A 57,276-nucleotide genomic window follows, 5' to 3' on the forward strand; every position below is an offset into this window, starting at 1 on the left:
AGCTCGTCGACGCCGGTCCTGCCCGCATAGTCCTCAAGAGCGCGCGGAAGCTCAGCGCTCATGTGGCTGCGGAGCATCACCGTGGGGCTGATGTAGCGGGTGTAGCGCCGGGCCCGCGTGACGTCATCCGGCCTATAGCCGAGGCGATCGCAGTTGTCCCGAACCGGAACAATCGGCGAGCCGCGCAGACATCGGATGGAGGTGCCCCCATCGGCCTTCAAAGCGTCCAGGACTGCGTTCAGAAGGGCCTGCATGGCGTGAGGCCCTTGGCCTGGGTCGGTCAAGTCGCGCACGGTGAGCGCACGGTGGAGCTGGTCAGCAGTGACATAGTCGGCAGGCGACATGAGAAGGTCTCCAAGAAGAGTGCAGGGACAAGGCACAGGAAAGTGCTCCCCCGGCCGTGCCTGCGAAGACCTGCTGCGCTACGAGCGCGCGTTGAAGACCCCGCGGCCATCACCCGGCCGGGGGTCCCGAAATCGCTGTTGCATCCGCATGGCAACCCAGTGTAGCGACCTCACCGGAGAACGGCGAGACCCGCCGACAGCCGCCCGGCGGCTCACGAAGAGCCGTGCTGGCGGACGCGCGGAACATAGCGCCGCTGACCTGTGCGGCGCAGTGGAACGCTGATGCTGTAGCGGTCCGCGCGATAGTAGGAGACGGAATAGTCGACGAGGTCCTCGCGGATATAGGCGCGGCGCTGCACTTTGAGCAACGGCGTGCCCAGGTCCACTCGAAGCTGGCGGGACAGGGTCGCCGTCGCGGCCGCAGCGGAGATCGTGTCCTCTCCCCAGTCCATCTGCAGCCCGTATTCGTCGGAGAGGACCCGGTACAGGGAGCTGGGCGCCGGTGAGGAGAGAATGCCGGGAACGAGCCGCAGCGGAATGAAGTTCTCGTCCACAGTCATCGGCTCGCCGTCCGCGAGAAGCAGCCGCTTGAAGCGAACCAGTGGTGCGCCGGCCGGGAGCTTCATCTCCCTCGCCAGGGCGGAGGGCGCAGGCACCTGATCGAACGCGAGCAGGACAGCCGCCGGCTCCATGCCGCGGCGCCGCATCTCCTCCGAGTAGCCCGTCAGCTTGGGCTGAAGGGAGGTCTTGACCGGGGCCACAAAGGTCCCCTTGCCCACAATGCGGAGCAGTCGTCCCTCGTCCACCAGGCCGTCAATTGCCTTCCGGAGCGTCATGCGAGCCACCCCGAAGTCAGTCGCAAGCTGCCGCTCAGAGGGAAGCGCGACATCGGTTTCGGATCCCAGCTCTTCGATCATCTTCACGAGCTGCAGACGAACCTGCTCGCTCTTGGACGCTGTGGCGCTGTCTGGACCCATGCCTCAATCCTACGGAAGCAGACACAGTCACGGTCAACGTCTGGAATATGAACTTCTCCCGGCCTCCGAGCGACATGCCCGTGTCCTGATCCGGCTCCAGCGCGCGGGACAGACGGACAGAAAGCACCCGTCGAAGGGTACCGGGAATGTGACAAGGGCCCCGTTTCCCTTTCGGGAATCCGGGGCCCTTGTCTGTTCGGTGAGGCCGTCATCGGCCGCAGGCGAACTCGCCTGGGTCAGTGAGCGTGATCGCCGCGGCTGTACTCGTACACCCAGCCGATGATGCCGACGACGCCGAGGCCAGCGGCCACGAAGAACACCCACCAGCCGACGGCGAGACCCAGAACCGAGCCTGCAGCGCCGAGGGCGAGGACCAGCGGCCACCAGGACCAGGGGCTGAAGAGGCCCTGCTCGCCGGAGCCCTCGTGGATCTCCGCGTCGACGCGGTCCTCAGGACGGCCGCCGACGAGGTTCTTGGCGTTCGTCTGGAAGTAGAAGCCGACCATGCCTGCCATGAGGCCCGTCACCGGGATGGCGAGGACGCCGACCCACTCCGTCCAGCCCGTCATGATGCCGTATACGAGGCCCACGACGAGGAAGAACGGAACCAGGAAGGTGAAAATCCGGGATTCGATCTTCATGGTCTAGACGTCCTTCCGCTCAGCGTGGCTGTGGCTGACCGGGATCAGCTCCGGGTGGTGCAGGTCCAGAGCGGGACGCTCAGACCGGATGCGCGGCAGCGACGTGAAGTTGTGCCGCGGCGGCGGGCAGGACGTGGCCCACTCGAGGGAGGCGCCGAAGCCCCAGGGATCGTCCACCTCGACCTTCTTGGCGTTCCGTGCCGTGGTCCACACGTTGATGAACCACGGGATGAGGGAGACGCCGAGGATGATCGAGAAGACCGTGGAGATCTGGTTCATCTCCGTGAAGCTGTCCTCCGGGAGGTAGTCCGCGTAGCGGCGCGGCATGCCCATGACGCCGAGCCAGTGCTGGACCAGGAAGGTGCCGTGGAAGCCGATGAACAGGATCCAGAAGTGGATCTTGCCCAGGCGCTCGTTGAGCATCTTGCCCGTGAACTTCGGCCACCAGAAGTAGAAGCCGGCGAACATCGCGAACACCACGGTTCCGAAGAGGACGTAGTGGAAGTGTGCGACCACGAAGTACGTGTCCGAGATGTGGTAGTCCATGGGCGGCGAGGAGAGGATGATGCCCGTGAGGCCGCCGAAGAGGAACGTCACGAGGAAGCCGAGGCTCCAGAGCATCGGGGTCTCGAAGGTGATCGAGCCGCGCCACATGGTGCCGATCCAGTTGAAGAACTTCACACCGGTCGGAACGGCGATGAGCATAGTCATGAAGGAGAAGAACGGCAGCATGACCGCGCCCGTGACGTACATGTGGTGTGCCCACACGGTCACGGAGAGGGCGGCGATGGAGATCGTCGCGTAGACGAGGCCCTTGTAGCCGAAGATCGGCTTGCGGGAGAACGCCGGGAAGATCTCCGAGACGATGCCGAAGAACGGCAGCGCGATGATGTACACCTCGGGGTGGCCGAAGAACCAGAAGAGGTGCTGCCAGAGGACCGCTCCGCCCGACTCCGAGTCGAAGATGTGTCCGCCGAAGCGGCGATCCATGCCGAGCGCGAAGAGCGCAGCGGCGAGCGGCGGGAAGGCCATGAGGATCAGGATGCCCGTCACCAGCGTGTTCCAGGTGAAGATGGGCATACGCCACATCGTCATGCCCGGAGCGCGCATGCAGACGATCGTCGTGATGAAGTTGACGCCGCCAAGAATGGTGCCGAATCCGGAGAGCGCCAGGCCGAAGACCCAGAGGTCACCGCCGACGCCCGGCGAGAAGGTGGTGCTCGACAGCGGCGCGTACGCGAACCAGCCGAAGGACGCTGCGCCCTGCGGGGTGATGAAGCCGGCGCAGGCGATGATCGAGCCGAAGAGGAAGAACCAGAACGCCAGAGCGTTGAGTCGCGGGAACGCCACGTCCGGCGCGCCGATCTGGAGCGGCACGATCACGTTCGCGAAGCCTGCGAAGAGAGGCGTGGCGAACATGAGCAGCATGATCGTTCCGTGCATGGTGAACAGCTGGTTGTACTGCTCCTTCGTCTGAAGGATCTGCATGCCCGGCTCGAAGAGCTCGAGACGGATGAGCAGCGCCATGACGCCGCCCACGCAGAAGAAGACGAACGAGGAGATGAGGTACATGTACCCGATCGTCTTGTGGTCAGTGGACGTGATCCAGTTGACCACGATGCGGCCCTTGGACTTCGGCACCACACGGGGCGCGTCCACTGCGCCCGAGTGAGCCCTGTATTCGTACGTAGTCATGCGAACCTCACCTAGTTTGCATTCTTGGTCGTCGGCTTGCGGTTGTACTCGTCTCCGACCTCGCCCTTGGGCAGCTCGGCCATCTTGGCCTTGAACTGGTCCTCAGGGAGCACGACGACGTTGAAGAGCATCTCCGAGTGGTACTCACCGCAGAGCTCCGCGCACTTGCCCTGGTAGGTGCCCGCCTTCTGCGGGGTCAGGGTCAGGAAGTTCGTGTGGCCGGGGATCATGTCCCGCTTCTCGAGGAACTGCGGGATCCAGAAGGAGTGGATGACGTCACGGGACTGGAGCTCGAACTCCACGCTCTTGCCCTCGGGGAGGTAGAGGGTGGGAAGCGTCTTCTCCACGCCCGTCTCGCCGGTCGGCGAGAGGTGCGCCTGAGTGCCCTGGAAGTAGTGCTTGTCACCCTTGACGTTGTAGTTGAAGTCCCAGGCCCACTGCTTGCCGTAGACCTTGATCTTCACGTCCGGGTCAGCGACACGCTGGTCGACCTGGCGCTGCGTCTTGTCCGTGAAGAAGAACAGCACCATGATCATGAACAGCGGCAGGGCCGTGTAGAGGATCTCCAGCGGCAGGTTGTAGGAGATCTGCCGCGGGTAGCCGACATCGCCCTTGCGGCGGCGGTAGGCCACGAGGCACCAGAGCAGCAGAACCCAGGTCAGAAGGCCGACGGCGAGGGCGGCGATCCACGAGTGCACCCAGAGATTGCTGAGCGCCTCGGTGTTGTTGGTCATGTCGTTGCTGCCAGGCAGCCAGCCGCGCTTGGCCTCCTCGCTGCAACCGGACAGCGCCACCGCGACAAGCGGCAGGACAGCCGCGCCCTTGAGGAGGTTGCGGCTTCCGCGCCCCGCACGTTCTTGCGAACCCACGTAACGGCCCTTTCTGTCGAAATATCCGCTGTCTACCGGCCAATCACATGCCGTCCGGGAGCCAACGACTGAAAGTCTCAGAACTTTCACGGTCAATTACTACTCATCGTAGAGCTTACCCGCCCTTGGGGGTGATTGTGCACTCCTGTGCGATGTGGCGGACCGGAAATTCGAGCTCGAGACCCCTCAGGATGCGCCGACGGCCCGTCCCCAGACGGGAACGGGCCGCGCGGAGCCGGGCGAGCGGCTAGTGGAACGAGTCGCCGCAGGCGCAGGATCCCTCCGCGTTCGGGTTGTCGATGGTGAAGCCCTGCTTCGAGATGGTGTCCTCGAAGTCGATGGACGCGCCCGAAAGATACGGCACGCTCATCTTGTCCACGACGACCTCAACGCCGTCGAAGTCCTTGACCGCGTCCCCGTCGAGGAGCCGCTCGTCGAAGTAGAGCTGGTAAATCAAGCCGGAGCAGCCGCCCGGCTGGACCGCGACACGCAGGCGCAGATCCTGACGCCCCTCCTGCTCGAGGAGGCTGCGGACCTTCGCAGCGGCGACGTCAGAGAGCTCCACGTCATGAGTCGGCAGCTCGGTCTGCTCAGTGACCTCGGTGCTCATCTGTACTCCTTCCTCGCTCGCCTCTGTCCGGGCGGCGATACGACTTCGGTGTCGAGTCTAGTCCTGGACGCCTGGGCCGTCTCCCCTGCTCGCTCCCGGCGAATCCGGAGACCCGGAGGCACCGGAGACCGCAGAGCCGCCAGCGGCTCTCAGCGCACCTCAGCGGCACGCGCCAAGAGGAGCGTCTCCGCGAGGATGGCGGACTTGAAGTCCCCGAGGTCCAGGGACTCGTTGGCCGAGTGGGCTCGCGTGTCCGGGTCTTCGACGCCCGTGACGAGGATCTCGGCCTCCGGGTAGACCTGCTTGAGGTCTGCGATGAAGGGAATCGAGCCGCCCATGCCCATCTCGACGGCCTGGGTGCCGAACCCCTCCGTGAGGGCCGCGAGGGCCGCCTTGGCGAACGGCTCGTCCGTCTTCGTGGAGAAGGGCTGGCCCTGTTCTCCCGGGTGGAACCGGATCTCCGCGCCGAAGACGTCGAGCTCCTCGACGTGGCGGGCGAGCGCGTCCATGGCCGCAGCCGGGTCCTGACCCGGGGCGATCCGGAGGCTCACCTTCGCGCTGGCCTCGCTGAGCAGCGTATTGGAGGCGACCGCGACGGCAGGGGCATCGATCCCGATGACGGAGAGGGCGGGCTTGTTCCACAGCCGCCCGGTCAGGCTGCCGGTGCCGGCGAGGCGGCTCGTCTCGAGCAGGCCCGCGTCCCGGGCGAAGTCCGCCTCGGCGTAGTCGAGGCCCGTCTCCCCCTCGTTCTGGTGCAGGCCCGCGACGGCGACAGCGCCGTCGTCGTCGTGGAACGAGGCGATGACCCGGCCGAGCACGGTGAGCGCGTCGAGGACGGGCCCGCCGAACATCCCCGAGTGGGACGCGTGCTCGGCGACGCGGACGGTCACGGTGCCGTCCACGAGGCCGCGGAGGGAGGTGGTGAGGGCGGGGGTGCCGACGACCCAGTTGCTCGAGTCGGCGACGACGATCGCGTCCGCGCGCAGCTTCTCCCGGTGCTCCTCGAGGAAGGCGCGGAAGGTGGGCGAGCCGGCCTCCTCCTCGCCCTCGACGAACAGGGTGACGCCGACGGGCAGGCGGCCGCCGAAGTGCTTGACGAGGTTCCGGACCGCGGAGATGTGGAGCATGACGCCGGCTTTGTCGTCGGCCGTGCCGCGGCCGTAGAGACGGCCGCCGCGCTCCGTGGCCTCGAACGGCTCGGTGTCCCAGAGGGCGCGGTCCTGCGGCGGCTGCACGTCGTGGTGCGCGTAGAGGAGGACGGTGGGGGCGCCCTCCGGCGCCGGAATGGAGGCGACGACGGCGGGGCCGCCGGTCACCGTCTTCTCCCCGCCTGCTTCCCCCGCGGAGAGGGACGCCCGGTGGATCTCCACCGACTCGAAGCCGGCGTCCCGTGCCAGAGCGGCCACGGCCTCGGCCGATCGCTCGAGGTGCGCGGGGTCGAAGGACTCCCAGGCGATGCCGGGGATGGCCACGAGAGAGGAGAGGTCGGCGACCGCGCGGTCGAAGCCGGACTCGACCAGCGCACGCGCCTCGTCGAGCGAGAGGGCGGGAGAAGAGGTGTCAGTCATGTCACTCAGCCTATCCGCCGCCGGTAGAATGGGCAGGGTGTTTGGGAAGAAGAGCGAGAAGCTGACGGAGGCGCACGCCTCAGAGACCACCGCCTCGGAGACCGCTCCGTCCTCGGGGACGGGATCCACGGCGGCTGGCGCGGCCAGCCGGACGGGGACGCCGAAGACGGCCGAGACCGGCCCGGCGGAGCAGTCGCCGCGCGAACGGCGGCACCCCCAGGAGAAGAAGGGCGCGCCCACCCCGACCCGGCGGGAGCGCGAGGCGGCCCGGAAGCGGCCGCTCGTGACGAACGACCCGAAGGAAGCCCGGCGCCAGCGCCGCGAGGCGCGCGCCGCCGAGGCGGAGAAGGTCCGCGAGTCCTTCAAGACGGGCGACGAGCGCTACCTGCCGCCGAAGCACCGCGGCGCGAACCGCCGGCTGGTCCGCAAGGTCGTGGACGAGCGCTTCCGGATTCCGGAGATCATGATCTTCGTCCTGTTGCCGTTCGTCATCCTCTCGCTCGTGCTCTCCACGAACATGGAGGTGCAGAAGGCCATCTCCAACATCTTCATGGCGTTCATCCTCCTCGTGGCCGTCGAGGTCTTCCTCTGCGTCCGCTCGCTGCGCAAGCGCCAGGCCGAGACCGGCACAGAGCGCCAGCGGGGCGACGTCTTCTACGTCATCGAGCGGATCATCATGTTCCGCAAGTTCCGCACTCCCGCCGTCGGCGTCTGACCGCCCGGCCTCGGAGAACGCAGAGAGCCCGCCGCAGCCGTTCGCTGCGGCGGGCTCTCTGCTGTGCTTGGGCGCTCCGATGTGCGCGGGCTCTCTGCTGTGCGCAGGTCCGGCTCAGCGGCGCCGGGCGAGGCCTCGGTTGATGCGCCAGGCCCAGAACGGCCCCTCGTAGAGGAAGGCCGTATATCCCTGGACGAGGTCGGCGCCGGCGTCGAGGCGCTCGGCGACGTCCTCCGGCGTCGTCACTCCCCCGACGGAGACCACGGTGCGGCCCTCCCCCAGGCTGGAGCGCAGCAGGCGGAGGACCTCCAGGGAGCGCTCCTTGAGCGGGGCGCCGGAGAGGCCGCCCGCGCCGATCTCCTCGACGCGGGCCGCGGGGGTGCGGAGGCCCTCGCGTCCGATCGTGGTGTTCGTGGCGATGACGCCGTCGAGCCCGATCCGCTCGACAAGCGCCGCCACATCGCGGACGTCCTGATCCGCGAGGTCCGGGGCGATCTTCACGAGCAGCGGGATCCGGCGGCCCGCGGCCTCTGCCTCCTCGCGGACGGCCGTGAGGATGGGCTCGAGCGAGTCGGCGGACTGCAGAAGCCGCAGCCCCGGGGTGTTGGGCGAGGAGACGTTGACCGCCATGTAGTCGGCGTGCGGCGCGAGCAGGCGGGCGGAGGCTCGGTAGTCCTCCACGGCGTGCTCGAGCTCCACGGCCTTCGTCTTGCCGATGTTGACGCCGACGATCGGGCGGCGGCGCCCGAAGCGCTTGGCCAGGGCCTCGCGGAGCGGGCGGATCCGCTCGGCCACGGCGGCGGCGCCGTCGTTGTTGAAGCCCATGCGGTTGATGACGGCGCGGTCCTCGACGAGGCGGAAGAGCCGGGGCTTCGGGTTGCCCGGCTGGGCCTGGGCCGTGACCGTGCCGAGCTCCACGTGGCCGAAGCCGAGGTCCGCGAGGGCCGTCACGCCGGCGCCGCGCTTGTCGAAGCCAGCGGCGAGGCCGAACGGAGACGGGAACTCGAGGCCCATGGCCTGCGTGGCCAGCGAGGGGGCAGGGCGGGTCAGCCTGCGCAGGACGGAGCTGACGCCGGTCTGCTCCACGAGCCGGATGAGGCGGAACCCGACCTCGTGGGCCCGCTCGGGGTCCATGCGGGAGAAGAGGACTTGAAAGACTGCCGGATAGATCTTCACGCGAGCCAGCCTATCGGGCGCGCGGTCCGCGGCCGGCTACCGCGACACCGCGTCCACGGCCCCGCCGTAGCGGCGGTCCCGCTGCGCGTAGGCCTCCACGGCCCGCCAGAGCGTCCGGCGGTCCACGTCCGGCCAGAGCTCGTCGATGAAGAGCATCTCGGCGTAGGTGGACTGCCAGGGAAGGAAGTTCGAGGTCCGCTGCTCCCCCGAGGTGCGGAGGAAGAGGTCCACGTCCGGGGCGTCCGGCTCGTAGAGGTAGCGCTGGAGGGTGGACTCCCGCACCGCGCCCGGCTTGAGGCGGCCGTCCGCGACGTCTCGGGTGATCCGGTTGACGGCGTCCACAATCTCGGCGCGGCCGCCGTAGTTGACGCACATCGTCAGCGTGCAGAGCGAGTTGTGCCGGGTGAGCTCCTCGGCGGCCTTCAGCTCCCGGACCACGGACTTCCAGAGCCGCGGCTCGCGGCCGCTCCAGCGGATGCGGACGCCCCACTCGTCGAGCACGTGGCTGCGGTCCCGCACCACGTCCCGCGAGAAGCCCATGAGGAAGCGGACCTCATCGGGCGAGCGCTTCCAGTTCTCCGTGGAGAACGCGTACACGGACACCTGCTCGATCCCGATCTCGACGGCGCCCGCCATGACCTCCATGAGCGCCCGCTCCCCCGCCTTGTGCCCCTCCGTGCGCGGCAGGCCGCGCCGGTTGGCCCAGCGGCCGTTGCCGTCCATGACGATGGCGACGTGCCTGGGGACGAACTGCCGCGGGATCGCCGGAGCCGTCTCGCCCGAGGGATGAGGGGGCGGCGGAACGGGGTGTCGGGTCATGGCTGCCTGTCGAGTCGGGTCAGGGTCGAGATGGTCTTCTCCAGGTGCCAGCCGAGGTAGGCCCGCACGAGCTGATGGGCCTGGCGGCGGGCGGCCTCGTCCGAGGCGAGCACCGCGGACCAGTCACCCGATTTTAGCGAGGAGAGCAGCTCCCGCGTGCCAGGCCGAAGGATCGTGGCGCCGGGGAGGCGGACGAGCGCCGTGCTCAGCACTCCTCCATGGCTCGGCGAGAAGCTCGTGAGGCCCTGGGTCTCCCCCGTCACAGCGCAGGATTCGACGCTCATGTCCCACCCGGAGCGAGCCATGGCCCTCAGGGCGAAGGCGTCGAACACCTGCTGGGGAGGATAGCGACGGCGGGCGAGGGCGGCGACCGCGCCGTGGACGAGGTCGAAGTACTCCGCCTGCGGGTCGTCCCTCCAGAGCACCTCGGTCAGCTCGGCGAGGGCCGAGGCGTACATGAAGGCGTCGTAGTCCTGCACGATCCCGATCCCGTAGGAGGCCACGGAGACGGCCTGCGTCACGCGGTCCAGCGAGCGGCCCTCGGCGAGGTGGCAGTCCGAGACCATGAACGGCTCGAGCCGGGAGCCGAAGCGGCTCGCCGTCTTGCGGACGCCCTTCGCCACCGCCCGCACGAGTCCCCGTTCAGCCGTGGCGAGCACGAGGATCCGGTCCGACTCCCCGAGGTCGTACGTCCGCAGCACGACGACGCGGCTCGAGTAGGTGCGCGCGCGTCCGGAGTTCACCTGTTCAGGCTACGCCAGCAGCGGCCGCAGACGCCGAAGGGCCCCTCCCCGAGGGGAAGGGCCCTGTCAGGCGGGGCGGCCGTTCGGCCGCCGGCCTGCCGGACATCAGGCCGACTCGGCCTCGTCCAGCCGGACGGCGCGGTTGACCGCCGAGACCACGGCGTTGAGGGAGGCCGTCGTCGTGTTGTCGTGGATGCCCACGCCCCAGAGGACGCGGCCGCCCACCGCGCACTCCACGTACGCGGCGGCCCGCGAGCCCTCGCCCGAGCTCAGGGAGTGCTGGACGAAGTCGAGCACGCGGACGTCGACGCCCTCCTGGCTGAAGACGCCGACGAGCGCGTCCACCGGACCGGTGCCCGAGGCGATGCGGGTGGCGGTCCGCTCGCCGTCGTCGATCTTGAGCTCCAGGGAGAAGGACTCGTCGTCCTGCGTCTGGGTGCGGACGTCGTGAATCCGGAAGCGGCCCCACTGCTGGGACTCGTCCGCGCTGCGCGAGGGCAGGTACTCGTCCGTGAAGACCTTCCAGAGCTCCTCGCCGGTGACCTCGCCGCCCTGCGTGTCGTTGCGGTGCTGGACGACCTTGGAGAACTCGATCTGGGCGCGCCGCGGCAGGTCCAACTGGTGCTCGGTCTTGAGCAGGTAGGCCACGCCGCCCTTGCCGGACTGCGAGTTGACGCGGATGACCGCGTCGTAGGAGCGGCCGATGTCCTTCGGGTCGATCGGCAGGTATGGCACGCCCCAGGGCATGGCCTCGACCGGCTTGCCGGCCGCGGCCGCGTCCCGCTCCATGTGCTCGAAGCCCTTCTTGATGGCGTCCTGGTGGGAGCCGGAGAAGGCCGTGAAAACGAGGTCTCCGCCGTAGGGCGAGCGCTCGTGCACCTTGATCTGGTTGCAGTGCTCCGCCGTGCGCCGGATGTGGTCCATGTCGGAGAAGTCGATCTGCGGGTCGATCCCCTGGCTGAACAGGTTCATGCCCAGCGTGACGAGGTCGACGTTGCCCGTGCGCTCTCCGTTGCCGAACAGGCAGCCCTCGATGCGGTCCGCGCCGGCCAGGTAGCCCAGCTCCGCGGCGGCGACGCCCGTGCCCCGGTCATTGTGGGGGTGGAGCGAGAGGACAACGTGCTCGCGGTGGGCGAGGTTCCGGTTCATCCACTCGATCGAGTCCGCGTACACGTTCGGCGTGATCATCTCGACCGTGGCGGGCAGGTTGACGATGACCTCCCGCCCTTCGCCGATCTCGAAGACCTCGGTCACCTCGTTGCAGATCCGCGCCGCGAACTCGAGCTCGGTGCCCGTGAAGGACTCCGGCGAGTACTCGTAGGTGATGTCCGTGCCCTTGAGCTGCTCCTCGTACTTGCGGCAGATGCGGGCGCCCTGGGTGGCGATGTCCACGATCCCGTCCTGGTCCTGCCCGAAGACCACCCTGCGCTGCAGGACGGAGGTCGAGTTGTAGAGGTGCAGGATCGCGCGGTCCGCGCCCTCGAGCGCCTCGAAGGTCCGCTCGATGAGATGCTCGCGGGCCTGGGTCAGGACCTGGATGTGGACGTCGTCCGGGATGCGGTCCTGCTCGACCAGCTGGCGGACGAAGTCGAAGTCCGTCTGCGACGCGGCCGGGAAGCCGACCTCGATCTCCTTGAAGCCCATGCCCACGAGGAGATCGAACATCTTGAGCTTGCGCTCCGTGTTCATCGGGTCGATGAGGGCCTGGTTCCCGTCCCGCAGATCCACGGCGCACCAGCGGGGCGCCTTCTCAAGGCGCCGCCCAGGCCAGGTGCGGTCCGGAAGGTCAACGGTGATCTGCTCGTGGAAAGGCGTGTACTTGCCGAACGGCATTCCTGACGGCTTCTGCAGATTCTTCACCTTGGTGCCCTCACATTCGAGTGACTACGTCGCCCCGGCCGGACCGCCGGGGATATGTGAAACGTAGCACCGCCCCTCGAGGACCGTCCGACACGTGGTCGCTCTGGTCTCAATATCTGAGACACTGCGCGCACCGTCGGCTGCCGCCGCCGACAACTCGACCGTGCGCGGCTACTCGCTGGGGTTCCCCTGCTGGCACGTCACCTGGTCCGCGGTCTGCCCGCTCAGTCCGCCCGAGACGGACTGGCCCGAGGAGCCGACCGTGCCGCCCTGCTGGAAGTCCTGGCCGACGACGACCTCGAGCCCCTCGACGGCCCCCGTGCGGACCAGCTGGGCGTCCTGGACCTTGAGCTTCGCGGCCAGGGCCTTCGCCGCCTGCTCGTAGCCGTCCGAGTAGAGGATCTGCGTGGTCGGGACCGGAGAGGGCGCCTTGCCCGTGTCCAGGGCGAGAGGCCATCCCAGCCGCTTGAGCTGGGCCTCGACCGCGCGGGACCGGCCTGCCCGTCCGCTGGCGTCCGTCACCGCGAGGGGCACGAGCGAGGGGTCCACGGAGGCCGCGGGGTCCTCCTCCGCCGCCTGTGTCGGCGAGGGAGCCGGGGCCGGCGCAGCGGTCTGCTCGGACGCGGAGCGCCCGGGCGTTCCGCCCTGGGACGGCCGGCTCGGGGCCTTCGGCGAGGGCGCGGCCGGCTTCGCGGTGACGTCCCCGTCCCGGCGCAGGATGGAGAAGAGCCGCTGGGCCTTGGGCTGGTCCACCGCGAGCCGGTTGGGGTCCGGAGCGTACGTCGTCGTCGGGAGCGTCACGAAGGCGATGTTCCCGAGCTGGGCGTCGTTCATGTTCTTGGCCACGGAGATGAGGGTCGGGATGTCGGAGAGCCCCTCGTCCACGGTGAGGTTCTGCGTCATGACGTCCGCGATGCCGTAGAGCTTCGGGACGTCGCTGAGCGTTCCCTCCCCCTTCACCTTGCGCGTCAGAGAGGCCATGAAGGCCTGTTGGGCGCGGATGCGGCCGATGTCCCCGCCGTCCGCGAACCCGTGGCGTGTGCGCAGGAAAGAGAGGGCCTGGTCCCCCTTGACGGTCGAGATCCCGGCGGGGAGGTCGAGGCCCGACTGCGGGTCCTTGACCGCCGAGTTGAGACAGACGTCCACGCCGCCCACCGCGTTGGAGATCTCCTTGACGGCGTTGAAGTCCGCCATCATGAAGTGGTCGATGTTGAGGCCGGTCAGCTCGTTCACCGCGGCGACCGTGCACCCCGGCCCGCCGTAGCTCAGGGCGTAGTTGAGCATGGCGAGGTCCTGGGCGGGATACGTCTTCTTCGTGGCCGGATCCGTGCACGCCGGGAGCGGCACGAGGGTGTCCCGGGGGAAGCTCACCACGGTGACGCGCTTCCGGTCCTGGGAGACGTGCAGGAGCATCATGACGTCAGAGTGGCCCTGGCCGGCCGTGAACTGGGCGCCGCCGTACTTGCCGTTCGCCCCCGATCGGGTGTCCGTCCCGAGGAGAAGGATGTCCAGAGGGCCGCCCTGCCCCACGGGCTGGGCGTTCTGTCCGAGCGTCAGAGGAGCCGTTCGGAAATTGGACCGGAGGCGCCCGACAAGCCCTGCGCCTGCGATGAGCGCCAGCACGAGAGCGCACGAGACGGCCCAGAGGCCCCGGCGCCGCAGGCGCGCCCGCGAAACGGCGGACTGGCTGCGCTCCACCGCCTGCCGCCGGTAGCGGCGAGCGCGGCGTCCCAGTGCCTCGGGCGCCGCCGAGCGCTCCCGCGAGTCCATCGCTAGAAGCCGAGCCGGTTGAGCTGCTTCGGATCCCGCTGCCAGTCCTTGAGCACCTTGACGTGCAGGTCGAGGTGGACCTGCGTGCCGAGGCGCTTCTGGATGGCGGGACGGGCGGCCGCGCCGATCGACTTCAGCCGGGATCCGCCCTTGCCGATGACGATGGCCTTCTGGCTCGGACGCTCCACGTAGACGGTCACCCGGACGTCCGTGAGCGGCTTCTCGGCCGGCCGGTCCTCCCGGGGCACGACCTCCTCCACGGCGACGGCGAGCGAGTGCGGCAGCTCGTCGCGGACGCCCTCGAGCGCCGCCTCGCGGACGAGCTCCGCGATGTAGGTGGTGTCCGACTCGTCCGTCACGGCGTCCGTGGGGTACAGCGGCGCGGACTCGGGCATGTGCTCTGCGAGGACGGAGGCGAGACGGCCGATCTGGTAGTCCGAGACGGCCGACACGGGGACGATGGCGTCCCAGCCGCGGCCGTCCGTGATCTCCCGGCCGAGGGCCTCGACCGCCACGAGCTGCTCGCCGAGGGCCTGGCGGGAGACGGTGTCCGCCTTGGTCACGACGGCGATGAGGGGCTTGCGCCCCATGTCCCGCACGTGCTGCGCGATGTAGCGGTCTCCCGGCCCGATGGCCTCGTTCGCGGGGAGGCAGAAGGCGATGGCGTCCACGTCCGCCAGGGTCTCCGAGACGAGCTCGTTGAGGCGCTTGCCGAGGAGGGTCCGGGGCCGGTGGAGGCCGGGGGTGTCCACGAGGACGATCTGGTGCCCCTCGCCGTGGACGATGCCGCGGATCGTGTGCCGCGTCGTCTGCGGCTTGTTCGAGGTGATCGCGATCTTGTCCCCCACGAGCGCGTTGGTCAGGGTGGACTTGCCGACGTTCGGGCGGCCGACGAACGAGAGGAAGCCTGCGCGGAAGCCCTCCTGCGCGGGGGCGAACTGGGGCGGGCCGCTCGGGGCGGCGCTGCGCTCGTCGATCATTCCTCGTCCTCCGTGTCAGGTTCGAGCTCAGGGGTGTGGTGCACGATGACGTGCGAGATCTGGTGCCGGCGGCCCTGCTGGCGGGATGCCCGGAGCGAGAGCGTCCCGATCTCCCCGGCGCTGCCCTCGATGGGCACGCGCCCGATGGCCTTGGCGAGGAGCCCGCCCACCGTCTCGACGTCGTCGTACTCCAGCTCGATGCCGAGGAGGTCCGCGAGGTCGTCCACGTTCATGCGCGCGGCGACCTCCCAGCCGCCGTCGGCGAGGGGAGCAGGCTCCGAATCCTTCGCATCATACTCGTCCGCAATGTCTCCGACGATCTCCTCGAGCACATCCTCGAGGGTGACGAGGCCCGCGGTGCCTCCGTACTCGTCCACGACGATGGCCACGTGGATGGACTCGCGCTGGAGCTCGCGCATGAGGTCCGTGGCCCGCATCGAGTCGGGGACGTAGCGGACGTCTCGGCAGATCTCGCGAACCTGCTGCTCCTGAGCCTCCCACGGCTCGAGGTGGCCCCACGCGGGCGCCGTCGTGCTGAGCCGCGCCGCGACGTCCTTGAAGTAGAGCATTCCGACGATGTCGTCCGCGTCCTCGTTGATGACCGGCACGCGGGAGAATCCCGAGCGGAGGAAGAGGCGCATCGCCCTCTCGAGGGTCTCGTCCTTGTGGATCGTGATCATGTCCGTCCGCGGGACCATGAGGCTCGCCACGAGCGTGTCGTCGAGGTCGAAGACGGAGTGGATCAGCTCCGCCTCCTCGTCCTCGATGTAGTCCGCGCTGGAGGCCCGGTCCACGAACTCGCGGAACTCGTCCTCCGTGAAGAACGCGTCGTCCATCGGGGCGCCCTTGCCCGCGAGCGACTGCCCGAGCCTCGCCAGCCAGCGCGGGATGGGCCCGAGGAGGACGCACAGCCAGCGGACCATCGGGGCGGTGGCGACGACGACGGCGCTCGAGTGCGCACGGCCGAACTGGCGCGGCGAGACGCCCACGATGACGAACGAGATGCCGGTGATGACCACCGTGGTGATGAGGCCCGCGAGCCACACGTTCTCGATGAGCTGCGCCGCCATGAGCGCGATGGCGATCGCGGCGGCCATCTCGAAGAAGATGCGCAGGAACCGGACCCCGTGGAGGTGGTCCCGCGGACGCGCCAGGATCTTCTGGATCGAGCGCCCGTTGCGCCCGCGCCCGAGACGCTCGGCGTCGGAGCGGGGCAGATAGCTGAGGGCCGACTCGCTGGAGAGCAGAACGGCCGCGAGGGTGATCGCGGCGACGAAGAGCAGGCCGAGGAGCAGGTAGGTCACGCCGTCGTCGCCTTCGGAGCGGGACGGCCCAGGAACGCGGTGAGCAGCCTGTCCTGGAGCGCGAACATCTCGGCCTTCGCCTCGTCCGAGTCGTGGTCGAAGCCCATGAGGTGGAGGAGGCTGTGGGTGAGCAGCAGGAGCATCTCGTCCTGCGCGCTGTGCCCCTGCGCCGCCGCCTGCTCGGCCGCGACGTGTGGACAGATCGCCACGTCCCCGAGGACGCCGGCGCCGGTCCGCGAGCCCGGCTGCCCGGGACGGAGCTCGTCCATGGGGAAGCTCATGACGTCGGTGGGGCCTTCCAGGTCCATCCACTCGACGTGGAGCCGGGCCATCTCCTCGGGGTCGATGAGCGTGACGGCCACGTCCGTCTCCGGGTGCAGGTGCATGGCGTCGAGCACGAAGCGCGTGCACGCGACCATCTGCTCCGCGTCCGCCTCCGCCTCGGTCTCGTTGACGAACTCGATGCTCATCGGCGGCCCCCGCTCCGGGCGGAGCGCTCGTCCCAGGCGCCGTAGGCGTTGACGATGTCGCTGACCAGGCGGTGGCGCACCACGTCCTCGGCGCCGAGATGGACGAAGTCGATGTCCTCGACCCCGTCCAGGACCGCCTCGACGGTCCGCAGCCCGCCCTGGGCCCCGCCGGGCAGGTCCACCTGGGAGGCGTCCCCGGTGACGACCATCTTCGAGCCGAAGCCGAGCCGGGTCAGGAACATCTTCATCTGGTCTGCGGTGGTGTTCTGCGCCTCGTCGAGGATGATGAAGGCGTCGTTGAGCGTCCGTCCGCGCATGAACGCGAGCGGGGCCACTTCAATGGTCCCGGCCTCCATGAGGCGCGGGATGGACTCCGGGTCCACCATGTCGTGGAGCGCGTCGTAGAGCGGCCTCAGGTAGGGATCGATCTTCTCGTTGAGGGAGCCCGGGAGGTATCCGAGCCGCTCCCCCGCCTCGACGGCGGGCCTCGTCAGGATGATCCGGCTGACCTCCTTGCGCGTGAGCGCCTGGACGGCCTTGGCCATGGCGAGATAGGTCTTGCCCGTGCCCGCGGGGCCGAGGCCGAAGACGATCGTGTGGTCGTCGATCGCCTCGACGTACCTCTGCTGGTTGAGCGTCTTGGGCCGGATGTTCTTGCCGCGCGTGGAGAGGATGCTCGTGGTGAGGACCTGCGAGGGCGCGGGAGCCGGATCGCCCGTCTCGGCGGGGCCTCGCCGAAGCATCGAGACGACCTGCTCCACGACGTGCTCGCCGATGAGCGTCCCCCGCTGCGCGATGGTCCGCAGCTCGCCCAGGACCTCCAGAGCCTGCGAGGCGCCCTCCGGAGCATCCGAGACGATGCGGACGTGCTGGCCCCGCGGGACCAGGCGCGTCCCGGGCAGGAAGGATTCGAGCAGGGAGATGTTGGAGTCCCCTGCTCCGAGGACGCGGAGGGACTCCTCCACGGATCCGAACGAGAAGACGCTCTCAGTGGGCTCGCTGTGCACAGTCATCCCCACCAGTCTAGGACGAGGACGGGTCAGGAGGCGGTCACCGCCCAGACGGCCCGCGCCGTCGCCATGGCCGCCGGGCCCGCGGAGGAGGCGCGGAGGATGAGGCGGCCGAGCGAGGCGAGCCGCGCGCCCGCCTCCACGAGCTGCCGCGTCTCCTTCTCCGAGATGCCGCCCTCGGGGCCGACGACGACGTACACGTCCTCCGCCTCCGTCCCGGCGAAGACCTGGGCGGCGGCGTCCTCGGCGTCCTCGTGGAGCACGACGACGAGCGCGCCCCGCTCCGTCCACTCGGCGACGCGGCGGGCGAGCGCAGGCGTGCCGACGAGCTCCTGCAGAACCGGTGTCCAGGGGCTGCGCGACTGCTTGGCGGCCGCCTCGAGCACGCTGCGCCACTTGGAGGCCGACTTCTCCCGCTTGGCCGCGGGCCACCGGGCCACCGAGCGGTCCGCCTCCCACGGGGCCACGCTCGCGGCGCCCAGCTCGGTGGCCGTCTCGATCGCGGCGAGATCCCGGTCTCCCTTGGCGAGGGCCTGGACGAGGTGCAGACGCGGGGCCGGGCGCTCCTCGCGAGACAGTTCGAGGACCTCGGCGACGAGCACGGGCGACTTCCCCGTCTCGGAGGCCGGATCCACGAGGGCGCGGCCCACGAGTCCCGCGCCGTCCGCAAGCAGGAGCTCCTCGCCCGGCTGGAGGCGGTGCACGGAGAGTGCGTGCCGGGCCTCCTGGCCCTCGATGCGCACGCGGACGCCGGCCTCCGCCCCCTCGAGGGCGGAGCCGGCGGCGAACTGGTGAAGGGTCACTGTCCCGTTCCGGTGAAGCGGCCCCGGAGGCGGGAGAAGACTCCGCCGCCGTGGGAGGCGTGGACCTCCGGCTGCGGGTTCTCCTCGCCGCGGAGGCTCGCGAGCTGCTCGAGCAGCTCCCGCTCTGCGGGCTTGAGCTTCGTGGGGGTCTCGACGTCGATCATGACGCGCAGGTCACCCCGCTCGTCCGTGCCGACGCCGTGGCGCAGCTTCTTGGCGCCGAGGCCGCGCAGCGTGCGCACCGCGCCGTGCTGGGTGCCCTGCTCGACATCCACCGTCTGGGGGCCGTCGAACGTGTCGATGCTGAGCGAGGCTCCGAGGGCGGCGCTCGTCATCGGCACGCGGATGTGGGTGAGGAGGTCGTCGCCGTCGCGCTCGAAGCGGTCGTTCGGCTTCACCTTGACCTCGACGTAGAGGTCTCCCGCCCGGCCGCCGGCGATGCCGGCCTCGCCCTCGCCGCGGAGCTGGATGCGGTTGCCCGAGCGGATGCCGCCCGGGACCTTGATCTTGATGGTCCGCCGCTCCTGGACGCGGCCCTGCCCCTGGCAGGTGACGCACGGGTGCTTGATGACCGTGCCGAAGCCCCGGCACGTGCCGCACGGCGCGATCGACTGCATGCGGCCCAGCGGGGTGACGACCTCCTGCGGGATCTGTCCCGCGCCGCCGCAGACGTCGCAGCGCATCGGCTCGGTGCCCGGCTCGCAGCAGGAGCCCGCGCACTTCTCGCAGACCACGGCCGTGCGGACGTCGACGCTCTTCGTCACGCCGAAGACCGCCTCCTCGAGGCTGAGCTGGAGGCCGATGAGCGCGTCCTGGCCCGGCTGCGTCCGCGAGGCGGGCCCGCGCTGGGCGCCGCCGCCGAAGAACTGGCCGAAGATGTCCCCGAAGTCGAAGCCGCCGAAGCCGCCCCCGCCGAAGCCCTGGGCTCCGTTGCCGTTCTCATCGCCGAACTGGTCGTAGTTCTGACGGCGCTGGGGGTCGCTGAGGACCTCGTACGCGTGCGAGACCTTCTTGAACTGGTCCGCGGCGTCCGGGTCCGGGTTGATGTCCGGGTGGAACGTGCGCGCGAGCTTCTTGTAGGCGCGCTTGATCTCCTCGGCCGAGGCGTCCTTGGAGACGCCCAGGGTCTCGTAGTGGCTCACAGTGGTGTGGATCCTTTACTCGTTGGCGTGGAGGATGCGGGTGACGTAGCGGGCGACGGCGCGGACGGCCGACATCGAGCTCGCGTAGTCCATGCGGGTGGGGCCGATGACGCCGAGGGCGCCGTCCTGCGCAGAGGGCACGCCGTAGTGGCCCAGGACCACGGCGGTCTCCGCCAGGGCGCCGTCGTTCTCCCGGCCGATGCGGACCTCGAGGTCCGTGTCCTCGGCCGCGATCTCCGCGAGCAGCTTCATGAGGACGACCTGCTCCTCGAGCGCCTCGAGGACGGGGGTGATGGTCGAGGCGAAGTCGCTCGTGGAGCGGGCGAGGTGTGCCGTTCCGCTCATGACGATCTTGCTCGTGGAGAAGGAGTCGCAGAGGTCCGCGCATGCCGCGGCCATCTCGGCGAGCCGCTGCGATCCGGACTGGCCGGGAGCGCCGCGGAGCACGCCCTCCGGCTCTCCCCCGCGGGCCGCCCGGGCCGCGGCCTGGGCCGCCTCGCGGAACCGGGCCGCGGCCAGCGCGAGCGGGAGACCGGAGGAGAGAGCCCGCAGGAAGTCACGGGACGCCGTGATCTCCGCCTCCGTGTGGCCCGGCGTGTGGACGGTGCGCTGCGTGACCGCTCCCGCGGAGGTGATGAGGACGACGAGCGCCACCGTCTCCGAGAGGCCGACGATCTCCAGCGTCTTGACGCTCGCCGACGAGGAGACCGGGTACTGGATGAGGGCCGCCTGATGGGTGAGCTGGCTCAGGAGCCGGACGGAGCGGCCCATGACGTCGTCCAGGTCCTCAGCGCCCTCGAGCAGGGTGCGGATGGCCTTCCGCTCCGCCGCCGAGAGCGGCTTGATCTCCGAGAGGCGGTCCACGAACGTCCGGTAGCCGCGGTCCGTGGGGATGCGGCCGGCGCTCGTGTGCGGAGCGGTGATGAGCCCCTCCTCCTCCAGCGCGGCCATGTCATTGCGGATGGTGGCCGGGGAGACGTTGAGGCTGTGCCGCTCCACGAGGGCTTTGGAGCCGACGGGCTCGCTCGTGGACACGTAGTCCTCGACGATGGCCCGGAGCACGGCCAGGCGGCGCTCGCTCGTCACGTCAGCTCACCCACTTTCCAGCAACTCGATTCCGCGGTGCTCGACGCTAGCACTCGGAGCGCCTCAGTGCTAAGTCTAATAGGGGTCGGACCGGCGCTCGCGGCCAGCGAACAGTCCGGGAACGACTACGACGCAGAACGACGACGCAGAACGGGGCCGTCCGTGCCGACATTCGACTACTCCTGGGGTCCGGGAGACATCTCCGCGAAGCCGCCTCGCCGCACCGTGAGAAAGGTCCCGGTGGAGCGGGACATGGTGCTCGAGGACGAGGCGAGCGGATTCGTCGGCGCCGTCGTGCGCATCGAGCGGATGGGCGGCGGGATCGTCGTCGAGCTCGAGGACCGCCACGGCGGGATCCGGGCGTTCCCCCTCGACTACGGGTTCCTCCTCGAGGGCGAGCAGGTGCAGCTCGCGCCGCCGGCACCGCGCGCGGCGGCGGGCGCGCCTCAGCGGACCGCGAGCGGCTCGGTCAAGGTGAGCGGACAGCGGGCCCGGACCGCGCGGGCCAGCCGCATCTGGGTGGAGGGCAAGCACGACGCGGAGCTCATCGAGAAGGTGTGGGGCGACGATCTGCGCGTCGAGGGGATCGTCGTGGAGCCCCTCCACGGCGTGGACGACCTCGCCGGCGCCATCGCCGAGTTCGGCCCCTCCGCGACGCGGCGCCTCGGCATCCTCGTGGACCACCTCGTCGAGGGGACCAAGGAGGCCCGGATCCGCGACGACGCGATGCGGACCCCGGGGCGCGGCGGGGAACGTGCTCATCGTGGGACACCCCTACGTGGACGTCTGGCAGACGGTCAAGCCCTCGGTGCTCGGCCTGCAGCGCTGGCCGGAGGTGCCGCGCGGCCGGGACTGGAAGACGGGCGTCCTCGAGGGCATCGGCTGGCCCTCGCGCACGACGGCGGACGTGGCCCAGGGATGGAAGCGGATCCTCGGCGCGGTGCGCACCTACGCGGACCTCGAGCCGAGCCTGCTCGGGCGAGTCGAAGAGGTCATCGACTTCGTGACCGTTCCCCAGGACTGAACGGGTGGGCTGCGGCCTCCCGCGCCGGCACGGGCTCGAACGCTATGCTGTGTGGGAAGTCCCCTGACATCTCATCCCCGACGACCCCGAGCGAATCAGGTACCGAACCACGTGGCACACCACCCGACAGAGCAGAACCCGCATGATGAAGAGGCCTCTCGCTTCGAGGGCACTCCCGCCAGCGCGCTTCCGCTGACTGCCGCCCAGGACCGGCAGTGGGCCACGCTCGCCCACTTCGGCGGCGTTCTGCTGTGCATCCCGTCCCTGATCATCTTCCTCGTCTTCAAGGACCGCGGGCCCTTCACCGCCCAGGAGTCCAAGGAGGCCCTCAACTTCACGCTGCCTCCCACGATCGTGGCCCTCGTGGCGCTGCTGCTCATGCAGATCCCGGGCATCGGAGGGTTCTTCGCCGTCATCCACGCGATGATCTGGGTGGTCGTCACCATCTTCTCGGTCCTCGCCGGCATCGAGGTGGAGCGCGGGCGGCCGTACCGTTACGACTTCAACCTGCGCCTCATCCGCTGACTCGAGACCGCTGACAACCGGCTGCTGACGCCTGGCCGGCGGGCCCGGCCCCGCGGGTCAGCCCGCGAGCTCCCGCACCACTGCGTCCGCGAGGAGACGCCCGCGCAGCGTGAGCACGAGGCGGCCGCGGATCGCCTCCCGGCCGTCCACCAGCCCCCTGGCCACGAGTGCCGCCACGCGCGGACGCGCCTCCTGGGACACGGCACTCACGGCGAGCCCGTCCACGGTCCTCACCTCGAGGAGCAGCTTCTCCAGCGCCGTCTCCTCCGCCGTCAGGACCTCACGGCCCACGCTCGGCGTCTGACCCGCGGCGAGCCGCTGGGCATAGGCCGTGGGATGCTTGGCGTTCCAGAAGCGCACGCCGCCGACATGCGAGTGCGCGCCGGGGCCGATCCCCCACCAGTCGCCGCCGCGCCAGTAGGCGTAGTTGTGCCGGGAGCGGTCCTCCGGGCGCCGCGCGAAGTTGCTCACCTCGTACCACTCGAGCCCGGCCTGCCGGAAGGCTGCGTCGGCGAGCTCGTACTTGTCCGCTGCGTCGTCGTCGCTCGGATACGGAACCTGGCCCCGGCGCATCTGCGCCGCCAGCCTGGTGCCGTCCTCGATGATGAGCGAATACGCGGAGACGTGGTCCGGCTCGAGGGCGAGGGCGGCCTCGACGCTCGCGCGCCAGTCCTCGAGCGACTCGCCCGGCGTGCCGTAGATGAGGTCCACGCTCGCCGAGAGGCCGAGCTCTCGGGCCCAGCCGACCACGACGGGGACGCGCTCCGGCTCGTGGGTGCGGTCCAGCGTGCGCAGCACGTGCGGCACCGCGGACTGCATGCCGAAGGAGACACGGGTCAGCCCCGCCTCGGCCATGCGCTCGAGCATGGGGCGTGTCACGGAGTCCGGGTTCGCCTCCATGGTGACCTCGGCCCCGGGCTCGAGGCCCCACCGGTCCACGGCCGCCTCGAGCATCCTCGCCAGGTCCTCGGCGGGCAGCTGGGAGGGCGTGCCCCCGCCGAAGAACACGGAGTGCAGGGGACGGTTGGCGCTCTCCGCCGTCGTTCCGTCCTCGGTCCGCCCCGCCAGCACCTGCACCGCCAGGTCCATCTCCCGGACGGCCTGGCCCGCGTACTCCGCCTGCGCTCCCCCGCCGCCGAGCTCGGTGGCCGTGTACGTGTTGAAGTCGCAGTAGCCGCAGCGGACCGAGCAGAAGGGGACGTGGACGTAGAGCGAGAGCGTGCGCTCGCCGGCGCCGTGGAAGGCCGAGGCGGGCAGGGCGCCGTCGCGCGGAGGGGTCTCTCCGAGGGGAAGTGCGGAGGGCACGCTACTTCTTCTTCTCCTTGGCGTCCTTCGCGTCCGAGGAGGAGAGCGCCGCGATGAAGGCCTCCTGCGGGACCTCGACCCGGCCGACCATCTTCATGCGCTTCTTGCCCTCCTTCTGCTTCTCGAGGAGCTTGCGCTTGCGGCTGATGTCGCCGCCGTAGCACTTCGCGAGGACGTCTTTGCGGATGGCGCGGATGTTCTCGCGGGCGATGATCCGGGAGCCGATGGCCGCCTGGATGGGCACCTCGAACTGCTGCCTGGGGATGAGCTCCCGGAGCTTGCCCGTGATGGAGACGCCGTAGGAGTAGGCCTTGTCCTTGTGGGTGATGGCGGAGAACGCGTCCACCTGCTCGCCCTGGAGGAGGATGTCCACCTTGACGAGGTCGGCCGCCTGGTCCCCCTCCGGCTTCCAGTCCAGCGAGGCGTAGCCGCGGGTGCGGGACTTGAGCACGTCGAAGAAGTCGAAGACGATCTCCGCGAGCGGCAGGGCGTAGCGGATCTCCACCCGGTCCTCGGAGAGGTAGTCCATCCCCTTCATGTTCCCGCGGCGGGACTGGCAGAGCTCCATGATGGCGCCGACGAACTCGTTCGGGGCGAGGACCGTGGCCGAGACCATCGGCTCCCGGACCTCGTTGACCTTGCCCGAGGGGAACTCGGACGGGTTGGTCACCTCGACGTGGGAGCCGTCCTCCATCTCCACCTGGTAGACGACGTTGGGCGCCGTCGAGATGAGGTCCAGGTTGAACTCCCGCTCGAGGCGCTCGCGGACGATCTCGAGGTGCAGGAGGCCGAGGAAGCCCACGCGGAAGCCGAAGCCGAGCGCGGCGGAGGTCTCCGGCTCGTAGACGAGGGCCGCGTCGTTGAGCTTGAGCTTGTCCAGCGCGTCGCGGAGCACCGGGTAGTCCGTGCCGTCCAGCGGGTAGAGACCGGAGAAGACCATCGGCTTGGGCTCCTCATAGCCCGCGAGCTGGCGCTCGGCCGGCTTGGCGGCACTCGTGACCGTGTCGCCCACCTTGGACTGGCGGACGTCCTTCACGCCGGTGATGAGGTAGCCGACCTCGCCGACGCCGAGGCCCTCCGAGGGGATGGGCTCAGGCGAGATGACGCCGATCTCGAGCAGCTCGTGCTGAGCGCCGGTGGACATCATCTCGATGCGCTCGCGCGGGGAGAGCTTGCCGTCCACCACGCGGACGTAGGTCACGACGCCGCGGTAGGTGTCATAGACCGAGTCGAAGATCATGGCGCGGGAGGGCGCGTCTGCGTTTCCGACGGGCGCGGGGATCTCCGCCACGATCTTGTCCAGCAGCGCCTCGACGCCCTCGCCCGTCTTGCCCGAGACCTTGAGGACGTCCTCCGGCTCCCCGCCGATGAGCGTGGCGAGCTCCTCCGCGTACTTCTCCGGCTGTGCGGCGGGGAGGTCGATCTTGTTGAGGACGGGGATGATCGTGAGGTCGTTCTCCATCGCGAGATAGAGGTTGGCGAGCGTCTGCGCCTCGATGCCCTGCGCCGCGTCCACGAGGAGGATGGCGCCCTCGCCGGCGGCGAGCGAGCGGGAGACCTCGTAGGTGAAGTCGACGTGGCCCGGCGTGTCGATCATGTTGAGCGCGTAGGACTGGCCGTCCACCTCCCACGGCATGCGGACGGCCTGGGACTTGATGGTGATGCCGCGCTCGCGCTCGATGTCCATGCGGTCCAGGTACTGGGCCTTCATCGCCCGGGGCTCGACGACGCCGGTCAGCTGGAGCATCCGGTCCGCGAGGGTCGACTTCCCGTGGTCGATGTGCGCGATGATGCAGAAGTTGCGGAGGAGGTCCGCAGGGGTCTTGGCTGGGGTCAGCGCGAGATTGGCCTTGGGCGACACGGGCGGTGGCTTCCTAGCGGTCGAGAGGGCGTGCAGGGCAATACGCCATTGTCCCATGAACTCGCCGAGGCCCGGCGGCATCGCGGCGCGCCGCCCTTGAGAGCACCTGGGTCCCCGGGTGACGGGCTGAACCTGGTAGACTGGGACGCTGTGTGTCCGCGCAGGTCGACGGGCACCCCGTCCGGCGATCCAATCGGTGCCCCACGCCGCTCAGTCTTCGCAGTGACGGGAATACCCTCACCGACCCCTGTTTCGAGTAAACCGAAAGAGCAAAAGTGGCAAACATCAAGTCCCAGAAGAAGCGCATTCTGACGAACGAGAAGGCTCGTCAGCGCAACGCGGCCGTCAAGAGCGAGCTCAAGACGCTCGTCCGCTCTGTCAACGAGGCCGTCGCCGCTTCTGACAAGGAGAAGGCGACGTCCGCTCTCGCCCTCGCGGGCAAGAAGCTGGACAAGGCTGTGAGCAAGGGCGTGATCCACCGCAACCAGGCCGCGAACCGCAAGTCGGCCATCGCGAAGAAGGTCTCCGCCCTCTGATTCAGGCGCTCAGCCTGGTCAGGCCCCTGATCTGACTCGGCGTGCGCTCCGGCGGCCCGCTGGGGTCTCACAGCCGGAGCCGCTGAGACCGAAAGGGCCCTCCGCCTCGGCGGAGGGCCCTTTCGTCATGCCTGGAGGCTTGTCCTGCAGTCCTGTGAAGGCGCCTGCAGGCGAGCCGTGCGGCTCTCGTCAGCGACGCCCGATGAGCCGTCCGAGCTCGATGATGAGACGCTCCACCACGAAGCCGGGGTTCCTGGATCCGCCTTTGACGTTGTAGTCGGCCTCCGCGACCGCCTGGACGGCTGCGATGAGAGACGGGCTGCTCCACCGCCGCGCATCGGCCATCGCGTTCTTGGCCTGCCACGGAGCCATGCCGAAGGCCTGCGCCGCTTCACCGGGGCTGCCTCTGAATCCGGCGACCTTGGCGAGGCCTCGGACCTTGACGCCGATGGAGGCGACGAGCGGCACCGGGTCCACCCCGGTGACCATGGCAGCCCGTGCGATGCCCAGCGCCTGGGCGGTCTGACCCGCGACCGCCGCATCCGCCACTTTGAACGCCGTCGCCTCGACCCGGCCGCCGTAGTAGCGATTGACGAGCTCCGCGGTCACGTCCCCCGGCACGTCCTGGATGAGCTGCTGACAGGCGGAGTCCAGCTCCGCGAGGCTGCTCCCGACGGCCTGGACGAGCGCGGTCACGGCATCGGCCGAGATCTTGCGGCGGGCCGCCTTGAACTCGGCGACGACGTACGCCTGCTTGTCCGAATCCCTCTTGAGGCTGGAGCAGTCGTAGACCGCGGCGTTCTTCTTGAGCGCGTCCAGCAGCTTCTTGCCCCGGTTGCCGCCGGGATGGTGCAGCACCACGCTGGCCTCGTCCACCGGGGCCTTCACGTAGGCGAGGGCCTCCTCGAGGAAGGCCTCGCTCATGGAGCCGAGGCCTTCGACCTGGACGAAGGAGCTCGGAGAGAACAGCGAGGCCTGGGCGGCGGACTCGAGGTCCCCGGCCGCATAGTCCGCGGCGTTGAGCCGGTGCACGTCGGTCTCCGGCTCCCGTTCCAGCGCCTGCCGTCTCAGCGAGGGAAGCATCTTGCGGAAGAGGAACTCCTCCGGCCCGAGGAAGAGGACGAGCGGCGCCAGACGCGCATCACGTGGGTTCTTGGCCTCAGCCATGGGCGCCTCCGCGGTGGTTCATCACAGTTCTCCATCGTATCTGCCGCCCCTCTCGGGCGGGGTCACGGCCGACTGGGCCGGACGACAAGGTCCTCTCCGTCCTCGCGCAGAGTCACCAGCCCGTGCCTGTCGGTGCGGAAGACCCGGGCTCCAGCCGCGGTCAGCCGCTCCAGGACCGGCTGGTGGGGATGGCCGTAGGAGTTCCCCGTGCCGACCCCGATGAGGGCTGCCCTGGGGCTCAGCGGCGCATACGCAGCGGCGCCGTTCCGAGCTCCGTGGTGCGGGACCTTGACGACGTCGACCCTTCTGGTCCCGCGACGTCCCAGATCGTCGATGGCCCGCGAGAGAGCGGAGTCCGACTCGCGCTCCAGGTCGCCGAGGAACAAGACGGTCAGCCCGCCCCCGGCGTGCCGGGACGAGACGAGGAGGGCTGAGCTGGCGCGGTTCTCCTGGCTCTCTCCCCCGCCGACGGCGCGTGCGGGCCTCGGCGCTGTGAGGACGGCCTCGACGCGGAGCCCCTCCCGTTCCAGCAGGACGCTCCCCGGCGGATGGGACTCTGCATCCACACGGCGCAGCTGCCCTGCGTCTGCGGAGGTGAGCCTCAGAGCTCTGTCCTCCGTGCTCGCGGAGCTGTAGAAGACCGGGACCCCCCGGGTGCCGCCGACGGACTGCGGGCAGACCTCCTCGGTGGTCTGCGTGGAGGTGGCTGAGGATGACCGCGTCGAGCTCACGGACTCCGAGCTCCTGGAGACAGCGAGCGGCGGCGTCCCCGGGTGGGCCCGCGTCAACGAGGATCGCATGGGCGCCGCTGCGAACCACCGCGGCATCGCCTTGGCCGACGTCGCAGAGGGCGAGCTGCCAGCCGTCCACCACCCCTGCGCTCGGCCTGAGGAACGGCAGCACGGCCACGAGGATCGACGCCGCCGCCCATCCGGCCATCGCCGTCCTCCGCCTGCCGCGGGGCGGCTGGGGGTGCCAGGTGCTCTCGGTGCGGCGCGCGAGCCACTGCTGGAGCATCCAGGGCAGCGCCCACGCGGCGATCCCCAGCAGCATTCCCGGGATGCCGACCGGCAGCGGGGAGCGATTCGCCGGGTGGGCTGCGACGAACTCCGCGACGGCCAGAATGAGGTCGACGGCGCGGTTCGGGCCCCAGGCGAGCGCCGCTGCCGCCCCGGGCCACACCCACGCCGTTCCCAGCACCGCGAGGCCGCAGAAGGTGACCGGGGCCACGAGAGCCCCAACGAGCAGGTTGGCGGGCAGGCTGAGACCCGGAAGCGACGGGAGCATGAGCGCGAGCAGCGGATGGCAGCCGAGGCCTGCCGAAGCAGCGACGGCTGCGGGAGCGGCGATCCAGCCAGGCAGCACACGGTCCAGAAGGGAGGTGAACGGCCTGGCCCAGAGCAGAATGCCCATCGTCGCGCTCGCCGAGAGGCCGAAGCCCAGGTCGAGCGACAGCCAGGGGTCCCATGCAAGGAGCAGGACGACGGCGGCGCTGAGCAGGCAGAGGCCAGACCTCCCTCTGCCGTGGAGCAGCGCCAAGGCTGCCAGCGAGCCCATGACCGCCGCTCGCAGCACGGTCGCGTCCGGTCCGCAGAGCAGGGCGAAAGCCCCGACCGTCCCGAGGGTGACTGCCGCCTGAAGACCTCGGCCTCCCCTCAGCACGCGAACCGCGAGGAGGCCGGCCGCCGCGGCCAGAGCGCAGTTGGCACCGGAGACGGCCGTCAGGTGGGCGAGGCCGGCGGTCTTCATCGAGGCGGCGGCCTGAGGGTCGCCGGGGTCCCCGCCGTAGACCATGGCGGCGGCCACTCGTCCGCTTCGCGGACCGGCAGTCTGGGCGAAGGCCTGCTCAGCCTGAACACGGGCCACGCGCAGAGGCCGGTACCAGGCCCGGTTCGTCGCGACCGCCTCCCCGGCGATGACGAGCGCTGCCGCTCCCCTGTCTCGCGTGCCCGGCTCCCGCACTCTCATGCGCCGGACCAGCACGGTGTCTCCGAGGTCGGGCGGTTCCCCGGCCTTCGGCCCGGCTGCGTGCTGCGGGCCAGGGCCTTCAGCGGTGCCGGCACGCCCCGGAGTCCCACGACACGGAAATCGGAGAGCAACCCTCACGCCGTCCGGGACTGTCCGGGCCGAAGCAGCGCACGTCTCTGCGCTCGGACGGCGTTCGCCCGCCCTGCCCTCCGGAGAATGACCGGTGTGCTTGACCGCGCTCTCTCCTTCCGCCCCGCCTTCCCCTCGAGCACCGGGCAGAACTCGAGGGTTCGACTCGATGACGAGTTCCGCCTCTCCCGCCCGGCTCAGACGCTCCCGCGCCGAAGGAGCGCTCACGGCGGCAGAGCAGACCTGGACGACGACGATGAGGAGGGCGAGGCCGGCGTACACCGACACGAGCCGGTGCCGGGCCCGCAGCCTGCTCAAGTGCCCGCATGCTCGTCCGGGTGCTCGTCCGAACCAGAGGAGAAGCCCGAGCGCAATGCCTGCGAGTCCCGCCATCCAGAGCAGACCCGAGGCGCAGCCGGCCGCGACGGCCCAGATGCAGAGCCCTGCCGTCACAGGAATCCTGCGAGGCGAACAGAGGCCCTCGCGTACGCCGCGGGCCGCCGCGACCAGCCGGCTCTGCGTCATCCCGTGCCTCACGAGCCGCATCAAGGCGAGTGCCGTGGGCGCTGTCACGGCCCGAAGCTGACGAGCGGGTCGATGGCCGCGAGGACGCTCGGGCCGCAGCCCTTCACGCGCCGCAGGTCTTCAAGCCCTGTGAAGCGCCCGTTCTTGGTCCGCTCTTCCACGATGCGCTCGGCGAGGACTCGTCCCACCCTCGGCAGAGTCTGCAGCTGCGCGGCGCTGGCACGGTTCACGTCGACTCGGTTGCCCTGAGCAGCTGGCTTCAGGGCCTGGTCTCCACGACCAGAGCCGGCCACGGGGCGCCGGAGTGCGCTGCCGCCGTCGTGAGAGCCCGGCCTGGCAGTGCTGGTTTCCCCCTGGGTCACCTCACCTTGCCTGGGGACGACCAGCTGAGCTCCGTCACTCAGCGGCTCGGCCCTGTTCACGGCGTCCAGAGCAGCGTCTTCCCGGGGGCCTCCAGCCCGCTCGATGGCGTCCGCAACACGCGCGCCCACCGGGAGCGCATAGACACCGGGGATCCTGACCGCCCCTCCGACGTCGACGACGAGAGCGGCCTCCCCGGCCTCCGCGCCCTGCGGCCGGCCCGGTGCCCCCGTAGGCGCCGCGGACCGCGACGGACGCTCCGACGCGGCCGGGCTCCGATCCGCCACGTGACCGCCGACGTGTGCCGCCTCTGCGGCGCCCTCCCGGGGAATGCGGACGTGGTCCGCCGTCTGGCCCGCGGACCTCCAGAAGAAGACGGAGACCACTGCGCAGATGAGCCCGAGCAGGGCCAGCAGCCCGCGACGCCGCCGACGCGACGGCAGCCTTCCGTCCGGCGCCGCACCAGACGCCGCCGGAGAAACGCTGTGCCCCGGGCCCGAACTCGGCCTGCCCTCAGCGGGCACGTTTCCGTCTGAACCGGCTCCCTCAGAGCCGACCCCATCAGAGCCGGCTCCGCAAGGCTGCGGTCCCTGCCCCTCACCCACAGGGGTGCCGAGCGCGGCAGCTGCTCGGACAGGCTCGCCGCGAAGGCGTCGGAGGAGCGCGCGTGACGCAGGATCAGACGGGGAGAGGCTCATGCTCCGATCGTGCGACAACATCCCGCGCCTGCACGCCGGGGCCTCTCCAAACGTGGACAACTCGCGCTCGGCGCCCTGTCTGCCCCGGCTGTGGAGGGCTCACGGCCGGGTCACGGGTCAGGACACGCCGTCTGCCCCGTCCCACGTGGACAGCGCCATGGCGCCCGGTCCCAGGTGGACGGCGAGCACGAGCGGCAGCGGGGAGAACACGAGGCTCCCCTCGAATCCCGCCTCGCGCAGCTGCCGTTCCGCGGTGGCATGCGGCACGGCGAACGTCTCCACGACGATCTCCCGATCCTGGGCTCTGCGGGGCCCGGACGGGGGCACCGTCGACGACGCGTGTGCTTCCGGCCCCGGTACGGCATCCGCCTTCGCCGTGCTCTTGCGGTCCAAGCCGATGTGCCGCAGGGCCTTCTCCACGGCACCGGCCGGCGTCATCGCCATGTCCACGGAGGCGAACCCTCCGGCTCCGAAGGGAAGCACCGGGCGCAGGCTCAGCGCCTTGACCAGTCCTGCCGCGGCGGCGGGCGCCCGGCCGCCCGCCCGCAGCGCAGCCAGGTTGGGCAGGGTCGCGGCGCACCGCCAGCGCTCGAGAGAACGCTCTGCAGCGCTGCGCGCCCGCTCCGCGCCGTCGCCGTCCACGAGGCCCGGCTCGCCTGCGCAGAGGCTGTCGAGCGCTCCCGACTCGGCGGCGCGGACCAGAGCATCCACGCACCTCGCCGCCGCCCATCCGGCGGCTCGCGAGTCCACGACGGCGACGGGCATCGCGGCCTCCGCAGCGGCAGCCCTCGCGGCGTCCGCCGTTCCGGAGAGCGCCCCGGACAGAGTCACGATGACCACAGCATCGAATCCTCGCGCGCGGCAGCCCTCGAAGACGTCGGCGAAGGCCCCGAGCGACGGCCGCGAGGTGCTCACGCGAAGGCGCGCCGCCTGCGCCGTCGCGATCTGGGCCGCGAGGGCCTCGGAGTCCATGCGGTCGTCGAGGCGCTCGTCCTCCACGAGGATGGGGAGCGAGACCACCGCGTCAGCCGTCCTCAGGCCGTGGCGCCCTGCCGCCGTCGCTGCGGCAGACGAGTCCGCGACGACGGCGACCCGGCGCGGTTCCGGCGACGACGGCGAGGACACGGGGCTACTTCCCCGGGACGATGCTCACGAGCTTCGGCGCGCGGACGATCACCTTGGCCACAGACCGGCCTTCGAGCAGCCGCACGATCGGCGGGGCGGACAGCGCCATCTCCTCGAGCTCCGCCTCGGAGACGTCCGGGGAGACCTCGAGCTTGGCGCGCACCTTGCCCTGCACCTGCACCACGGCGGTCACGGTGTCCGCCACGAGGAGGCTCGGGTCCGGCTCGGGAAGGCGGGTGTTGGCCACGAAGCCCTCGCCGCCGAGCATCTCGTGCATGTCCTCGGCCGTGTACGGCGCGAACATCGAGAGCAGCTGCGTGAGGACCATGGCCGCCTCGCGGACCGCCGGGTCCCCGGCGCCCGCCCCCGAGTCGATCGACTTGCGGGCCGCGTTGGTCAGCTCCATGAGCTTGGCGACGACGACGTTGAACTTGCTCTGCTCGAGCAGCTCGTTCGCCTGGGCCAGCGTCTGGTGGGTGACGCGCCGCAGCGCCGTGTCCTTCGAGTCCGCCGGGTCCCCTGCAGCGCCGGCCTGGCCTGCGTCCCGGGCCACGCGCCACGCACGCGCCAGGAACTTCGAGGAGGCCGTGGGCGAGACGTCCGCCCAGTCGACGTCGTCCTCCGGAGGCGAGGCGAAGAGCATGGTGAGGCGGACGGCGTCCACGCCGAAGAGCTCGAGCTGCTCGCCCAGGTTGACGCCGTTGCCGAGCGACTTGCTCATGGCCTTGCCCTGGTTGATGACCTGCCCCTGATTGAGGAGGGAGGAGAAGGGCTCGGTGAAGCCGACCAGGCCCAGGTCGTAGAGGACCTTGGTGAAGAACCGCGCGTAGAGCAGGTGGAGGATGGCGTGCTCGACGCCGCCCACGTAGCGGCCCACGGGCATCCACTCGTCCACGGCGTCCCGGCTGAAGGGAGCGTCCTCGAGGCCCGGGCTCGTATAGCGGAGGTAGTACCAGGAGGAGTCCACGAACGTGTCCATCGTGTCCGAGTCCCGCAGAGCCTCGCCGCCGCAGGACGGGCAGGAGACGCGGCGCCACTCCATCGCGGCCGCGAGCGGGCTCTCGCCCTTCGGCGCGAGCTGCTCCCCCTTGAGGTCGTCCGGCAGGCGGACGGGCAGCTGGTCCTCCGGGACCGGCACCTCGCCGCAGGACTCGCAGTGGATGATCGGGATCGGGGTGCCCCAGAAGCGCTGGCGGGACAGGAGCCAGTCCCGCAGGCGGAAGTTGACGGTGCCCTCGCCGGTGCCGCGCTCCTCCACGAGGCGAATGGCGGCTGCGATGGCCTCCTCCTTGGCGAGGCCGTCCAGCGGGCCCGAGTTCTTGGCGGTGCCGGGCGAGAGGCTGGGCTCCCCCGACTCGGCCGGATCCGGGTCCCCGTTCTCCACGACGGACCGGACGGGCAGGCCCATGGCCTTCGCGAAGCCGAGATCGCGGCCGTCGTGCGCGGGAACCGCCATGATGGCGCCCGTGCCGTAGTCCGCCAGCACGTAGTCAGAGATCCACACCGGGATCTGCTCGCCCGTGACGGGATTGACGGCCGTGCGCCCGGAGAGGACGCCGGTCTTCTCCCGGTCCGTGGCCTGGCGCTCGATCTCGGTGGCGGCCTTGGCCTTCTCCCGGTACGCCTCGAACTCGGCCCGCTGCCCGGGCGCCACGATCTCCTCCGCGAGGTCCGAGTCCACAGCCACCACCATGAAGGTGGCGCCGAAGAGCGTGTCCGGGCGGGTGGTGAAGACCTCGATGTCCCGAGCCGGCTGATCCCCGGCCGCCTCGAGGGCGAACCGGACGTTGGCGCCGTGCGAGCGGCCGATCCAGTTCTTCTGCATGAGCAGGACCCGGTCCGGCCAGTGGCCCTCGAGCTGGTCCATGTCGTCGACGAGCCGGTCCGCGTACTCCGTGATCTTGAAGTACCACTGGTTGAGCTTCTTCTTGGTCACCAGGGTGCCGCAGCGCTCGCAGGCGCCGTCCACGACCTGCTCGTTCGCGAGCACGGTCTGGTCCTTGGGGCACCAGTTGACCGGCGAGTCCTTGCGGTACGCGAGGCCCTTCTTGAAGAACGTGAGGAAGAGCCACTGCGTCCACCGGTAGAACTCGGGGTCCGAGGTGTGCAGGCGGCGGGACCAGTCCAGGCTGAGCCCGTAGCGCTTGAAGGATCCGGCCTGGACCTCGATGTTCTTGTACGTCCACTCGGCCGGGTGCGTGCCGTTCTTGATGGCCGCGTTCTCCGCGGGAAGGCCGAACGAGTCCCAGCCGATCGGGTGGAGGACGTTGTACCCCTTGAAGCGCCAGAAGCGGCTGGCGACGTCGCCGATCGCGTACGCCTCCGCGTGGCCCATGTGCAGGTCCCCGGAGGGGTACGGGAACATGTCGACGACGTAGCGGCGCTCCCGCGTGTCCCCGGGCTGCGGCTCGAAGACCTTCGCCTCCTCCCACGATCCGCCCCACTTGGCCTCGAGGGCGCGGAAGTCGTAGTCCTGCTCGGTTGACCGGTCGTCGCTCACGTCACTCCTGTATCAAGTCGCGTCTGCCCGCGCGCGGCGGACCCTGACGATTTTAGTGCAGTCCCGCGGCGCCTCCGTCCTTCCCTCAGACGCCGACGGCCGCGTGTCCGGGGTGCGGACACGCGGCCGGTGCGGGCCGCTGCGGCGAGGGCGGGTCTGCCCTGCCGGGCGGGGTGGTCGGACGCGTCAGCGCACGTCGTCGTCGACCCAGTCGAAGGTCCGGGTGACGGCCTTCTTCCAGTTGCGCATCTGGCGCTCGCGCTCCTCCTCGGGGAGCTCCGGGGTCCAGCGCGTGTCCTCGGCCCACTGGTTGCGCAGCTCGTCGAGGCTCTCCCAGAAGCCGACGGCGAGGCCGGCGGCGTAAGCGGCGCCGAGCGCCGTCGTCTCGATGACCTTCGGGCGGATGACCGGGACGCCGAGGATGTCGGACTGGAACTGCATGAGGGCGTCGTTGGCCACCATGCCGCCGTCCACCTTGAGCTCCTCGAACGGGACGTCCGAGTCCGCGTTGACGGCGTCGAGCACCTCGCGGGTCTGGAACGCCGTGGACTCGAGGGCCGCGCGGGCGATGTGCCCCTTGTTGGCGAACCGCGTGAGGCCCACGATCGCGCCGCGGGCGTCCGGCCGCCAGTACGGCGCGAAGAGCCCGGAGAACGCCGGGACGATGTACACGCCGCCGTTGTCCTCGACCGTCTCGGCGAGCTTCTCCACCTGCGGGGCGCTCGAGATGAGGCCGAGGTTGTCCCGCAGCCACTGGACGAGCGAGCCGGCGACGGCGATGGAGCCCTCGAGCGCGTACGTGGCCGGCTGGTCGCCCAGCTTGTAGCCCACGGTGGTGAGGAGGCCGTTCTTGGAGTGGACGATCTCCTCGCCGGTGTTGACGATGAGGAAGCAGCCCGTGCCGTAGGTGTTCTTGGCCTCGCCCTTCTCGAAGGCGGCCTGGCCGAACGTCGCCGCCTGCTGGTCGCCGAGGATGCCCGCCACCGGGACCTCGCGGAGCAGCTGGTCGCCGTGGACCGTGCCGTAGACCTCGGACGAGGACTTGATCTCGGGAAGCATGGACGCCGGGACGCCGAAGGCCTCGAGCGCCTCCTCGCTCCACGAGAGCGTCTTGAGGTCCATGAACATGGTGCGCGAGGCGTTGGTGACGTCCGTCGCGTGCACGCCGCCGTCGGTGCCGCCCGTGAGGTTCCAGAGGACCCAGCTGTCCGTGGTGCCGAAGAGGAGGTCCCCCGCCTCGGCCTTCTCCCGGGCGCCCTCGACGTTGTCGAGGATCCACTTCACCTTGGTGCCGGCGAAGTAGGTGGCGAGCGGAAGGCCCGTCAGGTCCTTGAAGCGCTCGAGGCCGCCGTCTTCGGCCAGCTCGTTGACGATGTCCTGGGTGCGGGTGTCCTGCCAGACGATCGCGTTGTAGACGGCCTTGCCCGTGTTCTTGTCCCAGACCACGGTGGTCTCGCGCTGGTTGGTGATGCCCACGGCCGCGATGTGGTGGCGCGTCAGGCTCGCCTTGGAGAGGGCGTTGCCGATGACCTCGCGGGTGTTGTCCCAGATCTCCGCCGGGTTGTGCTCGACCCAGCCGGCCTTCGGGAAGATCTGCTCGTGCTCCTTCTGGCCCGTGGAGACGATGCGTCCGTCATGGTCGAAGATGATCGCGCGGGAGGACGTGGTGCCCTGGTCGATCGCGATGACGTACTTCTTGCTCGTGCTCATGTCAGCTCCTTCGCTGGTGTCCGAGGTGGGAGGTCAGACCATCATCGCGTGGACGAGGCCGGCGAGGACGCCGCCGACGATCGGGCCGACGACGGGCACCCAGGCGTAGCCCCAGTCCGAGCCGCCCTTGCCGCGGATGGGCAGGACGGCATGGGCGATGCGCGGGCCGAGGTCACGGGCCGGGTTGATGGCGTAGCCCGTGGGGCCGCCGAGCGAGGCGCCGATGCCGACGACGGTCAGCGCGACGAGCACCGGGCCGAAGCCGGGTGCCGCCTTGGCCGGGATGTAGAGGATGACCATGACGAGCACGAAGGTCGCGATGATCTCCGTGACGAGGTTCCACGCGTAGGAGCGGATCTCCGGACCGGTGGAGAAGACGCCGAGCTTGTTGGCCGGGTTCTCCTCGGCGTCGAAGTGCTGCTTGTAGGAGAGCCAGCAGAGGACGGCGCCGATGAACGCGCCGAGCATCTGGGCCAGCAGGTACAGCAGCACGTTGCCGATCGACTTGTCGATGCCCGGGGCGAGCTGCCCCACGTTCGGGTCGGCGAGGAGGCCGAACGTCACGGCCGGGTTGAGGTGGGCGCCAGAGGCCCCCGCGACGAGGGCGCCCGCGAGGACCGCGATGCCCCATCCGAAGTTCACCATCAGGAACCCGGTGCCGTAGCCCTTGTTCTTGACGAGGATGTTGTTGGCCACCACGCCGCCGCCGAGCAGCAGGAGGAGGGCCGTGCCGAGGAACTCGGCGAAGAACTGAGAGACGGTCATGGCGGCCTCTCCCTTTCGGTCAGGCTGGTGAGTGCAGCGGTTTACGAGAGCTCGCCGGTGGCGAGGTCGATCCGGTGGCGGTCTGCGAAGACGGAGCGAGCGTGCTCGCGCTCGGCTTCGAGCTCCTCCGGACCCCAGCCCTTGACGTCGGCGAACGCCCGGACGATCTCCTCGAAGAGATCGCCGGCGGCCGCGCCGCGGAAGGCCAGGGAGGTGCGGCGGATGAGGACGTCGGCGACGTGCTCGACCTGCTCGCGCTCGACGAGGAAGCGCAGCTCCCGGGTCGACAGCTCGGGAGAGCCGCCGATGAGCCGGTCCTCTCCCTCGCGGAGGTAGGCGGCCACGGCGTCCGCGCGGACTCCGTAGCGCTCCAACAGGATGCCATAGCGCTCGGCGTCGATGTGATCATCGACACGCGCCTGGATCCAGGCGCGCTCCCCGGCCTCGCTCTCGGGGAAGCCCTTGCCGCCGCCGATGGTGCGGCCGAGCGTGCTCACCTCGCGCTTCTTCCCGAGCATCCCGAGGACCTCGTTGGCCAGGTGCTCGGAGAGGGCGCGGAAGGTGGTCCACTTGCCGCCGACGACGGAGAGCACCGTGGCCCCGTTCTGCTCGCGGCGCTCGAAGCGGTAGTCGCGGGAGACGAACCCGGGCGCCGTCTCGTCGTGCCGCGGCAGCGGGCGCACGCCGGAGAACGTGTAGACGATCTGCTCCCGCTTCACCTCGATCGAGGGGAAGACGTGGCCGATGAGGTCGAAGAAGTACTGGATCTCCTCGTCGGTGCAGACGGCCTGGGCGGACATGTCGTCGTCGAGGTCCGTGGTGCCGACGAGCACGCGGTCCCCCATCGGGTAGATGAGGACGATGCGGCCGTCGGTGTGCTCGAAGAAGATCTCGCGGCCGTGCGTGGCGGCGAGGAGCTCCGGGTGGTCGAGGACGATGTGCGAGCCCTTGGTGCCGCCCATGAAGCGCGTCGCGTCGTCGAGCGCGCCGTTGGTCTGGTCCGTCCAGGCGCCGGAGACGTTGAGGACGATCTTCGCGGAGAAGTCGAACTCCTCCCCCGAGATCTCGTCCCGGAGGCGGACCCCGGCGTCGGTCATGCCGACGGCGGAGACGTAGTTGCTCGCCCGGACGCCCTCGTGCGCGTCGAGGCCGTCGTGGAGCACGTCGAGGGTCAGCCGCTCCGGGTTGTGCACCGAGGCGTCGAAGTAGGTGGCGGTGTAGCGCACGTCCGAGCGCATCTGCGGAAAGAGGGCGCGGGACTCCTCGGCGCCGAGGAATTCGTGCTTCGGCACCGTGCCGCCGAGCCGGGAGAAGGAGTCGTAGATGGACAGCCCCATCTTGATGAGAGCCGCGCCGCGCTCCTGCGGCTTGCCGGACTTGTGGGTGAGGAAGCGGATCGGCGCGTTGAGGATGCCGGAGAACGTGGAGAAGATCGGGATGGTCGTCTGCAGGGGCTTGACGTAGTGCGGCGCGATCTTGAGGAGGTTGTTCCGCTCGACGACGGACTCCTTGACGAGGCGGAACTCGCCGTTCTCCAGGTAGCGGATGCCGCCGTGGATCATGTGGCTGGAGGCGCCGGACGCGCCCGAGCAGTAGTCCTCCCGCTCGACGAGGGCGACGTCGACGCCCTGGAGCGCCAGGTCTCGGAAGGTTCCGACGCCGTTGATGCCTCCGCCGATGATGAGGACGTCAGCGCTCGGACGGCTTCGCAGGGCCTCGACGCGATCGCGGACAGCAGGCGCAGCAGACAATTCTTCCTCCTCGTCGAGGGCCCGAGGCCCCCGGCACGACACTGTGTGGGTATTGCTGTGACCTACATCTACTCGCGGCCTCGCAGTACACTCAACGAGGATGCACGAATGTGCACTCGCCCCGCCCTCCTGCCCCCGGAAAGTCAGGGACGCATGCCCCAGGTCTCCAGCAAGCTCCTCGTGACGACTGCACGGATGTACTACGAGGAGCTGCGCACCATGGAGTCGATCTCCCGTGAGCTCGGGACGAGCCGCTCCACCGTGTCCCGCTGGCTCAAGCAGGCGCGCGAGCGCGGCCACGTGCAGATCCGCATCCAGGAGAACGTCTCCGCGCCGGCCCAGCTCGAGCGCCAGCTGGCGAGCCGCTTCGGCGTCCGCGCCGTCGTCGCCGCCTGCCCGCCCCGGGCGAGCGATGCGGAGGCGTTCGAGACGACGGCGGCCCTCGCGGCGAGGACCATCGCCGCCGAGGTGGTGCCCGGGACGGTCCTCGGGATCGCGTGGGGCACCACGATGACCGCGGTGGCGCGCCACCTGCCGCCCAAGCGGGTTCCGGAGACGGCCGTGGTGCAGCTCAACGGCGCAGGCAACACGCAGTCGAGCGGCATCGCCTACGCGAGCGACATCCTCCGCCGGTTCTCCCAGGCCTTCGGCGCCGTCGCGGAGCAGTTCCCCGTCCCGACGTTCTTCGACCACGCCGAGACACGGGCCGCCATGTGGAGAGAGCGCTCGATCGAGCGGATCCGGGAGCTGCAGAACCGCACCACCATCGCGGTCTTCGGCATCGGCGTGCTCGGCGCGAGCAGCCCGTCCCAGGTCTACATCGGCGGCTACCTGGGCGCCGAGGACCTCGAGAGCCTCCGGGCGGACGGGGTCGCGGGCGACATCGCCACGCGCTTCTTCCGCGGTGACGGCACCTTCGAGGACATCCCGCTCAACGCGCGCTCCTCTGCCATCGAGTTCGAGGACCTCAGGCACGTCCGCAAGCGGATCTGCGTGGTCTCCTCCGCCCACAAGGCCGCCGGCGTCCGCGGGGCCCTCGCCGCCGGGCTCATCACGGACCTGGTCCTCGACGAGCGCGCCGCCCGGGCCCTCCTCGAGGACGCCGCTTTATAGACTGGCCAGATGAGCCTCTCGAACTCGAGCGCTTCCCGCATCCGCTCCTCCGCCCGCGATGAGCGCACACCGGTCTTCCACGAGATCCCGCTCGGCGGCACGCGCGTCCGCGTCGCCGAGTACCGCCTTCCCGCCCCTGCTTCGGCCTCCGCGGACGGCGTGTCCGAGTGGCCGGCCGAGGACTCCCCCGTGTTCGCCGCGGTCCACGGCTTCCGCGGGGACCACCACGGCTTCGAGCAGATCGCCTTCGCCGCCGGCGGCACCTGGCTCGTCCCGGACCTCCCGGGATTCGGCATGACGGGGCCCTTCAGGGACGGCACCGCGCACAGCGCGCAGGGCCTCTCCGGAATCGTGGAGCCCCTCGCCCGCTTCGCCGCGGCCGAGCACCCCGGCCGCCCCGTGGTGCTCGTCGGGCACTCCTTCGGCTCCGTGGTGGTCTCCCGTGCCGCCCAGGCCGTCTCCCGGCTCCATGAGGAGGGCGTCCTCGCGGGAGCCGTCCTCGTCAACCCGATCTCGGTCCCCGCCCTGACGGGGACGCCCCGGATCGCGACGGCGGCCTCCGAGCTCTACTACCTGCTCGCCACGCGCCTCCCCGCGCCCCTCGGCCTGCCCCTGGTCCGCTCCCGTCTCATCACGGACGCCATGAGCCTCATGATGCGCACGTCCTCAGAGCCCGCCGTGCGGCGCTACATCGACGAGCAGCACCGGGCCTACTTCGCAGGGTTCTCGGACCGGCAGGCGCTCGCGGAGGCCTACGCCTCCTCGATTGAGGACTCCGTCCTGGAGGCCGCCGGCGGTCTGCGCCTGCCCGTTCTGCTCGTGACCGGCGAGCGAGACGCGTTCGGCACCCCGGCGACTCAGCGGGCGCTCGCCTCGGCGCTTCCCGAGGCCCGGCTCGAGGAGATCCCCGGCGTCGGCCACCTCGTCCACTACGAGGAGGCCGACGCCGCCGCGCGGGCGGTCCTCGCCTTCGCCGCCGACCTCGCGGAGGCGCGGGCATGAGCGCGGGCACGGGACGGCGGACAGGACGGGACGGAGGCGGCGGCACGGGCGGGAACCGCCTGAAGATCGCCTTCGACGCCCGCTACACCCGCCTCGAACGGCACGACGGCATCTCGCGTTTCGGATCGAGCCTCGCGGCCGCCGCCGCCGAGCTCGCCGACGTGACGCTCATCGTCTCCGATCCGCGCCAGCTCGAGATGCTGCCGGACCTCCCCCATGTCCTTGCGAACAGCCCGACCTCGTGGCGCGAGCCGTGGGCCCTCCGGTCCCTGCGGCACCTCGACGCGGACGTGGTCTTCTCGCCGATGCAGACCATCGGAACGTGGGGCCGGCGCCACCCGCTCGTGCTCACCATCCACGACCTCATCTACTACGAGCACCCCGCGCCCCCGAAGAGCCTCCCCGCGCCCGTGCGGCTGCTGTGGCGGCTCTACCACCTCTCCTACGCGCCACAGCGGTGGCTTCTGCGCGGGGCCGACGCCGTCGCCGTCGTCTCCGAGACCACGCGCCGGCTCCTCGCGGAGCACCGGCTGACCGAGGCGCCCGTCGTCGTCGTCTCCAACGCGCCCGCGGATCTCGAGGCCGCGCGCGGCGGCGCCGAGGCGCCCGCTCTGCTCCCGGCCCCGGCGCCCGGCGGGGACTTCGTCTACATGGGCTCGTTCATGCCGTACAAGGGCGTGGAGACCCTCATCGAGGCGGCGGGGCTGCGCACGGGCGCCCGCCTCCACCTCGTGAGCCGGGCCGACGACGCGACCCGGCGCCGCCTGACCGCTCTGGCGGCGGAGAAGGGCGCGGACGTGGTCTTCCACCAGGGGCTGAGCGACGCCGACTACGCCGCCCTGCTCACGGCGTCCACGGGGCTCGTGACCGCGTCCCGCGCCGAGGGGTTCGGGCTGCCCGTGGTCGAGGCGCTCAGCCTCGGCGTGCCCGCGGCCGTGAGCGACATCCCCATCTTCCGCGAGGTGGCCGGCTCGGCCGCCGTCTTCGCGGACCCGCGCAGCGCAGCGGACATGGCGGAGGCGATGGGACGGCTCGTCGCGGAACGCGAGGAGCTCGCCTGCCGGGCGCGGCAGGAGGCGGCGCGCTACTCCTGGGAGGCCTCGGCCCGCGCCCTCGTCAAGGCCTGCGAAACGGCCATCGCCGAGCACCGCCGCAAGGCCTGAGCCGAGCCTGAGCCGACGCGCCAGCCGAGCCGGACGGCCGGAGCGGCTCGCCCTTCTCCCCGGAGGTCGTCAGAGCACTTCCGGCGGGTCGCAGCGCACGGCGACCTTCGGCGCCGAGGCCGAGGCCGCGTCGAGCACGCGCCGCGCCCGCACCGCCTCGCTGAGCCGGGCAGCGTCCCGGTATCCGAAGAGGACGAGCAGGCGGAAGACGGGCTCCTCCGCCTCCGGATCCTCCACGGGCGTCGGGCCGATCACGCGCGGTTCCCGGTCCAGCGGCCCTCCGCGGTCCAGGTCCGCCCGCACCTTCTCCCAGAACCGGCTCACCGCCTCGCTCCCGCCCGTGAGAGACACCGCGCGCACGCTCGGGGGCAGGCCCAGCTCCCGGCGCTGGTCCAAGTCCCTTCGGACGGCCGGGACGGGATCGTAGCCCACGAGGGCGTTGAGCGCCGCCGACTCCGCCACGGTGGCCACCACCTCGCCCTCAGCCCGGACGAGGGCCATGACGCGGAACCAGCGCCGCAGCGCCCGCTCGAGGGCGTGCATCGAGTTCTGCGCGAGCGTGGACTCGGCGTCCAGGACGAGCGCCGCCGCGTAGCCGGACTCCCGGCCGTCCTCCGTGAGGACCCGCGGCTCCGCCCCCGGCGTGGCGACGACGAGGGCCGGCTCCTCCCCCACGCTCTCCCGGATGGAGTCGCCCGAGCTCGCGACGACGGGGACGCCCGGGAAGGCCCGTCCCAGCTCGTCCGCCGTCCGCAGCGCGCCCGCCACAGGCTGGTAGAACTCCCGGCAGCCGCACTCCCGGCACGCGAGCTCCTCCGGGGCGCGGGCGCACCACGCGCACCGGGCACGCTTCCGGCCGTCCTCGACGGCGATGAGCACCGGTCCCTGGCACGTGGGGCACAGGGCCCGCTCTCCGCAGCGGCGGCACTTGACCACCGGCGAGTAGCCCGTGCGCGCCACGTGGACGAGCACGGGGCCGCGCTCCAGCCCCTTCCGTGCCGCCGCGAACGCGCGGGACGGGATGCGGGCGGCCTGGGCGAGGCGGTCCCGGCCCGTCTCGAACTCCGAGCCCGTGGCCGTCACACGGGGCCGCCGCGACGGGTCCGGCCGGTCCTCGACGAGCCGGGCCCAGCCGATGGCCGCGAGCCGCAGCGACTCCGCCGAGGGGCTCTGCGCCAGCGAGAGGAACGCGGCCCCGGACTCCACGGCTCTCGCCACGAGAACGTCCCGGGCGTGGATGTAGGGAGAGCGGCGCTCGGCGAGCGAGTCGTCGCCGTCGTCCCAGACGGCCACGAGCCCCACGTCCGCAAGGGGCCCGAACGCCGCCGAGCGCGTCCCGATGACCGCCTCCGCGTGCCCGGACAGGGCGCGGAGGTAGCTCCGGTAGCGGCGAGTCGGCGGGTCCTCGGCGTTGAGGCGCACGACGACGGCCTCCCGGGACTCGCCCACGCTCTCCCGTCCCAGCGCGGGTCCGAGCAACTCCGCGAGCTCGGCCTCGAGCTCCTCCAGGCGCCGCTGGTCCGGAACGACGACGACCGCCCGGCGCCCCGAGGCGAGGCAGGCACGCAACGGCTCGACGAGCGCCCCGACCCCGGCTCGGGGCAGCACGGCCACGGCCCGGGGCGAGGCCCCCTGGGCCAGGGAGTCGAGAAAGGCGCGGCCGCCCTCGCTCTCCGCGAGGCGCTGGCGGCCCTCCGCAGGAGCCCACGCGCCGAGGGCCTCGGCCGCGGCCGCGCGGACCTCCTGCGCGCTTCGTCCGTCGGCCCGAGCCTCCGCGGCCACGAAGGACGAGTCGACGGCCGCCACCCGGGGAGGGACGGCCACGCGGATGACATCGGCCACCGTGGACATCTGGCGGGCCGCGATGCGGGAGAAGAGCTCGAGCCGCTCGGGGCTCAGCACGGGGTGGGGCGAGAGGACGCGCTTGAGCGGACGGAGGGTGCGGTCCGTCTCCGGCTCGTCCGAGCGGCTCACGATCCAGCCGTTGATCTGCTGCCCGCCGAACACGAGGCGGACCTTGGCGCCTTCACACGCGTCAGCGCTGAGGGACTCCGGCACGAGGTAGTCGAAGGCGCGGTCCAGGTGCGGCACCTGCGCCTCGATCCAGACGCGGGCGTACGGGCGGTCCTCCGCGGCGTCCGGGGCAGGGCGGCGCGGGGTCCGGGGTCCCTCCCGGGAGGCGTCGAACAGCGCGGGCTCGACGTCCATGCGGATCAGCCGCCGACGGCGCGCAGGAGGTCAGCGGCCTTGTCTGTGGACTCCCACGTGAACTCGGGCAGCGTGCGGCCGAAGTGCCCGTGGGCGGCCGTCTGCCGGTAGATGGGGCGCTTGAGGTCGAGGTCCTCGATGATGCCGAGCGGCCGGAGGTCGAACACCTCGCGGACCGCCCGCTCGATCCGGACCGGGTCCACGGTCTCCGTGCCGAACGTCTCCACGTACACGCCCACCGGGGAGGCCTGGCCGATGGCGTAGGCCACCTGGAGCTCGGCGCGGCGGGCCAGGCCCGCGGCGACGATGTTCTTGGCCACCCAGCGCATCGCGTACGCGGCCGAGCGGTCCACCTTGCTCGGATCCTTCCCGGAGAACGCGCCGCCGCCGTGCCGGGCCATGCCGCCGTAGGTGTCCACGATGATCTTGCGCCCGGTCAGACCGGCGTCTCCCACCGGGCCGCCGATGACGAACGGCCCGCCCGGGTTGGTGATGACGTCCACGCCGGAGATGTCGAGGCCCTGGGTCTCGCTCGCCTCCCGGAGGATCGGATCGACCACGGCCTCGAGCAGGTCCCCGCGGAGCCGCCCCTGGTCCAGGCCCTCGGCGTGCTGCGTGGAGACGACCACCGTCTCCACCGAGACCGGGCGGTCTCCGTCATAGCCGATGGTCACCTGCGTCTTGCCGTCCGGCCGCAGCTGCGTGAGGCCTCCGTCCTCGCGGACGCTCGTGAGGCGCTCGCTGAGGCGGTGGGCCAGGTGGATGGGGGCGGGCATGAGCACGTTCGTCTCGTCCACCGCGTAGCCGAACATGATGCCCTGGTCCCCCGCGCCCTGGCGGTCCCGCTCGTCCGCGGCCCGTCCGTCCCTGGTCTCGCGCGAGGTGAAGACGCCGTCGAAGATCTCGGGAGACTGCTGGCCGATCGAGACTGAGACGCCGCACCGGGCGCCGTCGAACCCGTTGGCCGAGGAGTCGTAGCCGATGGAGAGGATGGTCTCCCGCACGATCTGCGGGATCTCCACATACGCCTCCGTGGTGACCTCGCCGGCCACGTGCACGAGGCCCGTGGTGGCCATCGTCTCCACGGCCACGCGGGAGTCCGGGTCTTTCTCAAGCATGGCATCGAGGATCGCGTCAGAGATCTGGTCGCAGATCTTGTCCGGGTGCCCCGCGGTCACCGATTCCGAGGTGAACAGGCGCAGGGAGCGGGCGTCAGATGCGGATGCGTTCGTAGAAAGGGTCACGGGCTCAAGTCTACTGGGAAGGGGAAAGACTGCTCAGGAGAGGGGTGCGGGTGCGCCGTCAGCGGACACGAGCCGGCCGAGGGCGGTGACGGCCGCGCGGGCCACCTCGTCCTTCGGTCCGGACGCGTGCACGGGGTCCGCGCCGTCCGCGAAGAGGACCGTCAGCTCGTTCTCGTCCGCGCCGAAGCCCTTGGCGAGCCCCACCTCGTTGACGCAGAGCGCGTCCACCCGCTTGCGGCGCAGCTTGGACTCGGCGTACTCGAGCACCGAGCCGTGCTCGTCCCCGGTCTCCGCGGCGAAGGCGACGAGCAGCGGCGAGCGTCCCTCTCCCCTCGCTTCAGCGAGCCCGGCGATGACGTCCGGGTTGCGCTCGAGCACGATCTGCGGGGCGTCCTCTCCGTCCCGCTTCTTGATCTTGGAGGCCTCGGTGCGCGCCGGCCGGAAGTCCGCCACGGCGGCGGCCATGACGATCGCATCCGGGCGTTCCTTGCGCACCAGGCGCTCGAGCGTCTCCTCCAGCTCCCGTGCGGTCCCGATGCGCAGCGTCCGCAGCGACTCATCCAGCGGGATCTCGACGGCGCCCGCGACAACGGTCACCTCCGCGCCCTGCTCTGCGAGGGCGCGGGCGAAGGCGAGCCCCTGCTTGCCCGAGGAGCGGTTCCCGAGGTACCGCACCGGGTCGAGCGGCTCCCGCGTGCCGCCCAGGGTGACGACGACGCTCCGGCCCGTCCACGGCGTGTTCCGGTCCGCGAGGGGCGCTCCGGTGCCGTCCGCGGCGGCCGAGCCCTCCCCCGGCTCGGGGTCCAGGTCCTCGGAGGCGGCCGCGAGGGCGGCGTCCCGGATGGCCTCGGGATCGGGCAGGCGCCCGGCTCCCGTGTCCGTGCCCGTGAGGCGGCCCACGGCGGGCTCGATCACCGCGATGCCCCGGCCGCGGAGCGTCTCCACATTGGCACGGGTCGCGGGGTTCTCCCACATCTCGGTGTGCATGGCCGGCGCCAGGACCACCGGGGCGCGCGTGGCGAGGACGGTCGAGGTGAGCAGGTCGTCCGCACGGCCCGCGGCGATGCGGGCCATGAGGTCCGCCGTCGCCGGCGCGATGACCACGAGGTCCGCCTCCTGCCCCACGCGCACATGCTGGACCTCGTCCACCGCGTCGAAGACGTCATGGCTCACGGGATGGTGGCTGAGGGCCTCCCACGTGGCGGCGCCGACGAAGTTGAGGGAGGCCCGCGTGGGGATGACCCGGACATCGTGCCCGGCCTCGGTGAAGAGGCGGAGCAGGAGCGCGGACTTGTAGGCGGCGATGCCGCCGCCGACGCCCAGGACGATCTTCATGGTCGACTCCTCAGTGTCCTCATGGCCGGTGTGCCCTCAAGGCCGGACGGTGTTCAGTGCGGGTGCGTTCTCCGGAGCAGTCCCGGAAACGAGGGAGCCGCCGGGCTGCACACCGCGGTGCGCAGTCTCCGGCGGCTCGTCTCGCTGGACGCGGACGGCTCAGGCCTGGCCGCCCTGCGGCTGGACCTCGAGGAGGCCCTCGTTGAGCTCGCGGAACGCGATGGAGAGCGGCTTCTCGTTGACCTGGGTCTCCACGAGCGGGCCGACGTACTCGAACAGGCCCTCGTGGAGCTGCGCGTAGTACGCGTTGATCTGGCGCGCACGGCGGGCGCCCTGAATGACGAGCCCGTACTTGCTGTCGGCGACCTTGAGGAGGTCGTCGATCGGCGGGTGGATGATGCCGTCGTCGGGAGTGCTCACGCAATCACTCTTTCTCGGTGAGGATTCTTTTCTGGCCTGGGGCGGTCCTACGCGGTGCGCGGAGCGATCCCCATGCTCTGGACAAGCTCTGCGGCGGCGACGTCGACGTGCTCGTTGACGATGGTCTGATCGAACTCGGACTCAGCCGCGAGCTCCAGTCTAGCGGTTTCGAGGCGGCGCTGCTGTTCTTCGGGGCTCTCCGTGCCGCGTCCCGTGAGACGCGCCACAAGCTCCTCCCAGGACGGCGGCGCGAGAAACACGAAATGCGCCCCGGGAAGGGCCTCGCGGACCTGGCGGGCCCCCTGCAGGTCGATCTCGAGGAGCACCCTCTTCCCGGCCGCGGCCGCCTCCTCCACCGTGTGCTTGAGCGTCCCGTACTTGTTGAGACCGTGGACGGTGGCCCATTCGAGGAAGGCGCCCTGCTCGATGTACTGCTCGAACTGCTCCTGCGAGAGGAAGTGGTAGTGAACCCCGTCGATCTCGCCCGGGCGCGGGCTCCGCGTCGTCGCCGAGACGGAGAGGGAGACCTCCGGGTAGTTGTCCCGCACGAAGGTGGAGACGGTGCCCTTGCCCACGGCCGTGGGACCGGCCAGGACGGTGATGCTCCCTGAGGGGGCTGGCTTGCTCATGTGCTCCTCGTTCTCGCGGCAGGGTCGCCGGGCACCGCTCCGGGCGCCTCCGGCATGTCACCCGAGTCTAGTCGACGGCCTGGCGCCCGGCCCGGCTGCGGCCTTGCGGAGGGCGGCGGCCCGGCCTGCCGCGTGAGGCGAGCTCACCGGCGGGTCCGGCTGCCCCCCCTGCTCTCAGAGGCTCGCGCGCACCTCGCGGAAGCGCTCGAGCATGCCGCCCTCGCGCGCGCCGTGCTTGAGGATGTCCCGGCTGCTCGGCGCGAGCACCTTGCGGTAGTCCTCGCCGAAGGACCGCTTGAGGTCCTCCGCCGTGGCGCCCTGGGCGCCGAGGCCCGGCGTGAGGAAGGAGCCCTCGACGGCGCCGAGGTCGATCCCCAGCTCCGCCGCCGCGCCCGCCGTCGTCGCCCCGATGACGAGCCCCACGTGGCCGCCCGTCCGGCTCTCGGCCGCCGCCGCGTCGATGACGCCCTTGGCCACGGACTCGGAGCCGCCCCGGTGCTGGACGCTCGCGCCTTCGGGGTTGGAGGTGAGGGCCAGGACGTAGACGCCCTTGCCGCGCTCCCGCGCCAGGTCGAGGGCCGGGCGCAGGGACTCGAAGCCGAGGTACGGGGAGAGCGTCACGGCGTCCGCTTCGAGCGCCGAGCCCTCCCCCAGCCAGGCGTCCGCGTAGCCGGCCATCGTGGAGCCGATGTCCCCGCGCTTGGCGTCGGCGAGGACGAGGGCGCCCTTCTGCCGCAGCGCGCCCATCGTCTCCTCGAGGACCGCAAACCCCTGGGACCCGAAGCGCTCGAAGAAGGAGACCTGCGGCTTGAAGACCGCGGCCTCGTCCCCGAGCTCCTCGACGACGCGCCGGGAGAACTCCCGCAGCGAGGCGATGTCGTCCTTCAGCCCCCACGCCTCGAGCAGCGAGGCGTGGGGGTCGATGCCCACGCAGAGGCGGCCGCGCTCGGCGACCGTCTCCGCCACGCGATCCCGGTACGAGGGCCGGCCCGTCACGCCCGCGCGCCCTTCGCGCCGGAGCGGCGGCGCTCCGCGTGGGCCGCGGCGGCCTCGGCGAGGGTGGCGGCGTGCTCCTGGAGGCTCTTGACGGACCACTCGAAGGTCCGCTGCGCCTCGATGGCCTGCACGGCCGCGCCGAGCTCCGCCGTCGTCGTGATGATCGGCAGGCCGAAGGACGTGGCGGCCGCGCGGATCTCGTAGCCGTCCCCGCGGGCAGCGCCGCCCGACGGCGTGTTGACGATCATCGAGACCGCGCCCTCGTTGATGAGGTCCACGACGGTGGTGTCGCCGTGCTCCACGACCTTCGCGACCACGGTGGCCTCGACGCCGTTGCGGCGCAGGACGTCCGCCGTCCCGCCCGTGGAGACGATCTCGAAGCCGAGGTCCACGAGCCGGCGCACCGGCATGATCATGGCGCGCTTGTCCCGGTTGGCCACGGAGACGAACACCTTGCCGCCCTTGGGCAGCGGGTTCATCGCCGCGGACTGGGACTTGGCGAAGGCGGTGTCGAAGTACTTGTCGATGCCCATGACCTCGCCCGTGGAGCGCATCTCCGGGCCGAGGAGGGAGTCCACGACCTTGCCCTCGTGCGTCCGGAAGCGGCTGAACGGCAGCACGGCCTCCTTGACGGAAACCGACGCGCCCGGCGGGAGGGAGGACCCGTCCCCTTCCGGCAGCAGCCGGCCCGAGGCGCGGAGGGAGTCCACGGTCTCCCCCACGCCGATGAGCGCCGCGGCCTTGGCGAGCTGGACGCCTGTGGCCTTCGAGACGAACGGCACGGTCCGGGAGGCGCGCGGATTCGCCTCGAGCACGTAGAGCACGTCCGAGGCGAGGGCGAACTGGATGTTGATGAGCCCGCGCACGCCCACGCCGCGCGCGATCTCCTCCGTGGCCTTGGCCACGCGCTGCACCACCTCGCTGCTCAGCGTGATGGGCGGCAGGACGCAGGACGAGTCGCCGGAGTGGATGCCGGCCTCCTCGATGTGCTCCATGACGCCGCCGATGTAGACGTCCGTGCCGTCGAAGAGCGCGTCCACGTCGATCTCCACCGCGTCCTCGAGGAAGCGGTCGATGAGCACCGGGTGGTCCTCGGTGATCTCCGTGGCGTTCTCGATGTACCGGGCGAGGCTCTCCTCGGTGTACACGATCTCCATGCCGCGCCCGCCGAGGACGTAGGACGGGCGGACGAGGACGGGGTAGCCGATCTCGTCCGCGATCCTCTTGGCCTGCTCGAAGGAGACGGCGGTGCCGTTCTTCGGCGAGATGAGGCCCGCGTCGTCGAGCACCCGGGCGAAGGCGCCGCGGTGCTCCGCGAGGTCGATCGCCTCGGGGCTCGTGCCGAGGATCGGGACGCCGGCGGCCTTGAGCTCCATCGCGAGCTTGAGCGGGGTCTGCCCGCCGAGCTGCACGTAGACGCCCTTGACGCCTCCCGTGCGGCGCTCGGCCTCGATGACCTCGAGGACGTCCTCGAGCGTGAGCGGCTCGAAGTAGAGGCGGGTGGAGATGTCGTAGTCCGTCGAGACCGTCTCCGGGTTGCAGTTGACCATGACGGTCTCGTATCCGGCCTCGCGGAGCGCCATCGTGGCGTGGACGCAGGAGTAGTCGAACTCGATGCCCTGGCCGATCCTGTTCGGGCCGGAGCCCAGGATGATGATCGACTCGCCCGAGTGCTCGGCGATCTCGTCCTCGCGGTCGTACGAGCTGTAGTGGTACGGCGTGAACGCGGGGAACTCGGCGGCGCACGTGTCCACGGTCTTGAAGACCGGGCGGATGCCGAGCGCGCCGCGGACGCCGCGGACCACGGCCTCGTCCATCTTGGCGAGGACGCCGATCTGCGCGTCGGAGAAGCCGTGGCGCTTGGCCTTGCGCAGCAGCGGGGCGGTGAGGTGCCGGGCGTCCCGGACCTCCTCCGCGATCTCGGCGAGGAGCTGCAGCTGGTCGAGGAACCACGGGTCGATCCCCGTGGACGCGTAGAGCTGCTCGATGCTCGCGCCCGAGGCGATGGCCGTGACCACCTGCTGCAGGCGGCCCGTGGTGGGCCGCGCTGAGTCGAGGACGAGCTGGTCCCTCTCGTCGTCGTCGGCAGCGGGCGTGAAGTCCAGCTCCGCGCCCTTCTGCTCGAGCGAGCGGAGCGCCTTCTGGAGGGCCTCGGTGAAGCTGCGGCCGATGGCCATGGCCTCGCCCACCGACTTCATCGTCGTCGTGAGCGTGTCGTCCGCCGCCGGGAACTTCTCGAAGGCGAAGCGCGGCACCTTGACCACCACGTAGTCGAGGGTCGGCTCGAAGCTCGCCGGCGTCTTCTGCGTGATGTCGTTCGGGATCTCGTCCAGCGTGTAGCCGAGCGAGAGCTTCGTGGCGATCTTCGCGATCGCGAAGCCCGTGGCCTTGGAGGCGAGGGCCGAGGAGCGGGAGACGCGCGGGTTCATCTCGATGACGACGACGCGGCCCGTCTTGGGGTCCACTGCGAACTGGATGTTGCAGCCGCCCGTGTCCACGCCGACCTCGCGGATGACGTTGATCGCGATGTCCCGCAGCTTCTGGTACTCGCGGTCCGTCAGCGTCATGGCCGGGGCCACCGTGATCGAGTCGCCCGTGTGCACGCCCACCGGATCGAAGTTCTCGATGGAGCAGACGACGACGACGTTGTCCTTCGCGTCCCTCATCATCTCGAGCTCGTACTCCTTCCACCCGAGGATGGACTCCTCGAGGAGGACCTCGCTCGTGGGGCTGTACTGGATGCCCGCGCCCGCGATGCGGCGCAGGTCCTCCGGAGTGTACGCGAGGCCCGAGCCGAGGCCGCCCATGGTGAAGGAGGGGCGGACGACGAGGGGGTAGCCGAGCTTCTCCGCGGCCGCGAAGGCCTCGTCGAGGCTGTGGACGATCTCGGAGCGCGCGGACTCGGCGCCCGAGCGCTCGACGACGCCCTTGAACTTCTCGCGGTCCTCGCCGAGCTCGATCGCGGCGATGTTGGCGCCGATGAGCTCCGCGCCGTACTTCGCGAGCGTCCCGTCCTTGTCCAGGGCGATGGCCGTGTTGAGGGCCGTCTGCCCGCCGAGGGTCGGGAGGATCGCGTCCGGCCGCTCCTTCTCGATGATCTTGGCGACCACCTCGGGGGTGATCGGCTCGAGGTAGGTGGCGTCCGCGAGCTCCGGGTCCGTCATGATCGTGGCCGGATTGGAGTTGACGAGGATGACGCGCATGCCCTCGTCCTTGAGCACGCGGAGGGCCTGCGTGCCGGAGTAGTCGAACTCGGCGGCCTGGCCGATGACGATCGGCCCGGAGCCGATGACGAGAACGGAGGAGAGATCCTGGCGCTTCGGCATTACTTCACCTTCTTGGTCGATGCGGAGCCCATGAGCTCGATGAAACGGTCGAACAGGTAGGCCGCGTCATGGGGGCCAGCGGCGGCCTCCGGGTGGTACTGGACGGAGAACGCGGGGATGTCGAGGCACTCGAGGCCCTCCACCACGTCGTCGTTGAGGCTGATGTGCGAGACCCGCACCCGCCCGTAGTCTCCGTGCGGGGCCCGAGTGGGCTCTCCCTTCGGCGCGTCCACGGCGAAGCCGTGGTTCTGCGCCGTGATCTCCACCTTGCCCGTGGTGAGGTCCATGACGGGCTGGTTGATGCCGCGGTGGCCGTACGGGAGCTTGTACGTCCCGAAGCCGAGCGCGCGGCCGAGGATCTGGTTGCCGAAGCAGATGCCGAAGTACGGGATCCCTGCGTCCAGCACCCGGCGCAGCAGCTCGATCTGCTCCACGGCCGTCTGCGGGTCGCCCGGGCCGTTGGACATGAAGAACCCGTCCGGGCCCACGGCCGTCACGTCCTCGAAGGAGGCCGTGGCCGGCAGCACGTGGACGCGCACGCCGCGCTCGGCCATCCGGACGGGCGTCATCGCCTTGAGACCGAGGTCCACGGCGACGACGTCCGCCACCGGCTCCCCCTCCCAGCCGTGGTCCTTCGGCTCGACGACGTAGGCGCTCTCCGCCGTCACGCCCTCGGCGAGCTTGGCGCCGCTCATCTGGGGCGCGGACGTGACGCGCTCGAGCAGCTCGCTCACCGGGCGCTGCGCCGCCTCGCCGGAGAAGATGCCGGCGCGCATCGTGGCGTGCTCGCGCAGGTGCCGGGTGATCGCGCGGGTGTCGATCCCGGAGATGCCGACGACGCCGTCCTTGACGAGCTCCTCGTCCAGGGTGCGCTGGCTGCGCCAGTTGGACGGCCGGCGGGCGGGGTCCCGGACGACGTAGCCGGCCACCCAGATGCGGCGGGACTCCGCGTCCTCGTCGTTGACGCCCGTGTTGCCGATGTGCGGGGCCGTCTGGACGACGATCTGCCGCGCGTAGGACGGGTCCGTCAGGGTCTCCTGGTAGCCGGTCATGCCCGTCGAGAAGACGATCTCGCCGAGCGTCTCGCCGCGGGCGCCGTAGGCGTCCCCCTCGAACGTGACGCCGTCCTCGAGGACGAGGACAGCCCGGTCTCCGCGGCCGGGGGCCGGGGTTCGCGTGTCGTTACTCATGGTCGTCAAACTCCTGGTGATGAGCGGATCCCTGGGTGGAGGGCTCGTGGAAACGGACGATGTGCGGGTAGAGCTCGCGGGCCGCGTCGACGAACCGCTGGGTGTCCGAGGCGTAGCGGGCGCGGAACCCGGACGTGACCATGTCCGAGCCGAGCAGCCACGTCACGGTGATGAGGCCCTTCTTCTCGACGAACTTGCCCACGATCCCGTCTCCCCGCTCGACGTGGACGAGGTCGTGGGACGGGATGAAGAAGTCGGTGTCGGCGCTGCGGGCGAGGACGATCCCGCTCGGCAGCACCTCGAGCGAGCCGAGGCTCTTGACGCCGAGGCCGTAGCGGCCGACCCGCTCGAAGGAGCGGTCCGCGAGGGTCGTGGAGACGTACTCCCCCTCGACCGCGAGCACCGGCGTGCGGGACTCGCACGGCACCTGGTTGGCCGGCTCGAGCTCCGAAGGCGTGCGGAGGCGCCGGAGGAACGAGAGGACGATGAGCGAGCAGACCGCCGCGACGCAGAGGCCCCCGACGATGAGGGACAGAACGGGAGTGCTCATGCTCACCGCGCCGCCGGGTGGGCCGTGGCGAGCTCGCCGTCCAGCACAGTCGGGTGCCCGTGGAACAGGGTCGCGACGACGCGCGCCGGCAGCTCCATCCCGTGGAACGGCGAGTTCCGGCCCTTCGTGGCCATCGCGCTCGCGTCCACCGTCCGCGAGGCCTCCGGGTCCACGAGGGTGATGTTCGCCGGGGAGCCGACGGCGAGGCTCTGGCCCTGGTCGGCCAGGCCGCCGATCCGCGCCGGCGTCGTCGACATGATCTCCGCGAGGCGGTCCCAGCCGATGAGGCCCGTCTCCACGAGGGTCTTGACCACGACGCTGAGGGCCGTCTCGAGGCCCGTCATCCCCATGGCCGCCTGGGTCCACTCGCAGGACTTCGTGTTCTCGGTGTGCGGGGCGTGGTCCGTGCCGATGACGTCGATGACGCCGTCCGCGACGGCCTGCCGCAGCGCCTCGACGTCCTTGCGGGTGCGCAGCGGCGGATTCACCTTGTACACCGGGTTGAACGACTCGACGAGCTCGTCCGTGAGGAGGAGGTGGTGCGGGGTGACCTCGGCGGTCACGTTGATCCCGCGCGACTTGGCCCAGCGAATGACCTCCACGGAGCCCGCCGTCGAGACGTGGCAGACGTGCAGGCGGGAGGAGACGTGGTCCGCCAGGAGGACATCCCGGGCGATGACCGCCTCCTCGGCGACGGCGGGCCAGCCGACGAGGCCCAGGGTCGCGGAGACGTCTCCCTCGTTCATCTGGGCGCCCTCAGTGAGGCGGGGCTCCTGGGCGTGCTGGGCCACGAAGCCGTCGAAGGCCTTGACGTACTCGAGCGCCCGGCGCATGATCGCGGCGTCGTGCACGCACATGCCGTCGTCGGAGAACATGCGCACGGCGGCCGTGGAGTCCGCCATCGCGCCGAGGTCCGCGAGCTGCTCGCCCGCGAGGCCCTTCGTCACGGCCCCCACCGGACGGACCTCCGCCCATCCGGCCGCGCGGGCCGCGGTGTAGACCTGCTCGACGACGCCCGCGGAGTCCGCCACCGGCGTGGAGTTGGCCATGGCGAAGACCGCCGTGAAGCCGCCCTTGGCGGCCGCCTGGGTCCCGGTGAGGACCGTCTCGGCGGCCTCCTTGCCGGGCTCGCGGAGGTGGACGTGGAGGTCCACGAATCCGGGGAGGGCGATGAGGCCCTCGGCGTCGATGACACGGGCGTCCTCCGGGGCTTCGACGGCGCCGGGCGCGCCGACCTCGGCGATGAGGCCGTCTGTGACGAGGAGGTCCTGGGGCTCGGCGCCGAGCACGCGGGCGCCGCGGATGAGCACAGAGCCCTGGGCCGGGCCGAACTGGGAGACAGAGGCTGCGTCACGCATGGGAGGAGTCCTTTCCGGCGGAGGCGGGGGCGGCGTCGGTGGCCACGTGGTAGAGGGCGGCCATGCGCATGGACACGCCGTGCGCCACCTGGTCGAGGATGCGCGACTGGGGCGAGTCCGCCGCCGTCGAGCTGATCTCGAGGCCGCGGTTCATCGGGCCGGGGTGCATGACGATGACCTCGTCCTCCCGGCCTTCGACCAGCCGGCGGAAACGGGAGTCACTGAGGCCCCAGCGGCTCGTGTACTCCCCCGCCGAGGGGAAGTAGGCCGAGTTCATGCGCTCGGCCTGGATGCGGAGCATCATGACGACGTCGGGCTTGGCCGCCAGCGCCTCGTCCAGGCTGTACGTGACCTCGCACGGCCAGGCGCCCACGCCGTGGGGCACGAGCGTGGGCGGCGCGACGAGGGTGACGCGGGCGCCGAGCGCGGAGAGCATCCACACGTTCGAGCGGACCACGCGGGAGTGGAGGACGTCCCCCACAATGACCACGCGGAGGCCCTGGAGGTCTGTCCCCACCGGGGAGACGCCGTCCCGCTCGGCCTTGAACCGGCGCATGGTCATGGCGTCGAGCAGCGCCTGCGTGGGGTGCTCGTGGGTGCCGTCACCGGCGTTGACCACGTGCGCGTCCGTCCAGCCCGAGTCGGCGAGCAGCTTGGCCGCGCCGGAGCTCGGGTGCCGCATGACGATGACGTCCGCGCCGATCGCCTCGAGCGTCTGCACCGTGTCCTTGAGGGACTCGCCCTTGGAGACAGAGCTGCCCTTGGCCGCGAAGTTGATGACGTCCGCGGAGAGGCGCTTCGCCGCGGCCTCGAACGAGACGCGCGTGCGGGTGGAGTCCTCGAAGAAGAGGTTGACCACGGTCCGGCCCCGGAGGGCGGGAATCTTCTTGACGTCGCGTGTCTGGACCTCGGCCATGGACTCGCCGGTGTCGAGGAGGGAGACGATCTCCGCTGTGGAGAGGTCCCGTGCAGAGAGGAGATGCCTCATCGGGCCTCACCTCCGCGGGCGTCCGAGCCGTCCACGATGGAGACCCAGTTGCGGCCCTCGCCGTCGGACTCCTCGAGGCGCACGGTGACGCGCTCCTGAGAGGAGGAGGGGAGGTTGCGGCCCACGTGGTCCGCGCGGATCGGGAGCTCGCGGTGTCCGCGATCCACGAGGACCGCGAGGCGGACGCGGGCGGGGCGGCCGAGCTCCACGAGGGCGTCGAGCGCCGCGCGGATGGTCCGGCCGGAGTAGAGGACGTCGTCCACGAGGACCACGGTCTTGCCGTCGATCCCCGCCTCCGGGATGAACGTGGGCTTCGGCTCGCGGAAGCCCGCCGAGTGCAGGTCGTCCCGGTACATCGTCACATCGAGCTGGCCGACGATCTGCTCCGGATCCACCTCCGGTGCGGAGGCCGCGATCCGGCGCGCGAGGCGCTGGGCCAGCGGATAGCCTCGGGAGGCGATGCCGAGCAGGACGAGGTCCTCCACGCCCTTGTTCGCCTCGATGATCTCGAACGCCATGCGGGTCACCGCACGGTCGATCTCTGCGGCGGAGAGCACCTGGCGGCCTTCGGGCGCCGGCGTCTCCGCGCTCTGGTCTCGGTCGCTGCCGACCATGGAACCACGTCCTTCCCCGCCTCACGGGACGGTCCTTAAAGGGTGTTCGATCAGAACTGGCTATTCGATTGTGCGGGCTGCGCGCCCTGTCCGGGTCCAGCCTACGCCACTCGCCGGCGGCCGGACGCCGCGAGGCCCGGCCGCCGTCGGGAGCCCCTCCGTCAGGGGGCCGTCCGTCAGGAGGCCCTCCGTCAGGGGGTTGGGCCGACGATGCTCGGCTTCAGCGACTGGAGCCGCGAGAGCAGACCGTTGACGAAGGAGGGCGACTCGTCCGTGGACAGCTCCCTGGCGATGTCCGTGGCCTCCTTGACCGCGACGGCCTCCGGGACGTTCTCCGGGTCCCCGTAGAGGACCTCCCATGCGCCGACGCGCAGGACGGCGCGGTCCACGTTCGGCATGCGGTCCAGCGTCCAGCCGCGGGAGTACGTGGAGAGCAGCTCGTCGATCTCGTCCCGGTGCTCGGCGACGCCGAGGACGATCCGGCGCGTCAGCGGGTTGATGGACTGCTCCGTCTGCGCGAGGCGGAGCTCCATGATCTCCGTGACGGACGCCTGCTTGGCGTCTGCCTCGAAGAGGATGTCCACCGCGCGGCGACGGGCCTTGCCGCGA

Annotated in this window: 48 protein-coding genes and 1 pseudogene (2 of these 49 running past the window's edge); 7 read left to right on the top strand and 42 right to left on the bottom strand. The window is 70.7% G+C overall.

Features of this window, described 5'->3' with window-relative positions:
* From H9I38_RS10900 to H9I38_RS01900, 7 genes are all read right to left on the bottom strand, one after another.
* A protein-coding gene (locus H9I38_RS10900) for a hypothetical protein (protein WP_319002162.1) crosses the window boundary here: on the bottom strand, positions 1–254 show its beginning. Its footprint begins 283 nt before the window's first position; 254 of the gene's 537 nt are visible here — the first part of the coding sequence; it begins with the start codon at positions 252–254; its stop codon lies off the left edge, out of view.
* A gap of 302 nt (positions 255–556) precedes the next feature.
* Positions 557–1,321 (bottom strand): GntR family transcriptional regulator, encoded by a 765-nt coding sequence (locus H9I38_RS01875; RefSeq protein WP_226336923.1) that lies wholly within the window; start codon positions 1,319–1,321, stop codon positions 557–559.
* A gap of 236 nt (positions 1,322–1,557) precedes the next feature.
* On the bottom strand, positions 1,558–1,962 hold the full coding sequence (locus tag H9I38_RS01880; RefSeq protein WP_226336924.1) for a cytochrome c oxidase subunit 4: 405 nt from the start codon (positions 1,960–1,962) through the stop codon (positions 1,558–1,560).
* 3 nt (positions 1,963–1,965) lie between these two features.
* On the bottom strand, positions 1,966–3,657 hold the full coding sequence (gene ctaD, locus H9I38_RS01885; RefSeq protein WP_226336925.1) for a cytochrome c oxidase subunit I: 1,692 nt from the start codon (positions 3,655–3,657) through the stop codon (positions 1,966–1,968).
* 11 nt (positions 3,658–3,668) lie between these two features.
* A complete protein-coding gene (gene coxB / locus H9I38_RS01890) occupies positions 3,669–4,526 on the bottom strand; it encodes a cytochrome c oxidase subunit II (RefSeq protein ID WP_413463501.1) in 858 nt (285 codons plus the stop codon).
* Positions 4,527–4,773: 247 nt separating this feature from the next.
* Positions 4,774–5,136 (bottom strand): iron-sulfur cluster insertion protein ErpA, encoded by a 363-nt coding sequence (erpA, locus tag H9I38_RS01895; RefSeq protein WP_226336926.1) that lies wholly within the window; start codon positions 5,134–5,136, stop codon positions 4,774–4,776.
* A gap of 149 nt (positions 5,137–5,285) precedes the next feature.
* Positions 5,286–6,704 (bottom strand): dipeptidase, encoded by a 1,419-nt coding sequence (locus H9I38_RS01900; RefSeq protein WP_226336927.1) that lies wholly within the window; start codon positions 6,702–6,704, stop codon positions 5,286–5,288.
* Positions 6,705–6,741: 37 nt separating this feature from the next.
* On the opposite strand from H9I38_RS01900, the gene H9I38_RS01905 reads away from it, so the two are divergent.
* A complete protein-coding gene (locus tag H9I38_RS01905; RefSeq protein ID WP_226336928.1) occupies positions 6,742–7,419 on the top strand; it encodes a DUF3043 domain-containing protein in 678 nt (225 codons plus the stop codon).
* 114 nt (positions 7,420–7,533) lie between these two features.
* Here H9I38_RS01905 and H9I38_RS01910 read toward each other — a convergent pair whose 3' ends face one another.
* The 12 genes from H9I38_RS01910 to hrcA form a co-directional block, all read right to left on the bottom strand.
* Entirely contained in the window at positions 7,534–8,595 is a 1,062-nt protein-coding gene (locus H9I38_RS01910; RefSeq protein ID WP_226336929.1) for a quinone-dependent dihydroorotate dehydrogenase, read from the bottom strand.
* A 36-nt stretch (positions 8,596–8,631) separates the two neighbouring features.
* Positions 8,632–9,414: an isoprenyl transferase gene (locus tag H9I38_RS01915; RefSeq protein WP_226336930.1), complete on the bottom strand. Its 783-nt coding sequence runs from the start codon at positions 9,412–9,414 to the stop codon at positions 8,632–8,634.
* Positions 9,411–10,157: a DNA repair protein RecO gene (gene recO, locus H9I38_RS01920; RefSeq protein ID WP_226336931.1), complete on the bottom strand. Its 747-nt coding sequence runs from the start codon at positions 10,155–10,157 to the stop codon at positions 9,411–9,413. The genes H9I38_RS01915 and recO overlap by 4 nt, the downstream gene beginning before the upstream one ends.
* Before the next feature lie 105 nt (positions 10,158–10,262).
* Entirely contained in the window at positions 10,263–12,017 is a 1,755-nt protein-coding gene (gene leuA / locus H9I38_RS01925) for a 2-isopropylmalate synthase (protein ID WP_226336932.1), read from the bottom strand.
* Positions 12,018–12,188: 171 nt separating this feature from the next.
* The gene (locus H9I38_RS01930) at positions 12,189–13,787 is read right to left on the bottom strand and encodes an LCP family protein (protein ID WP_226336933.1); all 1,599 of its coding nucleotides are present in this window, start codon (positions 13,785–13,787) and stop codon (positions 12,189–12,191) included.
* A 2-nt stretch (positions 13,788–13,789) separates the two neighbouring features.
* A complete protein-coding gene (gene era / locus H9I38_RS01935; RefSeq protein WP_226336934.1) occupies positions 13,790–14,767 on the bottom strand; it encodes a GTPase Era in 978 nt (325 codons plus the stop codon).
* On the bottom strand, positions 14,764–16,071 hold the full coding sequence (locus H9I38_RS01940; protein ID WP_226336935.1) for a hemolysin family protein: 1,308 nt from the start codon (positions 16,069–16,071) through the stop codon (positions 14,764–14,766). The genes era and H9I38_RS01940 overlap by 4 nt, the downstream gene beginning before the upstream one ends.
* The gene (gene ybeY / locus H9I38_RS01945) at positions 16,068–16,541 is read right to left on the bottom strand and encodes an rRNA maturation RNase YbeY (protein ID WP_226336936.1); all 474 of its coding nucleotides are present in this window, start codon (positions 16,539–16,541) and stop codon (positions 16,068–16,070) included. The genes H9I38_RS01940 and ybeY overlap by 4 nt, the downstream gene beginning before the upstream one ends.
* A complete protein-coding gene (locus H9I38_RS01950; protein ID WP_226336937.1) occupies positions 16,538–17,554 on the bottom strand; it encodes a PhoH family protein in 1,017 nt (338 codons plus the stop codon). The genes ybeY and H9I38_RS01950 overlap by 4 nt, the downstream gene beginning before the upstream one ends.
* Before the next feature lie 26 nt (positions 17,555–17,580).
* On the bottom strand, positions 17,581–18,354 hold the full coding sequence (locus H9I38_RS01955) for a 16S rRNA (uracil(1498)-N(3))-methyltransferase (RefSeq protein ID WP_226336938.1): 774 nt from the start codon (positions 18,352–18,354) through the stop codon (positions 17,581–17,583).
* Positions 18,351–19,496 carry a molecular chaperone DnaJ gene (gene dnaJ / locus H9I38_RS01960; protein ID WP_226336939.1) on the bottom strand — a complete coding sequence of 382 codons (1,146 nt, stop codon included), beginning with the start codon at positions 19,494–19,496 and terminating at the stop codon, positions 18,351–18,353. The genes H9I38_RS01955 and dnaJ overlap by 4 nt, the downstream gene beginning before the upstream one ends.
* Positions 19,497–19,511: 15 nt before the next feature.
* A complete protein-coding gene (hrcA, locus tag H9I38_RS01965) occupies positions 19,512–20,582 on the bottom strand; it encodes a heat-inducible transcriptional repressor HrcA (protein WP_226336940.1) in 1,071 nt (356 codons plus the stop codon).
* Between the two features lie 252 nt (positions 20,583–20,834).
* Here hrcA and H9I38_RS01970 point away from each other — a divergent pair.
* Together H9I38_RS01970 and H9I38_RS01975 are read left to right on the top strand one after the other, a co-directional pair.
* A pseudogene (locus tag H9I38_RS01970) lies at positions 20,835–21,606 on the top strand (DUF3097 family protein).
* Positions 21,607–21,717: 111 nt separating this feature from the next.
* Complete coding sequence (locus H9I38_RS01975; RefSeq protein WP_226336941.1) at positions 21,718–22,131, top strand: DUF4870 domain-containing protein; 414 nt, start codon at positions 21,718–21,720, stop codon at positions 22,129–22,131.
* Between the two features lie 57 nt (positions 22,132–22,188).
* On the opposite strand, the gene hemW is transcribed toward H9I38_RS01975, so the two are convergent.
* Positions 22,189–23,436 (bottom strand): radical SAM family heme chaperone HemW, encoded by a 1,248-nt coding sequence (gene hemW, locus H9I38_RS01980; protein WP_226336942.1) that lies wholly within the window; start codon positions 23,434–23,436, stop codon positions 22,189–22,191.
* 1 nt (position 23,437) lies between these two features.
* Entirely contained in the window at positions 23,438–25,354 is a 1,917-nt protein-coding gene (gene lepA, locus H9I38_RS01985) for a translation elongation factor 4 (protein WP_226336943.1), read from the bottom strand.
* 218 nt (positions 25,355–25,572) lie between these two features.
* On the opposite strand from lepA, the gene rpsT reads away from it, so the two are divergent.
* Positions 25,573–25,833 carry a 30S ribosomal protein S20 gene (gene rpsT, locus H9I38_RS01990; RefSeq protein ID WP_226336944.1) on the top strand — a complete coding sequence of 87 codons (261 nt, stop codon included), beginning with the start codon at positions 25,573–25,575 and terminating at the stop codon, positions 25,831–25,833.
* A 189-nt stretch (positions 25,834–26,022) separates the two neighbouring features.
* Here the strand turns inward: rpsT and holA are convergent, their stop codons facing one another.
* The 8 genes from holA to H9I38_RS02030 all read right to left on the bottom strand — a co-directional run bounded on the left by holA (position 26,023) and on the right by H9I38_RS02030 (position 38,531).
* Positions 26,023–27,000: a DNA polymerase III subunit delta gene (gene holA, locus H9I38_RS01995; RefSeq protein WP_226336945.1), complete on the bottom strand. Its 978-nt coding sequence runs from the start codon at positions 26,998–27,000 to the stop codon at positions 26,023–26,025.
* A gap of 21 nt (positions 27,001–27,021) precedes the next feature.
* Positions 27,022–29,643 (bottom strand): ComEC/Rec2 family competence protein, encoded by a 2,622-nt coding sequence (locus tag H9I38_RS11040; RefSeq protein ID WP_413463507.1) that lies wholly within the window; start codon positions 29,641–29,643, stop codon positions 27,022–27,024.
* A gap of 23 nt (positions 29,644–29,666) precedes the next feature.
* On the bottom strand, positions 29,667–30,701 hold the full coding sequence (locus H9I38_RS02005; protein ID WP_319002170.1) for a helix-hairpin-helix domain-containing protein: 1,035 nt from the start codon (positions 30,699–30,701) through the stop codon (positions 29,667–29,669).
* 96 nt (positions 30,702–30,797) lie between these two features.
* A complete protein-coding gene (locus H9I38_RS10905; RefSeq protein WP_226336947.1) occupies positions 30,798–31,805 on the bottom strand; it encodes a DegV family protein in 1,008 nt (335 codons plus the stop codon).
* Between the two features lie 4 nt (positions 31,806–31,809).
* Positions 31,810–34,305: a leucine--tRNA ligase gene (leuS, locus tag H9I38_RS02015; protein ID WP_226336948.1), complete on the bottom strand. Its 2,496-nt coding sequence runs from the start codon at positions 34,303–34,305 to the stop codon at positions 31,810–31,812.
* 186 nt (positions 34,306–34,491) lie between these two features.
* Entirely contained in the window at positions 34,492–36,015 is a 1,524-nt protein-coding gene (gene glpK, locus H9I38_RS02020) for a glycerol kinase GlpK (protein WP_226336949.1), read from the bottom strand.
* A gap of 33 nt (positions 36,016–36,048) precedes the next feature.
* Positions 36,049–36,780 (bottom strand): MIP/aquaporin family protein, encoded by a 732-nt coding sequence (locus tag H9I38_RS02025; protein ID WP_226336950.1) that lies wholly within the window; start codon positions 36,778–36,780, stop codon positions 36,049–36,051.
* Positions 36,781–36,821: 41 nt separating this feature from the next.
* A complete protein-coding gene (locus tag H9I38_RS02030; RefSeq protein ID WP_226336951.1) occupies positions 36,822–38,531 on the bottom strand; it encodes a glycerol-3-phosphate dehydrogenase/oxidase in 1,710 nt (569 codons plus the stop codon).
* Between the two features lie 153 nt (positions 38,532–38,684).
* On the opposite strand from H9I38_RS02030, the gene H9I38_RS02035 reads away from it, so the two are divergent.
* Genes H9I38_RS02035 through H9I38_RS02045 form a run of 3 tightly spaced genes read left to right on the top strand, consistent with a single transcriptional unit; the run spans position 38,685 to position 41,809 of the window.
* Positions 38,685–39,644 carry a sugar-binding transcriptional regulator gene (locus tag H9I38_RS02035; protein WP_226336952.1) on the top strand — a complete coding sequence of 320 codons (960 nt, stop codon included), beginning with the start codon at positions 38,685–38,687 and terminating at the stop codon, positions 39,642–39,644.
* A gap of 9 nt (positions 39,645–39,653) precedes the next feature.
* Complete coding sequence (locus tag H9I38_RS02040) at positions 39,654–40,646, top strand: alpha/beta fold hydrolase (protein WP_226336953.1); 993 nt, start codon at positions 39,654–39,656, stop codon at positions 40,644–40,646.
* Entirely contained in the window at positions 40,643–41,809 is a 1,167-nt protein-coding gene (locus H9I38_RS02045) for a glycosyltransferase family 1 protein (protein WP_319002163.1), read from the top strand. The genes H9I38_RS02040 and H9I38_RS02045 overlap by 4 nt, the downstream gene beginning before the upstream one ends.
* 69 nt (positions 41,810–41,878) lie before the next feature.
* On the opposite strand, the gene H9I38_RS02050 is transcribed toward H9I38_RS02045, so the two are convergent.
* The 13 genes from H9I38_RS02050 to nusB form a co-directional block, all read right to left on the bottom strand.
* Entirely contained in the window at positions 41,879–44,017 is a 2,139-nt protein-coding gene (locus tag H9I38_RS02050) for a primosomal protein N' (protein WP_226336954.1), read from the bottom strand.
* A 5-nt stretch (positions 44,018–44,022) separates the two neighbouring features.
* Positions 44,023–45,261: a methionine adenosyltransferase gene (metK, locus tag H9I38_RS02055; protein WP_226336955.1), complete on the bottom strand. Its 1,239-nt coding sequence runs from the start codon at positions 45,259–45,261 to the stop codon at positions 44,023–44,025.
* A 33-nt stretch (positions 45,262–45,294) separates the two neighbouring features.
* A complete protein-coding gene (locus H9I38_RS02060) occupies positions 45,295–46,596 on the bottom strand; it encodes a bifunctional phosphopantothenoylcysteine decarboxylase/phosphopantothenate synthase (protein ID WP_226336956.1) in 1,302 nt (433 codons plus the stop codon).
* A 159-nt stretch (positions 46,597–46,755) separates the two neighbouring features.
* A complete protein-coding gene (rpoZ, locus tag H9I38_RS02065; protein WP_226336957.1) occupies positions 46,756–47,016 on the bottom strand; it encodes a DNA-directed RNA polymerase subunit omega in 261 nt (86 codons plus the stop codon).
* A gap of 47 nt (positions 47,017–47,063) precedes the next feature.
* Positions 47,064–47,645: a guanylate kinase gene (gene gmk / locus H9I38_RS02070; RefSeq protein ID WP_226336958.1), complete on the bottom strand. Its 582-nt coding sequence runs from the start codon at positions 47,643–47,645 to the stop codon at positions 47,064–47,066.
* A 174-nt stretch (positions 47,646–47,819) separates the two neighbouring features.
* Positions 47,820–48,641: an orotidine-5'-phosphate decarboxylase gene (gene pyrF, locus H9I38_RS02075; RefSeq protein WP_226336959.1), complete on the bottom strand. Its 822-nt coding sequence runs from the start codon at positions 48,639–48,641 to the stop codon at positions 47,820–47,822.
* Positions 48,638–51,967, bottom strand: coding sequence for a carbamoyl-phosphate synthase large subunit (gene carB, locus H9I38_RS02080; protein ID WP_226336960.1), 3,330 nt, complete (start codon positions 51,965–51,967; stop codon positions 48,638–48,640). Before carB ends, pyrF begins: the two co-directional genes overlap by 4 nt.
* A complete protein-coding gene (gene carA, locus H9I38_RS02085; RefSeq protein ID WP_226336961.1) occupies positions 51,967–53,157 on the bottom strand; it encodes a glutamine-hydrolyzing carbamoyl-phosphate synthase small subunit in 1,191 nt (396 codons plus the stop codon). Before carA ends, carB begins: the two co-directional genes overlap by 1 nt.
* Positions 53,150–53,707: a hypothetical protein gene (locus H9I38_RS02090; RefSeq protein WP_226336962.1), complete on the bottom strand. Its 558-nt coding sequence runs from the start codon at positions 53,705–53,707 to the stop codon at positions 53,150–53,152. Before H9I38_RS02090 ends, carA begins: the two co-directional genes overlap by 8 nt.
* Before the next feature lie 2 nt (positions 53,708–53,709).
* Positions 53,710–55,065, bottom strand: coding sequence for a dihydroorotase (locus tag H9I38_RS02095; protein WP_226336963.1), 1,356 nt, complete (start codon positions 55,063–55,065; stop codon positions 53,710–53,712).
* Positions 55,058–56,053, bottom strand: coding sequence for an aspartate carbamoyltransferase catalytic subunit (locus H9I38_RS02100; protein WP_226336964.1), 996 nt, complete (start codon positions 56,051–56,053; stop codon positions 55,058–55,060). Before H9I38_RS02100 ends, H9I38_RS02095 begins: the two co-directional genes overlap by 8 nt.
* A complete protein-coding gene (gene pyrR / locus H9I38_RS02105; RefSeq protein ID WP_226336965.1) occupies positions 56,050–56,667 on the bottom strand; it encodes a bifunctional pyr operon transcriptional regulator/uracil phosphoribosyltransferase PyrR in 618 nt (205 codons plus the stop codon). Before pyrR ends, H9I38_RS02100 begins: the two co-directional genes overlap by 4 nt.
* A 191-nt stretch (positions 56,668–56,858) precedes the next feature.
* A protein-coding gene (gene nusB / locus H9I38_RS02110) for a transcription antitermination factor NusB (protein WP_226336966.1) crosses the window boundary here: on the bottom strand, positions 56,859–57,276 show its 3' portion. The gene runs 20 nt beyond the window's last position; 418 of the gene's 438 nt are visible here — the last part of the coding sequence; the start codon falls outside the window, past its right edge; the stop codon is at positions 56,859–56,861.

Origin of the sequence: Arthrobacter sp. UM1 (genome assembly GCF_020483305.1) — a bacterium.
Classification (GTDB): Bacteria; Actinomycetota; Actinomycetes; order Actinomycetales; family Micrococcaceae; genus Falsarthrobacter.

What these genes read in the sequence shown, in the direction of transcription:
- H9I38_RS01875 (WP_226336923.1), bottom strand. Translation starts at nt 1,321, where the DNA reads ATGGGTCCAGACAGCGCCACAGCGTCCAAGAGCGAGCAGGTTCGTCTG.
- H9I38_RS01880 (WP_226336924.1), bottom strand. Translation starts at nt 1,962, where the DNA reads ATGAAGATCGAATCCCGGATTTTCACCTTCCTGGTTCCGTTCTTCCTC.
- ctaD (WP_226336925.1), bottom strand. Translation starts at nt 3,657, where the DNA reads ATGACTACGTACGAATACAGGGCTCACTCGGGCGCAGTGGACGCGCCC.
- erpA (WP_226336926.1), bottom strand. Translation starts at nt 5,136, where the DNA reads ATGAGCACCGAGGTCACTGAGCAGACCGAGCTGCCGACTCATGACGTG.
- H9I38_RS01900 (WP_226336927.1), bottom strand. Translation starts at nt 6,704, where the DNA reads ATGACTGACACCTCTTCTCCCGCCCTCTCGCTCGACGAGGCGCGTGCG.
- H9I38_RS01915 (WP_226336930.1), bottom strand. Translation starts at nt 9,414, where the DNA reads ATGACCCGACACCCCGTTCCGCCGCCCCCTCATCCCTCGGGCGAGACG.
- H9I38_RS01930 (WP_226336933.1), bottom strand. Translation starts at nt 13,787, where the DNA reads ATGGACTCGCGGGAGCGCTCGGCGGCGCCCGAGGCACTGGGACGCCGC.
- era (WP_226336934.1), bottom strand. Translation starts at nt 14,767, where the DNA reads ATGATCGACGAGCGCAGCGCCGCCCCGAGCGGCCCGCCCCAGTTCGCC.
- ybeY (WP_226336936.1), bottom strand. Translation starts at nt 16,541, where the DNA reads ATGAGCATCGAGTTCGTCAACGAGACCGAGGCGGAGGCGGACGCGGAG.
- H9I38_RS01950 (WP_226336937.1), bottom strand. Translation starts at nt 17,554, where the DNA reads ATGACTGTGCACAGCGAGCCCACTGAGAGCGTCTTCTCGTTCGGATCC.
- lepA (WP_226336943.1), bottom strand. Translation starts at nt 25,354, where the DNA reads ATGGGACAATGGCGTATTGCCCTGCACGCCCTCTCGACCGCTAGGAAG.
- holA (WP_226336945.1), bottom strand. Translation starts at nt 27,000, where the DNA reads ATGGCTGAGGCCAAGAACCCACGTGATGCGCGTCTGGCGCCGCTCGTC.
- H9I38_RS11040 (WP_413463507.1), bottom strand. Translation starts at nt 29,643, where the DNA reads ATGCGGCTCGTGAGGCACGGGATGACGCAGAGCCGGCTGGTCGCGGCG.
- H9I38_RS02005 (WP_319002170.1), bottom strand. Translation starts at nt 30,701, where the DNA reads ATGTTGTCGCACGATCGGAGCATGAGCCTCTCCCCGTCTGATCCTGCG.
- glpK (WP_226336949.1), bottom strand. Translation starts at nt 36,015, where the DNA reads ATGAGCACGAGCAAGAAGTACGTCATCGCGATCGACCAGGGCACCACG.
- H9I38_RS02025 (WP_226336950.1), bottom strand. Translation starts at nt 36,780, where the DNA reads ATGACCGTCTCTCAGTTCTTCGCCGAGTTCCTCGGCACGGCCCTCCTC.
- H9I38_RS02035 (WP_226336952.1), top strand. Translation starts at nt 38,685, where the DNA reads ATGCCCCAGGTCTCCAGCAAGCTCCTCGTGACGACTGCACGGATGTAC.
- H9I38_RS02040 (WP_226336953.1), top strand. Translation starts at nt 39,654, where the DNA reads ATGAGCCTCTCGAACTCGAGCGCTTCCCGCATCCGCTCCTCCGCCCGC.
- H9I38_RS02045 (WP_319002163.1), top strand. Translation starts at nt 40,643, where the DNA reads ATGAGCGCGGGCACGGGACGGCGGACAGGACGGGACGGAGGCGGCGGC.
- H9I38_RS02050 (WP_226336954.1), bottom strand. Translation starts at nt 44,017, where the DNA reads ATGGACGTCGAGCCCGCGCTGTTCGACGCCTCCCGGGAGGGACCCCGG.
- H9I38_RS02060 (WP_226336956.1), bottom strand. Translation starts at nt 46,596, where the DNA reads ATGAAGATCGTCCTGGGCGTCGGCGGCGGCATCGCCGCCTACAAGTCC.
- gmk (WP_226336958.1), bottom strand. Translation starts at nt 47,645, where the DNA reads ATGAGCAAGCCAGCCCCCTCAGGGAGCATCACCGTCCTGGCCGGTCCC.
- carB (WP_226336960.1), bottom strand. Translation starts at nt 51,967, where the DNA reads ATGCCGAAGCGCCAGGATCTCTCCTCCGTTCTCGTCATCGGCTCCGGG.
- carA (WP_226336961.1), bottom strand. Translation starts at nt 53,157, where the DNA reads ATGAGTAACGACACGCGAACCCCGGCCCCCGGCCGCGGAGACCGGGCT.
- H9I38_RS02090 (WP_226336962.1), bottom strand. Translation starts at nt 53,707, where the DNA reads ATGAGCACTCCCGTTCTGTCCCTCATCGTCGGGGGCCTCTGCGTCGCG.
- H9I38_RS02095 (WP_226336963.1), bottom strand. Translation starts at nt 55,065, where the DNA reads ATGCGTGACGCAGCCTCTGTCTCCCAGTTCGGCCCGGCCCAGGGCTCT.
- H9I38_RS02100 (WP_226336964.1), bottom strand. Translation starts at nt 56,053, where the DNA reads ATGAGGCATCTCCTCTCTGCACGGGACCTCTCCACAGCGGAGATCGTC.
- pyrR (WP_226336965.1), bottom strand. Translation starts at nt 56,667, where the DNA reads ATGGTCGGCAGCGACCGAGACCAGAGCGCGGAGACGCCGGCGCCCGAA.